Raw genomic sequence first — 57,671 nt, forward strand, 5'->3', positions numbered from 1 at the left:
CCGCAGTGTCACGAAGCGTCCGTCACCGCTGCAATCGACCAGCGCAGGCAGAACAGCGTCGGATTGCGGCCAGCGAGCATAGACCAGCGTGCCTTGCCGCACCTGCGTCTGGTCCTCAGCACGGACGAGCGCGATGGCCCGCTCCACGTCCGGGCCGAGCGCCGTGCCGGGCAGCCAACGCACTTGCCACCCCTGGAAGATCCGTTCTCACAGGGCCGCATTGCGCGGGTCTTGGCCGGGCGTCACCGGCACGGTGCAGATGGTGCGCAGCGAGGTGGGCTCAGGCACGCTCAGCGCCGGGCGAAGGCGGCGGCTCGGCCAACCTGTTCGGCGCTGGGCCGTACCCCGGTGTAGAGCACGAACTGTTCGAGTGCCTGGCGCACGCTGACGGCCTCGCTGCTGATGATCTGCTTACCCGCCGCCCGACCCGCCTGAATCAGCGGCGTCTCGGCGGGCAGAGCCACCACGTCGAAGATCGTCCGGGCCTGCTGCACGGCGTCGGGCGCGAAGGCCAGCGCGTCGGCTTCGGGACTGTCCGCCATGCCTATGGGCGTCACGTTGATCAGCAGCTCGGGGGACCCTATCAGTTCAGCTTGCCAGGGGTAGCCGTACTCGTGGGCCAGCGCCTGTCCCGCCGCCGCGTTGCGGGACACGATCAGGCCTTGCCTGAAGCCCGCGTCGCGAAAGGCGGCAGTGACTGCCCTGGCCATGCCGCCGCTGCCGCGCAGAGCGAAGCTGAGGTCCGGCGAGAGCCGCTGCTCAGCGATAAGTTGCTGTACCGCCAGGTAGTCGGTGTTGTAGGCCCGCAGATAGCCGTCCTCGTTGACGATGGTGTTGACCGAATGAATGGCCGCTGCCGAGGGCGTCAATTCGTCCAAAAAGGGGATGCAGGATTCCTTGAAAGGCATCGACACCGCGCAGCCGCGAATGCCCAGCGCCCGCACGCCCCCGAGGGCCGCCGCCAGGTCGCGGGTGGTCATGGCCTTGTAGACGTAATCGAGGCCGAGTTCGGCGTACAGAAAATTATGAAAGCGGGTCCCGAAGTTGCCGGGTCGGGCAGCCAGCGAGATGCAGAGCTGGGTGTCTTTGTTGAGGCTCAGGGCGCGGGAAATGAGTGTCTGGGCGTCGTCTGTCATGGGCTGTGCCTGTGGTCAGGCATGGCGGCGGGGTGGGCGGCTCCAGAGATCAGGGCCGCGCGCCGGAATCGACCAGGCCCGACTGCACAAAGGGGCGCAGCAGTTCCAGGGTGGCGCGCGGCGCGAGTTCGCTCTGGGCCACCAGATCGATCAGCGGCAGCTTGCCCACCTGATTGAGCACCCGGAACTGACTGCGCGTTACCGGCTGCTGATCGGACCATTTCGGGGTGAAGCTCAGCGCCCGGTCCCAGTTGGGAAAGAAGCGCAGCAGCTCTCGCCAGTCGTCGCTGCTGACGCTGAGCTGTCTCAGCAGGGCCGTGCGGCGCAGCTCGACGGTGCGGCCAGGCGAGAGCTGCGCCGGGTCGAAGGTGAATTCGCCGCCCGTGACCGAGGCCAGCAGATCGAGTGCGTCGTCGCCCTCGCGGGTGAGTGCCGCCGCGTGAACGACCTCGCCGCCCTGCAACCACAGATCGCCCCCGCGCGGATGCGAGACGTGGACTTTGCCGCTCACCGCGCTGTTGGTCAGCATCTGGAGCACATTCAGAAGTGGAAATTCGGTCAGATCGCCCCGCAGCATATGGAGGCAGTGTAACGTGTTCGGCCCCTGGGCGTCACGGGGCCATGACAAAAGGAGCGGACGTGAGTTCCGCTCCTTTGAGATTTGGCTCGACCTTCTTTATTCGGTGCTGACGTTACTCGATGCTGGCGCGCCAGCGCCATTCGGAAGCGCGCTTCATCACGTGGGCCAGGCCGCCGGTGATGGCGAGCTTCTGGTTCCAGGGCAGTTTCATCCAGCCGACGGCCATAATGCCGCCCAGGCTGACGAACTCGCCCAGGGTGCTGGGCACGTAGGGGTGCAGCGGCTGACCGCGCACCATCCGCATCAGGTTGTCGCCGGTCAGGCGGCCCTGTTGCCCGGCGTGCTGGGCAGTGGTGGGCACCGGCTTGTCCTGCTGGTTGAGCGCCAAGCTCATGTCGCCGACCACGAACACGTCGGGATACTCGGGAACGCGCAGGTCGTTGTCCACGACGATGCGCCCACCGGGGCCTTTCTTGAGGTTCTGGGCCTTGACGATGTCGCGTGCCTGAATGCCGCCGGTCCAGATGATCTTGCCCGCGCCGATGATACGCTGCTGGCCGTCGGCGGTCTGCACCGTGACGCTGTCGGCGGTGGCCTGCATCAGGCGGTTGCCGGTCAGAATCTCGATCCCGTAATCGCGCAGCACCTTCTCGGCCTTGGCGCGCAGGGCGGCGTCGATCACCGGCAAGATGGCCGGGCCCGCTTCCACCAGGTAAATCTTGAAGGGAGCAATGCCGCGCGCCTTGCTCAGCGATTCGTTGCGCTGCGCCAGCTCGGTGACGAGTTCCACACCGGTCAGGCCCGCGCCGCCCACCACGATGTCGCGGTTGCCGCTGTAACCGGCATCGTAGGTGCGGTTGACGTAATCGAAAATCTGATCGGCGTCCTTGAGTTCCTTGAGTTCGGCGGCGTTCTCGGCCAGCCCCGGAATGCGGTAGAAGTTGGTCACCGATCCCAGGCCCACGATCAGGGTGTCGTAGTGGTAGGTGGGACCGTCTTTGGTCTTGACTTCTTTGGTGTCGAGGTTGACCTCGCTGATCACGGCCAGGTCGAGCTTGACCCCGGTGCCGCGCAGCAAGGGAGCCAGCGGCACCGTCACCTTGGTGTTGTGGGCCGCTGCCTCGTGCAGGCGGGTTTCGAAGGTGTGATACGGGTTTTGCTCCACCAGGGTGACATCGAGGTCAGGGTGGGGCTTGAGCTTGGTCGCCACCGCGAGGCCCGCGTAACCAGCGCCGAGAATGATGGTTTTCATGTCCTTTCTCCTGTGAACGAATTCACGAGCTTGACCCACTCCGCATCGGGAGATGGGGTTCACTGCACGTCCTGCGGCCACGCTTGACCAACAGGCAACAGTGTTCATTGTACACCAATGGCCGCGTCGGACTGCGAGAAAAGGTGAACTTCGCGGGGAACACCACACCCGTACTGTGAATCACTGCAGAAGGGAGTGCCACCTACCGGCCTTGAGTAAACCCACAAAGATCAATTTTTTCTAGAGATGCAGCCGGGCCGCGCGACTCCTCGGAGCAGCGCGGCCCGGCTGGACGAACGTATCAGGAAGGGTCAGTCGAGCACGACCAGGCGCACGTCCACATTACCGTGGGTCGCCACGCTGTAAGGGCAGACGGTGTGGGCAGTCTTGACGACTTCCTCGGCGGTGGCACGGTCCACGCCGGGAATCCTGACCCGCAGTTCGACGTCGAGCTTGAAGGCCAGGCCGGACTTTTGCAGGCCCACCTCGGCGGTGACCTCGCTCTGGACGGTGTCCACCTTCATGCGCCGCCCGACCACACCCAGGGCTCCCTGAAAGCAAGCCGCGTAACCTGCCGCGAACAGCTGCTCGGGGTTAGTCCCGCTCCCTCCCTCGCCGCCCATTTCCTTGGGCACGCTGAGATCAAGGTTCAGGATGCTGTCGCTGCTGCTCACGTGTCCGGCCCTTCCACCCTCGGCGGTAGCGACGGCGGTGTAGATATTGGCCGGCTTGGGGGCGCTCTGATCTGAAGTCGTCATGAACGCCATCATGCCTTAAACCCAGGTGGGCGGAGGGGTAGGAAGTCCCAAATTGGCCCCATCTGAATGGACCCGGCAGCGCTCAGCTGTGGCCGGGGTCGGAATCGTCGGTCGGCCGCCCGTGCTGGCCGCTGCCGTCCGGCTGCACCTTGTCGTCCGAGACGGGTGTGTCGTCAGCGTCAGCACCGGGTGTCTGGGCGTGTGGTTGATCGGTGGCTGGCGTGGCCTGCGCTTCGAAGCGCGGATCGCCCCGGTTCTGGTCCGGCATCGTCTGGTCTGAGGCGTTGGAGTCCGAGGAGGCCGGGTTTGTCTGGTCTGGCATGGGTAATCTCCTTTGGGGTGACTTCACCATGACCCACGCGGGCAGCTGCCGCGTTGAGAGTGCCGTGAAGTTGCCTTGGCTCTTTTGCCGGGAGCGGTATCAGGACTGGAGATTGGGTTGACGCACTCGTCGGGGGTTGATGGCCTGAAGATTCTAGAGCGGCCCCTCTCCTGCGGACTCGCAAAGCTGCTTGTAGAGCTGTGTCAGTCACTCAAGCCTTTCGCATTGACGTTTCCTTACAATGAGCTGGTGAGCATCGTCATCCTCGACTTCGGCAGCCAGTACACCCGCCTGATCGCCCGGCGGTTTCGTGAACTCGGCACCTACAGCGTCATCCTGCCCGGCAACGCGCCGCTCGAGCGCATCCAGCAGGAAAATCCCGTGGGCTTGGTGCTGTCGGGCGGCCCCAGTAGCGTCTACGATGCTGACTCGCCGCGCCCCGCCGAGGGCGTGCTCAACCTCGACGTTCCCATTCTGGGCGTTTGCTACGGCATGCAGTATCTGGCGCATCAGGTGGGCGGCGAGGTCAAGCGGGCGGGCAAGCGCGAGTACGGCAAAGCTGACCTGACGCGCTACGGCGGCCAACTCTTCGAAGGGATTCAGGGCGAGTTTGTGGCCTGGATGAGCCACTCCGACAGCGTGACCCAGCTCCCGCAGGGCTACGAGGTGGTGGCCCAAACCGAGGACACGCCCGTGACCGCCATCGAGAACACGGCGACCCGGCGCTACGGCGTGCAGTTTCACCCGGAAGTGGTACACACGCCCAAAGGCGGGCGACTGCTCGCCAACTTCCTGACCATCTGCGGGGCGGCCCGCGACTGGACTGCCGAACACATCGTGGACGAGCTGATCGAGGAAGTGCGTGCCCAGGTCGGAGACGGGCGGGTGCTGCTGGCCATTTCTGGCGGCGTCGACAGCTCCACGCTGGGTCTGCTGCTGGCCCGCGCTATCGGCGACAAGTTGACGGCGGTGTTTATCGATCACGGCCTCCTGCGCCTCGGTGAGCGCGAACAGGTTGAGGCGGCCCTCACGCCACTGGGGGTGCATCTGGTCACGGTGGACGCCACCCGCGAGTTTCTGGGCGCGCTCTCTGGCGTCTCCGACCCCGAGCAGAAGCGCAAGATCATCGGGCGCGAGTTTATCCGGGCCTTCGAGCGAGAAGCCCGCGAGTACGGCCCTTTCGATTTCCTGGCGCAGGGCACCCTCTACCCTGACGTGATCGAGTCGGCGGGCGGGCTGAGCAGCGACAAGTCCGGCGCGGCCAATATCAAGAGCCACCACAACGTCGGTGGCCTCCCCGACGATTTGGCCTTCAAACTGGTGGAGCCGTTTCGTACCCTCTTCAAGGACGAAGTGCGCGAGATCGCTGCCCTGCTGGGCCTGCCCGACGCTGTGCGGATGCGCCACCCCTTTCCCGGCCCCGGCCTGGGCATCCGCATTTTGGGCGAGGTGACGCCCGAGAAGTTGGACATTCTTAAGCGGGTGGACGACATTTTCATCTCGGGCCTGCGCGAATTCGACCTTTACGACACCTGCTCGCAGGCGTTGGCGGTGCTGACCCCGATTCAGAGTGTCGGGGTGATGGGCGACGAGCGCACTTATAGCTATACGGTGGCCCTGCGGGCCGTGACCACCGGCGATTTCATGACTGCCGAGTGGGCGCGGCTGCCGTACGACTTCCTCGCCACCATGAGTAGCCGTATCGTCAATCAGGTGCATGAAGTGAACAGGGTGGTGTACGACATCACCGGCAAGCCGCCCGCGACGATTGAGTGGGAGTGAGGCCAGTCTAAAAACTCAAAGATTGTCGTTGAGTCGCGCCAGCACCGCACGCGCAAATTTGTGGGTAAGCCCGACACTTCCTGGTGGGGGTGGTTCGCCAGGATTCCAGGGCCGGGTGCGGTCTGCCTTCACCCGCTGCAAGAGCGGTGCCCAGTCTGGCCCGAACGTCTGCAGGGCCCAGTCGAGCGAAGACGCCTTGGAATGAATCTGGCCGTCGCTGTACGTCCAGAACATGCGGCAGAGCGCTTCTACGGCGTAGCGCTGACCCCAGGCGATCTTCCCGATGTCTATCCAGGCACTGAGCCCGTCCATCAGCTCGGGATGTTGCTGCGCCATCGCGGCGCGGAGTCGTTCGCCAGGAACGGCGGCAGCAAACGTCGTCGGCTTAGGCCCGAATAACGTCACCCCGCGTTCTCGCAAGGTCCAGCGTTGTTCCAGGCAGTTGAAATGCGGTGACCATTGAACCTCTCAACACCCGCGGTCAACGAACAGCCAGGGTTGATCCAGCGTGTCCAGCGTTTGCAGTTCGCCTACGGGGGCGTAGGTGCCTTCCAGATTGATGTGGGCGCGTGGGAATGTCGGTATGCAAGGCCCGCAGGGCAGCTTCCTGATCTGGCCTGGGGTTTGCCGAATAACCGCGATGAAATCGCAATCGCTGAAAAAGTCGGCGTCGCCCACCGCGAACGAGCCGACAAGGTGAAGACCCACCAGATCGGACTCCAGCACACCCTGAAGGACGCGGAGGAGTTCGTTCAGCACGATGTTGAGTTCTGGGAAGGCCGTGGGAAAGGCCGTCATGCTCCGGTCAGTTTAGGTCAACATTCCCGCTTTCTTAGCCGTACAAAGACCTAATTCTGGGCACTTTCAGATCAGGGAGATAACGCTTTGCACGCACCTTTTTTAACATTCCGTGCCGCTTTGACCCTGGCTTCCTGCCCGCCGGGCATGATAAAACCCTGCTATGGAAAGCGTTGTGGCACTCTTCAGCGAACCCGCCCAGGCCAAGACGGCATTGCAGAATCTGGAAGCGCGCGGCTTTGACCGCGATAATCTGGGCTTCAGCATCAGCGACCCGGTGGCCGAGAACGACATCGCCCAGGACACCGGCGTCTCGCCGGAGCAGGGTGCGCCTGCCGGAGTCAGCGGCGTGCTGCGCGGCATGTGGCTGGGTCTGCTGGCAGGACTGGCCATTTCGCTGCCGGTCTGGGCACTGATCTGGCTGATTCCCGAAACCCGCATCTACTCAATGGGCGGTGTCTACACTGTGCTGTTCGGGGTGCTGGGCGGCGGCGGCATGGGCGGCATCTTCGGTGCGCTGGCCGGAACCGACCACGGCGACTACGTGAAATTGCTGCGCCAGTTCGGCATTCCCGCTGCCGACGCTGAGGCCTACGATGCGGGCATCCGCTCGGGGCACGTGCTGGTGGTGGCCCGCAGCGAGCGCGGCAACAAGTCCGACGAGGCCCTGAGCATCCTCAAGCGCAGTGGCGCAGTCGATCTCTCGCAGGTGCGCGGCGGCGGCGCACTCGCCAGCCAGCGCGGCACCCACTAATTCGGCCGTTCGACAACTGAAGAGCGAAGAGCGGGACCACTTGCCAAGTGCGGTGGCCCCGTTTTCTGTTATTTGTAAAGGCTGCGTTTGCTGCCTGATTTTGCCGCTGCTAGACGCAACCGGGATGGGTATACTTCTGAGCGAATGACAACGGACACGCCTGTTGCTGCGCCGGGAGGCTGGCGCACGTTCCTCACCTTATGGGCCTCGCAGTCCCTCAGTCTGCTGGCGACCAACGTGGCCTGGTTTGCCATCACCATCTATTTCACCACCGTCGTCTACACCGCCGACTCGCAGCGGGCGCAACTGGCGCTGATGGTGGGTGCACTCGGGCTGCTGACCTCGCTGCCGCAGATCGTGCTCGCGCCGTTCGCCGGGTCATTCACCGACCGCTACAGTCGCCGGACCATCATGCTCAGCTGCGACGCCCTGAGCGCCGTGGTGTCGCTCCTGATCACCTTGATGATCTGGAGCGGGTCGCTGAATGTCCCGCTGCTGCTGCTCGGCGTCGTGCTGGGGCGGGTGGCGGCGGTGTTTCACGAGAGCGCCTTCGAGGCCAGCTACGCCATGCTGTTGCCCGACCACCAGCTTGCCCGCGCCAGCGGCATGATGCAGACCACCTACAGTGCTGGGGCCATCGCCGCGCCTGCCCTGGCCGCGCTGATCATCGCGCTGCCGAAGCACCTCAGTAGCGGCTTGTGGGGCCTGAAGAGCGGCACCGCGCTGGTGATGGCGCTCGATACCCTGAGCTTCGTGGTGGCTGCGTTGGTCCTATTCATGCTGGTGATTCCCAGCCCGCAGGAACGACCCAGACCCGGTGCGAAAACCGATTTCTGGGCCGATTTCAAGCTCGGCTGGCACTACGTCAGTCGCCGTCGCCCGCTGCTGCTGCTGCTGCTGACCCTTACCACAATCAATTTCGCCACGGCGGGCGTCAACCTCTATGAGACCTTGCTGGCCCGCTTCACGCTCGACGCCGACATCGCGCAGCGCGGCATGAATTTCGAAACGGGTTACGCTTTGATGACCACCGTGACCGGTGTCGGCACGCTAGGCGGTGGACTGATCGTCAGCGCCTGGGGCGGCCTCAAGCGGCGGCGCATCTACGGTCTGCTGGGGCCGCTGCTGATTCAAGCATTGGCCGTCATGGTGATGGGCCTGTCGCGCTCCTTGCCGCTGACCTGCGCCGCGCTGCTGGTCTTCGGTCTGGCCTTTCCGATTGCCGGATCGCACTCGGCGGCCATCTGGATGTCGCAGGTACCGCGCGAGTTCCAGGGTCGGGTGTTCAGCGTGCGTATGGTGGTGGGCAGGTCATCCATTCCCATCAGCATGGTGATGTTCAGCGTGCTCTCGACCCGTTTCGCGCCGGGGCCGGTGGTGGCGGTGCTGGGTGTGGGAGCTGTCGCGGTCATGCTTTGGTCCCTGCTCAGTCCGCAGGTGCGCCGGGTGGAGGACAAGCTGTACCTCGACGAACTGGCAGCGCGGGCAAGTTGAGCCTCGGTGAAGAGGGGAGGGCGCTTGATTTGCCCGCCCTCGCCCCGTAAACTGCCGGTGCCCGCTGTGATCAGCTGTGGGCGGTTAGCTCAGCGGTAGAGCTTTCGCTTTACACGCGACGGGTCGGGGGTTCGAATCCCTCACCGCCCACCAAAGGAAACCTCGTCTCAGACGAGGTTTTTTGTTTCGGGCGAAGTCCCCTTCCCTGGGAAAATCTGCCCATGACCGCAATATGGCCGCAATACCACTGCGGACCATCGACGACGGTCGTCGACGGACGGACACTCACGGGCCGAACTCGGGATGCGGCGAAGTGTCTCATGACTTCTTCTTAGAACGCTCGCCGAGCTCCAGGTCCGGCATCTCGGTATCGGACTTGAACAGGTGCAGGTAGATCCGCATCATCGTCTCGGGCCGGTCGCCGATCCAGGCGGCGATCACTTCGAGGCGCACGCCCTGCGCGGCCATCAGGCTCACGAAGGTATGCCGCAGGTCGTGGATCGCCAGACGCGGCAGCAGTTCGACCGCCCTGGGATCCTCGCGCGCGTCTGCGGCACGGCGGCGTTCCGTCTCTAGGGCCCGTTCGTCGGCGACGGCGAGGATCTGCTGCAGGACGCGGCGGAAATTGTCCGGCCGGTGGGCCGTGCCCCTGAGCGTGGGGAAGACGTAGACCGACTCCGGCCTGTCCGGGTAGAGCGCGCGGTGCCGTTCCGCATTCAGCGCGGCCTGCCGCTTGAGCAGGGCCACCGTGGCATTGGACAGCGGGACGCTGCGCCGGCTCGGCCCGGTCTTGGGCGAACCCTCGTAGACCGTGCTGCCCGACGTGGACCGGGTCGTCTTCACCAGCGCGGTGCGCTTCTCGAGATCGACCTCCTTCCATCGCAGAGCGGCGACCTCTCCCCGGCGCATGCCGGTCCGGATGAGAAAGGCGACGATCTCGCCGTGCAGGATCAACGAACTGGCGTCCAGGATCTGGTCGGCCTGGGACGGTTCGTAGCTCCGGGTCGGGATGTCCTCCTCGCCGCGTGGCGGCTTCGGCCGCAGTCCCGAGACGGACGCCGGATTCTTCGCGATCAGTCCGTCGCTCCTGGCGGTCTCGAGGACCAGGCGCACCAGCGTGTGGGCGTGCCCACGCACCGCGACCGACAGGCCCTTCTCCGACAGGGCCGCGTAGGCGGTCCTGAGGTGGGCAGGCGTGATCTTGTCGAGCCGGAGGCGGTGCAGGGGCGCGAGGTAGAGCCTCAGGTCGGTGCGGTACTTGTCCCTGGTCCGCTGCTTCACCGGTCGCTGGCCGATGACCAGTTCGGCGTACTCGTCGAAGGTGTATTTCGTCGACCTTCCCGAGACGCTTCCATGACGGACCTCCCGGACCTTCTCCTCCAGCAGCCGACGGGCTTTGGCTTCCGTGTCGGCCGTCACCGTCACCCGTCGGCCGAGTTCGTCGATCCAGCGCGCTCCCTCCCACCTTCCGGGGCGACGTTCCCGGAACGATCCCTGGTTGTGCCTGTTCTTGGCCTTGCGCTTCGGTCCGTCCTCTCTGTTCCGATCTTCCATAGTTGTCCTGTCGTACGACGTCCGGGAACCCGACGCCGGTCGGTGCCGATGGGGGAGTATAGCCGCAGGGTCGTGTCCGCGCGTCCGGAGACCGCTTCAGTTCGCCCACGAGGCCACGTCGCCCCGGCGGATCGCCAGTGCGCCGCTCAGGTCGGCGTCCATGGGCCCGCAGGACGGACAGACGAATTCGGTGTAGGGCCTCGGCCGCAGTCCACGGCCGCCGCAACGGTGGCAGGTCGTGCTGGTGTTGCTCGGATCGACCAGTTCGACCCGGGTTCCCGACACCGGCGCGAGCAGGGAGATCCAGTCCGTGATCGACGGCGCACCGAGCAGGGCCATCGCTTCCGGGCACCACGGGACGTCGCCGTGGGCGATCAGGCCCGGCCAGTCGAGCCGCTCGAGGTTGACCTGCCGGAACCGGAGTGCCCTCCTGACGAGCGCCTCGATGTCCGTCCGGTGGAGGTCGAGGAGCATCCGGCGCACCTGGGCGTGCGCCAGGAGTTCCGCAAGGAGGTGGGCGGCAGGCTCGGGCAGTCCCTCCCGCACGTCGACCCGGCGTTCGACCGTCCAGCGGCCCTCGGCACTGGCGGCGGTGGCCAGTCGACGGTAGCCCAGGTCGATCCCCAGCGTGTCGTCGATGTCCGCTTTCGGCAGGTACCCATGGGGGATGCGCAGCGTCCATTCGATCTGGAACCGCTCCCGACCCGCGATGTCGGTCGTCCGGACCAGCGAGGCGTGATCGACGCGGTGCGGTCTGGACCGGTCCGGCCGGTGTCCGGCCAGGCGGTCTTCGTGGGCCGAGGGTCGCAGGTGGGCCAGCCGGTACAGTTCCGTCGCCATGCCGAGGTCTCCGCCCTGGATGCACGCCATCAGGTCCGCACGCCTGCTCTCGACCTCGCGGGCGTGCGTACCCGCCTGGGCGAGCAGCGCGACGCTGAGGTCGTCGGGGAGGGCCCAGAGGTCGGCCACGATCGGGTCGGCCGAACCGTCCATCACGATGTGGTAGGCGTCGAGCGGACGGACGGCGAGGTCGAGCGGGAGGCGTGGCAGCGGCCACAGCGGAGAGACGCGGCCCGCTGGCGCAGGCGAATCGAACCGCTGCAGACGCCGGGCTTCGATGGACAGCATCGTGGTGAACGTCTCGTCCGGCAGGAGATCGCGCCATGGTCGAGGGAGGGAGGCGGAAGTCGACTCGCCGAGTTCGGCGTGGGCGCTGCGGGGAACGTGGACGAACGTCTCGTCGCGGACGGAAGGGAGCGACCCTCCTTCGGCGACGGCCGAGAGGGCCTGGCGCAGGGGAAGGCATTGACCGTCGCCCACCGCCCGGAGCCACAGGCGTACGGCACTGTGGAGGCCTTCTCCTGCGGACATGAGCGACCGGAGACGGACGGTCTGCGCGACCGTGGGACGGAGGGGTGTGACGGCCGACAGGAGTGTATTCGACATACCGGACGCTCTTCCGCCGCAGGCGGTGAATGCTTTTCGAAGCCGTACCGGAATCGGCCACCCACGCGCACGTACCCTGGATGTATGCCCCTCAGCGCCTGTGAACAGACCGTCCTGAACGCCGTCTCCGCCGCCGGTGCCCTCACGTCCCGGCGTGTCCGGTCCGAGTTCGGCCCGCGACCCAACTGGTGCCGGCTGATCACGGACGGGCTGCTGAGCGAGACGCAGACCCTCTACGGTGCGGTGCTGGCCGCGACGCCCAGGGCACACCGGCTCGGGCGGGAGCTGGGGTCGCCCAGGTTCCCGTATCTCACCGGCCCTGCCACGGTCGCCGACCGGGCGTACCTCAACGACGCGCTGGCCCTCCTGGAGGCCGAAGGCTACACGGTCGAGCGGCACGGGTACAAGCGCGCCGCCGGTCTGGCCCACCAGGGAACCCACACGGACCAGATCGTCCACACCGTCTTGAGGGTGCCGAAATCCGTCGCGGGCCAGCTCGCGCACGACTGGGGCTGGGTCTACGATTTCAAGGTGCGGTGGGACGGCAGTTACGACCAGCAGCTTGGCTATCCCCGCCTCTACTCCTCCGTCGGCAGCGGTGGTATCGGCCTCGGCAGGCTCAAGGGCCTCTACAGGCGGCACCGGCTCGACATCCACGTCTGGCGGCATCCGATGCTGGTGGTGGTGCCCGACCGGGACCGTGCACGGGCCTACCTGCGTCGCCTCGAGGCCGAGCGGCGTCTCAACGCCGCCTGGCACCCGCCGACCGGGCCACGATTCCCGTATGACCTCGTGCGTCTGGTCGTCCTGCCTCTCCCGTGAAGGCCACCCGCGCGTGGGTGGCCTTGTGGCAGCGTGGCCGGTCCGAGTAAGGATCGTGCGGACTCCAGAAGTCCGTGAAGGTCACGATCACGCCCGACATCCCCTCCAGCCGGCCCCGGCCGTGCAGGTCGCGTGCGAGCGCGGCCACCGTCGTCGTCCGGGCATGGATGGAGGTGGCCCAGTACAGTACCCGGTAACCCGCCGCCGCGGCGGCCTCCATCTTCTTCGCGATCCGGGTCGGAGCGTAGCCCGCGTCGAACTCGACGGCGTAGTCGTCGCCGCCCTCCGGGTCGAGCGCCTCGGCGTCGGGGAGATGCGAGCGCTGCCGCCCCGCCGGGTCGAGGTGGATCATGCGCCGGGGGGACCGACGGGCCCAGCTCGCCTCCAGCCGGGGCCGCACCTCGGCCAGACCGGCCCAGTGCATCAGCTCGCGCGGCGGCTGTTTCAGCCAGGCCGGTTCGAGCGCCACGAACGTCAGGTCGGTCGCCGAATCGCTCTGGGTCACGCGGGTCCGGCAGGTCAGCCGGATCCGTGGCAGGTCGAGCCACGCCGCCGCCGCCCCCAGGCCCCGGCGTTCGAGTTGGGCGGTGGTGAGGACCCGGTCCGTCCGGAGCATGCGCCTGAGTTCGGCCTTCTGGGTGGCGGGATGGGGAGACGTCATGCCCCATGATCGCTCGAGTGTCCATGACCGTGTGCCGGGTCGTGTCGGCGACGCCCGCCAGCGGGCCTTTCGGAGCTCCGGACCTTCCGTGTCGGCAGTGGAACAGATTAGGGTTTTGTAGTGGATTCCGCGTCCCACACGGGAAAAATTCCGTTTCTGCGAAGGGTGTCCGGGCGTGTGGTGACGACCCGGACACCCGGCTAGAGTCCGCCCATGTTAGCGAGCGAACTGGCCACGGAACTCGGTGTCGATCCGAGCGTCATCACGAAGAGACTTCAGATCTATCACGCGGAGAGCGGGACGGAACGCAGCCGCCTGCTCGACGGCAGGGCATTGACGTGCCTGAAGGAAGCCCACCGTCTGCTGACGACCAACCGGGCAGCCACGACCAAGATCGCCGTCCAGATGGCGTTGGGCACCTACGTCGAGCCCGTCTCGTCCGAAGGGGCACGTGAGCTGCGGGAGGCCATACGGCGACTGGAGAAGAACCAGGCCGAGACCGTGTCGCTGGTTCGGGAGGTGCTCGCTCGCCTGCCTGTGCCTACGCTCACGCCATTGCAGCAGGTTGAGGCCAATACCAAGAGGTGGATCGCCGACATGACCGAACTCGGGATCCTGGAAGATGACGAGGAGGGAAAGGGACGGGGCTGAGTCGCGTACGGGATGATAAGGACTGTTGTCCAGTCCTGACCGTGACCGCCTTATCGCCTTGTGATCCTCATCGACCTACGGCCACATGCCGTTCGCCGGTACAGCCTTGATCGGCCCAGATCTTCTGCAACGTCGGGAACTGACCCTTCACGGCTTCGATCAGCAAGCGTCCACCCTGCCGTTCTGCAAGACTGGCAGGGTGGACAACAACGTTGAGCAGCCCCAAGGTGTCGACGAGGATGTGATGCTTCCGGCCGCTGATCTTCTTGCTGTCGTCAAAGCCGCAGATGTCTCCGTTCTCGGCAGTGTTGCTGCTCTGGCTGTCGATGATCGCGGCTTGCACGTCAGCCGTCCGTCCAATGCGTTCTCGGTACATGTGTCTGAGCTGGTCATTGACCCGTTCCCAGACGCCTGCCAGGCGCATCGTACGAAAGTGATAAAACACCGTTTCCCACGGTGGAACGTTGTTTGGGAGGGCACGCCAGGTGATCTTGCCGCGCAGGACGTACAAGCTGGCGTCCAGGCTCAGCCGAGGATGCCAGGTCGGGGGCGCACACCTCAATTGGAGCGAACGGGCCATACCTCTTGAAGGAGAGCCCCTTCTTCCCCAGTCAAATCAGAGCCATATCTTCCACCGGGCATACCCAACCGTAATGAGCCACGATGAAATCCAGCCTATTTCCAAAACGCGCTCTAGCAGGATTTTGTCAGAGGAGAAGTGGGTCAGAGCCGTTAATATATAAGTGTGATACTGCGAGAAGGAGAGGTCGTTGTTGAACTGAGCGTCGAGGATTACCAGTTTCCCCATATCCAGGACGAGGAATGGGATGCCGACTGGGTCTTTATCCGGCTACAGCTTCAGGTAGGTGAGCATCAATGGGAGCGAACTGATCCTGCCCTCACGACTTTCGAACTTGAGAACTTAGCTGCTTGGCTTCAGGAAGTGGCCCAGCATGCAGACGTGTTCGGCAGTTGGAAACACAACCGCCTTTCTACAGCTTGCTTCTTTACTGAGCCCAACCTGACCTTTAAGGCTTACAGCGGCCATGTCAGTGGACAACCCGTGACCCTTCGGCTTTTCCTCACGCATGAGTTCCTCCCCTCGTTCAAGCAACACCTACCGAACCACAGCCTGAACGAAGATATTCAGGAGGTATACCTGGAGTTCGGTGTCGATGAAGCCCAACTGCGAATACTTTCCGACCAGATTCGACAGGACCTTCGACGTTTCCCGGTGCGGGGCGTCCAATCGTCTGCTTTGCACTGAGAGGCCTGTTCAGGGGTTTCGACGCCTTCCACCACGGTCGGGAGTGCGAGCGCGGTGGCGATCGTCACGATCCCGCGGACCAACTCCAGCGCCTTCTTCTCAGCGGGGATATTCTCGCCGACCTGTGCGGTGAAGCTGCGGTTGATCTTGACCAGCTGCACCGGCAGGTTCGTCAACGCCGTCAAGCTGCTGTAGCCGTTTCCGAAGTCGTCCAGGGCCGTTCGGACCCCCAGGGTGCCGATTTCCTTCAAGAGGGAGGCGAAGCGGGGTTCCAGCATGCTGCTCTCGGGAGGTCAGGGGGGAGTCGTCCGGCCGGTCTGCGCCTCGGCCGCAATCCAGGCGTTGCGGCGGTGGTCGGCAACTCAGGCATTTTCGTGTGCCTGGTGCAGAGGTTTGAGCTAGTCTGGTCACGATGCCGCTTTATTCAGCGTTTCCCTATCCTTCCCGGAGCTTCTTCTCATGATCCCCGAACCCGGACAGCTGGTGGAAGTCCGCCGCCGTCGTTGGGTCGTCGGAGACGTCCAGGCTTCGGCGCTGGAAGGCGATTCGGCACTCGTGCGCCTGGCGTCGGTGGACGAGGACGGTTCCCGCGAGGAGATCGACGTCGTCTGGGGACTCGAGCCCGGCAGCCGTGTGATCGAACGTGCCGGCCTGCCGCAGGTGACCGCCTGGGACGAGGCCGAGGATCTGGACGCCTTCCTCGACGCGGTGCGTTGGGGCGCGGCCACGAACGCCGACCGGAAGATGCTTCAGGCTCCGTTCCGCAGCGGCGCGAGCATCGAAGACTACCAGCTCGACCCGGTCGCCCGCGCGGTGGACATGGCCCGCGTCAACCTGCTCATCGCCGACGACACCGGCCTCGGCAAGACCATCGAGACCGGGCTGATCATCCAGGAGATGCTGCTCCGCCACCGGGCGCGCACCGTCCTGGTCGTCTGTCCGGCGTCGCTCCAGGTGAAGTGGCAGACCGAGATGCGGGAAAAGTTCGGACTGGAGTTCAGGATCGTGGACACCGGGTACGTGCGCGAGCTGCGCCGCAAGCGGGGCATCCGGGCCAACCCCTGGACCTCGTTCCCCCGGCTGATCGCCTCGGTGGACTGGATGAAGGGCGGCGAGGCCCTGCGTCAGCTGAACGACGTCCTGCCGGCCGTACACGCTTCGCCCAGGAAGTTCGACATCCTGGTGGTCGACGAGGCGCACAACGTCGCGCCGAGCGGCAGCGGCAAGTACGCCACCGACAGCCGCCGGACCCGGCTGATCCGCAAGCTCACGCCGCACTTCGAACACCGGCTCTTCTTGAGCGCGACGCCCCACAACGGCTACCCCGAGTCCTTCTCGGCCCTGCTCGAACTCTTGGACGACCAACGCTTCTCGCGGACGGTCGAACCCGATCCGAAGCAGTTGCAGCGGATCATGGTGAGGCGACTCAAGTCCGATCTGGTGGACGCCGACGGTCGACACGTCTACGCGCGACGCGGCCTGCGTGCCCTCGACGTCGACTACGACGAGGAAGAACGGGCCGTCCACCGACTGCTGTCGGAGTACACGCGCAGCCGAACCGAATCGGTGAAGGGCGCGGGGCACGAATACGCGGTGCACTTCGTGCTCAAGCTCCTGAAGAAGCGCCTGTTCTCGTCCCCGCGCGCTTTCGCCAACACTCTCGCGGTTCACCGGAACGGGCTGGGCCGGGAAGTCGAGCGTCCTTCGAGCAGGTTCGAGGAAGGCATCCTCCGTCAGGCGGTGCGGCGGGCCGAAGAAGACTACGCCGACGACGCCGAAGCCGAGGAGGCGCTGGAGGAGGCCACCCTCACGGCCACTCGGGTCGTGCCGCCCGCGACGCCGGAGCAGGAAGAACTGCTGCGCCGCATGGCCGACTGGGCCGATCGCGCCAGGAACCGCCCCGACTCGAAGGCGCAGGCGATCCTCGACTGGCTGGACGCCACGCTTAGGCCGGGAGGCGAGTGGAACGACGAGCGGGTCATCCTGTTCACCGAGTTCCGGGACACGCATACCTGGCTCAAGGAGATCCTCGCCTCGCACGGTTTCGGCGCGGAACGGCTGATGGAACTGCACGGCAGCCTGCCGCACGACCAGCGAGAGGTCGTCAAGGCGGCCTTCCAGGCGAGTCCGGACGTGTCGCCGGTCCGCATCCTGCTGGCCACGGACGCGGCCTCGGAGGGCATCGACCTCCAGAACTGGTGCCGCTACCTGATCCACGTCGAGATTCCCTGGAACCCCAACGTCATGGAGCAGCGCAACGGCCGCATCGACCGGCACGGCCAGAAGAGCCGGGAGGTGCTGATCTGGCATCCGGTCGGCAGGTCCGACCGCGCCTCGGCGGCGGTCGACGACTCGGAGTTCCTGTGGCGGGCCGCCCAAAAGGTCGAGACCATCCGCCAGGACCTCGGCAGCGTCGGTCCCGTCCTGGCACGCCGGATCGAGGACGCCATGCTGAAGGCCACGTCCACCCGGACGCTCGACACGACCGACGTGGAGACGGCCGACAAGGCGAGGCGCGGATCATTGGCCTTCGAACGCGACCTGCGCAGGCGCGTCGCCGACCTGCACCAGCGCCTCACCGACACGCGGACGGAGTTCGGTCTGACGCCGGAACGCGTCGGGCGGGCCGTGTCGTTGGCCCTCGGAATCGACGGGCAACCGCCTCTGGTCCCGGTCGCGCTGGACGGCGCGCCCGAAGGCTCGGTCTTCCGGGTGCCCGAACTCACCGGGGCCTGGGACCGGGCGAGCACGGGCCTCGCCCATCCGTTCACGGGCGTCCGGCGACCCGTCACCTTCGACCATGCCGTGGCGAAAGGGCGCGACGACGTGGTCCTGGCCCACCTCGAGCACGACCTCGTTCAGCTCGCCCTGAAGCTGCTGCGGGCGGAGGTGTGGTCGCTGGAGACGAGTCGGCGGCTGCACCGGGTGGCGGTCCGGTCGGTGCCGGGGCTGGAGCGCCCGGTGGTGGCCGTCTGGTCGCGGCTGCTGGTGACCGGAGGCGACCACCGCCGTCTGCACGAGGAACTGACGCTGGCCGGGGGAGAGCTGCGCGACGACCGCTTCGAGCGCTTCCAGATCACACGAATGAAGGAACTGATGGACGCGTCCGCGCCTGTCCGTCCGGACGAGGCCCTGTTCGGTGCCCTGGCCGCCCGCTTCGGCAAGCACGAGAACGCCGTCCGCACCGCCGTGACCGCCCGTTCCGGCGACCGGCTCCAGTCGCTGCGAAATACCCTCGCGCTGCGCGAGAAGGCGGAGATCGAAGACGTGACCGGCGTCCTCGAGGACCTCCGGAAGGCCCTGGAGAACGAACTCCGGCAGGAGAAGGAGGAGTCGGCCGTGATCATGCTTTTCGCGCCGCCCGAACTCGAACAGCTCAAGCGCGACCGTCAGGCGCTGTCCGACCGCCTGGCCCGCATTCCCGAGGAACTCGAACGGGAGGTGGCCGCCGTCCGACGACGACACGCCGACCCGACGGAACGCACCTTCCCGGTGGCGGTGGTCTTCCTCATCCCCGAACACATGCACGGAGGCGACCGATGACCTGGCAGGCACAGACCGAAGCGGCGCGGGAATGGCTTCCGCTGGTGGAGATCTCGGGCGTGTACCTCGCGCCGAAGGTGCTGGACGAAGCGTTCCCTCAGAGCCTCGACCCCGTCGCCACCGCCGCCCGGCAGCGGGCACGGAGCGCCTGGGAGGAGTGGCGCGACGCCGTGGACGACGGCGATCCCCGGCTCCCCGACCTTCACCGCGAGTGGGTGAATTTCGTCCTGGGCGAACTGCTCGAATACCCCGGCCATCTCCTGCAACCCGTCGAGGACGGTGACGGGGCGTGGAGTCGCGCCGAGCCCGAATCCGGGGACGTCGCCCGGCCCGTCTGGCTCATGCGGCGCGGGACCGACGCCCCGAAGGTCGCCGTCTTCGTCCTGCCGCCCGACCGGTCGCTGCACCGGGCCTCCAAGGCGGTCGCCTCACCCCTGGACCGGGCGACCGCCTGGTGCCGTGCCGAAGGCGTCCGCTCGGCCCTGCTGACCGACGGCGAGCAGTGGACGCTGCTGGACGCCCCGGAAGGTGCGGTCTCCGGCCACGTGACCTGGCACGCCCGACTCTGGTGGCTCGAACCCGTCACCTTACGTGCCTTCTACACCTTCCTGAACGCCCGCACCGTCTTCGGGCGGCCCGAGACGACCTTCCCCGCGCTGGTCGACCGCTCGCTGGAATTCAAGGAAGAGGTCACCACGACCCTGGGTACCCAGGTCGAACGCGCGGTGGAGGTGCTCGTCCGCGCCCTCGACCGTGCCGACCGCGACACGGCGGGCACCCTGCTGCGCGACGTTTCCGAGCGTGAGCTGTACGAGGCCGGACTGACGGTCATGATGCGCCTGGTCTTCGTCCTCAGCGCCGAGGAACGTGGCCTGCTGCTGCTCGGGGAGCCCGTCTGGGACGGCTACTACGCCGTGTCCACCCTGCGGTCTCAACTCGAGGAGGTCGACGACCGCGACGGGCACGGTGTCCTCGAACGCCGCTTCGACGCCTGGAGCCGTCTGCTGGCCGTGTTCCGAGCCGTCTACGGCGGCGTCGACCACGAGACCCTGCGACTGCCCGCGCTGGGCGGTTCCCTGTTCGACCCCGATCGGTTTCCCTTCCTGGAAGGCCGCGCCGCCGGCACGAGCTGGCGGGATATGCCCGCCGAACCGCTCCCCATCGACAACCGGACGGTCCTGCTGCTGCTCGACGCCCTTCAGCGCATCAGGATCAAGGACGTCGCGCAGACCCTCTCGTACCGTGCCCTGGACGTCGAACAGATCGGGCACGTCTACGAAGGTCTGCTGGAGCGCACCGTCTCCCGCGTCGCCGACGTCACGCTCGGTCTGGACGGGACGGGCAAGTCGAAGACGCCGGACGTCCTCCTCACCCTTCTCGAGTCCGCCCGGCTGGACGGGCGAGAGCAGCTCCTCACCGTCGCCGCCGAACTGACGGGCCGGACGACCCCCAGTTCGAAGGCTACCCTCGCGCGCATCCTCGACCGCGCGCCGACCGACGACCTCAAGCGCCGCCTGCGCCGGGCCTGCGGCAGCGACGCGCTCGCCCGCCGGATCCTGCCGTTCGCGAACCTGCTCCGTACCGATCCCTGGGACGAGCCGGTCGTGTACCCGAAAGAAGCGTTCGCCGTCACGAGCGGGACCGACCGCAGCACCACCGGAGCCCACTACACGCCCAAGGCCCTCACCGAGCGCATCGTCGGCACCACCCTCGAGCCTCTGGCCTACGTCGGTCCCGCCGAAGGGCTGCCCCGCGAGGAGTGGAGACTCAGGAGTGCCGTCGAGCTGCTCGACCTGAAGATCTGCGACCCGGCGATGGGTTCCGGCGCGTTCCTGGTGCAGGTCTGCCGCTGGCTGGGCGACCGCGTGGTGCGGGCCTGGCTGGACGCCGAAACGGACGGGCGGGCCCTCACCGCCGACGGCGACGTCGTGCCCGACCTCGACGGAAGGGAGGCGATGACGACCGACCCCGAAGAGCGTCTGCTCCAGGCCCGCCGCCTCGTCGCCGAGCGCTGCCTGTACGGCGTGGACATCAACCCGGTCGCCGTCGAACTCGCCAAGCTCTCCGTCTGGCTGGTCACGCTCGCCAGGAACCGGCCTTTCGGTTTTCTCGACCACAACCTGCGGCACGGCGACAGCCTACTGGGCCTGCGCGACCTCGAACAGTTGACCGAGCTGAGCATGACGCCTTCCAGGGGTGCGGGTCAACGCATCTTCTCGATGAACGTTCGGGAAGCCGTGGACCGGGCCGTCGCCTTGCGGACCCGGCTGCGCGCCTTGCCGATCCGCGACATCCGGGATGTCGAAGCGATGGCGAGACTCGATCTGGAGGCCCGCGCCGTCCTGCGGCGACCGGAACTCGCCGCCGACGCTCTGATCGGCGAGGCCATGTGTCATGTGGGAAGTGCCGCTACCCTCACCGCTGCCTTGAACACCCTGTCGAGCGAAGTCGGGAAGATGACGGACGGCGACACCGAAGGCGAGCAGGCCGTGAAGAGGCGGGCAGACGCCGCGCTGGCCGTTGACCTATCCGATGTCGGGAACCCACGCCGACCGTTCCACTGGCCACTGGAATTCCCGGAGGTGTTTCTCAGGGAGAACGCCGGATTCGACGCCTTCGTGGGCAATCCGCCCTTCCTCGGAGGACAGAAGATCACGGGAGCGATGGGTACGGCTTTCCGTGAATATCTCGTTCAATATCTCGCGGGGGGGCGCAAGGGTTCTGCCGATCTAGTCACCTACTTCTTTCTGTCGTGCTTCGGCTTGCTGCGGAATGGGGGGACATCGGGACTGCTGGCGGTGAACACCATCGCCGAGGGCGACACGCGCGACGTGGGCCTGACTGCTCTGTTGAACGAAGGTGCAGTGATCTTCGAGGCTCATCCGAACGAACCCTGGCCTGGAGCGGCAGCTGTGGTAACAAGTAGGATTCACCTGATCCGGGGCGATTGGAATGGTATACGCAACCTCTCGGGAGACGAAGTCGATTTGATTTCGTCGTTTCTGACCGCTGAGGACGACAAGAGGGCTTTTACGCTCGAGATGAATTCAGACCGATCATATCAAGGTGCTATCGTCCTGGGTGATGGATTCATACTTGAAAGCCGTGAAGCGCTCGACGAGTTTATTCGCCTTGATCGTAAAAATGCAGAGATCGTCCATCCCTATTTGAGTGGAGATGATCTGAATTCAAATTTCACTCAAATTGCTTCCCGGTGGGCCATCGCTTTTTGGGACTGGCCATTGAATCGTGAATCCAGTGGTTCTTGGACGAGCCTTACAGAGGCTCAAAAAAGGTCTCTCCTAAGACAAGGAACAGTCCCGTCAGATTTCCCAGGAAAAGCGGCTTCCGATTATCCTGTCGCTCTAGCACGCATCAAAGAATTGGTCCTTCCGGAGAGAGCGAAAAAAAATGACCGTGGTGCTAGAGAGAAGTGGTGGAAGTATTACAGGATTTCGGCGGATTTGTATCATTCAATCGGAAACGGACATCATTTTTACAATGACCCACCTGAGTGGACTTCGAGCCGCAACTGCACTGGAGAGGTAATTGCATTTGCAACACAAGCGACAAAATACCCTGTATTTGAATTTTGCTCCAACAAGCAGATATTCGCAAACAGTCTCGGAATTATCACCCTGTTCGATTACGCTCATTACGCGACCCTGAATTCGAACTTCCATACCGTATGGGCCTGGAAATACAGCTCTTCTCTGGAAACACGAATGCGGTACACGCCGACCGATTGCTTCGAGACCTTCCCGTTTCCCGTTTTTGGGGCCGACGACGCACTTTTCGCACTCGGAGAGCGGTTGAGGGCGGCCCGGAGAGCCGGTCACGAGGCCTTCGAAGTCGGCCTGACCGACCTCTATAACCTCCTCCATGATCCCGGCGAGTCTGCTCCGGAGATCGTGGCCCTCCGAGAGGCGCACGTCGCCGTGGACGAACGCGTCAAGTCGCTCTACGGCTTTGACGACATCAATCTGGAACACGGGTTCCACGACGTCACCTATCTTCCCGCCACGGACTGCACCCGCTTCACCGTGAGCGAAGCGGCGCGACTCGAACTCCTGCGGCGGCTGGCGGCCCTGAACGTGGAACGGTACGAGGCCGAACAGGCCGCCGTGTCGCTCCCGAAGAAGGTCACGCCGAAAGCGGCGTCGAAACGCGGACAGACGACCGGGGAAGGGGATCTCTTCGCCTTTTCGACGCCTTCAGCCGCCCCGGAGGACGTCGGAAAGTCGGTGCTCGAAGTCCTGAAAGGCCGTCGGAGATGGTTCGGCAAGACCGAGATCCTCCAGGAGAGCGGACTGCCGCAGGAGTCCTGGAAGGCGGTCATGGACGGTCTGCTGGCGTCGGGTGCGGTCGAGAAGGAAGGCGAGAAGCGGGGCACGAGATACCGTGCCCGGACATGACGGGCGAGAAGGGACGGAAAAAATGACCGGAAAGGGAAAACAGGAAGATACGGCGGTCACGTCTGCGCCGCCGCCGAGGGCACCGGGCGCGTGGCTGGTGCCGAGACGGGGAGACGACATGTGCCGGGACGGTCAATCGGTGGAGCTGTCCGGCGGTCTGGAGCACTGGCAGGACATCCGGATCGGCGACGGCCTGCTGGTGGGGGTCGAAGTGGACGGCGAATGGCGGGCGGAGACCTTCGCAGGCGTGTTCCGCATCCGTGGGCTGGTCGGGAAGACCGTGCTGTACTTCGATACCGCAGCCGAGGTGCCGACCGCACCAGGTCTGGAATCGCTGGGCATCGGTACGCCGGGCCGGGCCGGGGCGGTCGAGCGGCTCGACTGGACCGGGTACGAAGCGGCCCTGCGGGCCTGCACAGGCGGGGGCTTCGGCGACCTTCCCCTGATCGAAGACCAGGCCTACCTGCGGACCCTGCTGCGACTGGCGTTCGAGGACGACCTGTTGGGACCTGCCGAGGGGCCGGACGAGGAGATCCCGGACATGGGCGTCCGCGACCGGTACCTGGTCGGCAAGCTCGCTCCCCGAGACGCCGTGCCGTACGTGGTGTCGGGAACGCCGGAGCAGGCCGAGGCGGAAGAAGACGAACTCGTCCTCCGGGAAGGCGTGTCGTCAGATCCCGGACAGGAGTTCGGGCAGACCTCCGGGCGCAGGGACGCGGAAGAGGAACCGGCGGAACTCGACGCCTCGACCAACGCGTCGCTGGTGCCCTCGTCGCTGGGCTTGACCTTCTGTGTGGCCGCCGACGCGACACACCTCGCCGTGCGGGTGTCCTGGGGCCGGTACGAGCGGCGCGAGAGCGAGCGGCACTTCGACGAGAAGACCGGGAAACCCTCGCGGGTCTGGAAGCGGATACCGATGGGTGGCGAGGTCGTGCTTCCCCTGGCGCAGGAGGGTGGCACCGCGCCGCTGGTGCCCGATCCGGGCTGGCCCTCGGTGGTGATCGACGGGCGGGTGAGGCTCTCGCCGAACGGACACGACCGTCTGGTGACGGTGTTCCTGGTCAACACCCAGCCCAAGCCGGACACGCAGGAGGACGCCGCCTGGCTGTTCCAGCCCGAGCTGACGGTGCGCGACCTGTCCGGGAAGCCGGTGTTCCGGCGACGACCGCCGCTGAAGGCCGACGGTTCGGACGAGGAACGCGAGGCGATGGAGATGCTCTACCGCCGCCACGTGGAGTTCGCGGTGGGCCACAACGTGTCCGTGACGGCGCAGGTGGACGCCGAGAACCGCGAGCGTGCCCTGGAGGTCCGCACGCGGATCGTCCCGGCCTCCGAGGTGCCGGTCACGGAGACGCCCGTCCTTGGGCAGGGCGTCCCTGCCGACCTGATGGACATGCGCCGCCTCGCGGGCATGACGCGCGAGGCGCTGGTCTCGGGCCTGAGCGCCTTCGCCGACGACTACGCGTCGTGGATCGCCGGGCAGCGCAGGAAGGCCGCGCCCGGCGCGTCCGGGTACGACGTTTCGCTGGGCGACTGGAAGCAGGTGGCGGACGCGGCCACGGAGCGCTGCGTCCGGGTCCTGGGCCGCCTGCGCGAAGGGATCCGGGTCCTCGCCGACGACGACCGGGCACTCGACGCCTTCCGCTTCGCCAACCTGGCGATGGCCGACCAGCGCGTGCACAGCATCTGGGCGCTCCGGCGGCGGCGCGGCGGCACGCCCGACCTCGCCGCCGTCGACGCCGACCCGCGAAACCGGTCGTGGCGGGCCTTCCAGCTGGCCTTCGTGCTGCTGGCGATTCCCTCGCTTGCCGACCCGACCCATCCGGACCGGACATCCGCTTTGGAGGCTGAAGCCGACCTGCTGTGGTTCCCGACCGGCGGCGGCAAGACCGAGGCTTATCTGGGCGTGGCGGCGTTCGCGATGGCTGTCCGCCGCATCCAGGGCGACCTGGGCGGCCTGGACGGCTCGCGCGGCCTGACCGTGATCATGCGCTACACCCTTCGGTTGCTGACCCTGCAACAGTTCCAGCGCGCCAGTACCCTGATCTGCGCCATGGAAGTGCTGCGGAAGGCCGACGAGGAGAAGTGGGGCACCTGGCCGTTCGGGATCGGCCTGTGGGTCGGACAGAAGAGCACGCCGAACACCACCGAGGAGAGCCACGACGCGGTCAAAGCCGACCGTGACGGAAAGCGGGGAACGGGTTCGACGCCGGCTCAGCTCACGACCTGTCCGTGGTGCGGCTCGCCGATCGACCCGAAGCGCGATGTCGCGGTGGACCGCGACAGGAGCCGGACCACGCTCTACTGCTCGGACGACCTGAGCGAAGATCCCTGCCGCTTCGCGCAGCTCGGCGAGCACAGCCCCGGCCTGCCGGTGGTCGTCGTGGACGAGGAGATCTACCGCCGCCCACCGAGCATGCTGATCGCCACGGTCGACAAGTTCGCGATGATGGCCTGGCGCGGCGCGATCCGCACCCTTTTCGGACGGGTCGAGGAGGAGTGCCCCCGTCACGGCCTGATGTGGCCCGATGTGAAGGACTGCACCGGCACTCACCTGGCCAAGGGGAAACTTCCAGGGACCACCGTCCGCGAGGTCCGGTCGCTGCGCCCGCCCGACCTGATCGTCCAAGACGAGTTCCATCTCATCAGCGGCCCGCTCGGGACGATGGTGGGCCTCTACGAGACCGCTATCGACGCCTTGTGTTCGTGGACCCTGGACGGTCTGACGGTGCGCCCCAAGGTGATCGCCTCCACGGCGACCGTCCGCAAGGCCGCCGAGCAGGTGAACGGCGTGTTCCTGCGGCACGTCACGGTCTTTCCGCCGCACGGCGTGGACGTCGAGGACAACTACTTCTCCGTGCGCCGCGACGTCGGGGAGGTACCCGGACGGCTGTACCTGGGCATCTGCGCGCCGGGCAGCTCCAAACCCGCCATGCTCATCCGGATCTACGTGGCGCTGCTCACCGGGGGCCAGGCGCTGTTCGCCCGCTTCGGAGAGCAGGCCGACCCGTACATGACCCTGGTGGGCTATTTCAACGCCCTGCGCGAGCTCGGCGGCATGAAGCGCCTGGCGGAGGACGACGTGCAGACGCGGTCGTACCGGGTCGAGATGAGCCGCATCGGTCGTCCTGGGCTCGCGCAGCGCGGCGTGCGCGAGGTCGACGAATTGACCTCGCGCGTCTCCAGCCGCGAGATCCCCCTCAAGCTTGACCGGCTCGAAGTGAAGCACAAGGCCAAATGGGGGAAGGGCGAGCCCCGCTCGGTTGACGTGGTGCTGGCGACGAACATGCTCTCGGTGGGCGTCGACGTCAACCGGCTGGGCCTGATGGTCGTCAACGGCCAGCCCAAGACCACCGCCGAATACATCCAGGCGACCAGCCGGGTAGGCCGCTCCTTCCCGGGTCTGGTCGTCACCGCCCTGGCCTGGTCGAGGCCGCGCGACCTGTCGCACTACGAGACGTTCGAGCACTACCACGCCACCTTCTACAAACACGTGGAGGCCCAGTCGGTCACGCCCTTCGCGCCCAGGGCGATGGACCGTGGCCTCACAGGGACGCTGGTGAGTCTGCTCCGGCTCGGTGGAGCTGCGCTGAACCCCAACACGGGGGCGGCCCTGATGGACCGTCTCGGACGACCCGAGATCGTCTCGGCGAGGGCCGCCGTCCAGGGACGGTCGGGCGACGTCACGGCCAGTACGGCGGTCGCCGCCGACGCGGGCGACATGCTCTCCGAGCGCCTCGACCGCTGGGTCCACGAGGCGCTGCGCCCCGGGAGGACGCTCGGCTACGACAAGGGCGGCGGGACCGTTTCGCCCCTCCTGGCACGGCCCGGCCTGGGCGCGTGGGAACTCTTCACCGCCCCCACCTCGATGCGTGAGGTCGAACCCGGCGTCCGTCTCGTCATGAGCCGGACGAAGGTCGAAGACGGCCCCGCCTGGCGAGCCCCTATCGTGACCGACTCGGGAGACCGTCCATGACCAAGAACACCGACAGCACCGTGGGTTCCGTGCGGCCCAGCCAGCTCCTGTGGACCTACGGCCCGGGCGCGCTGGTCGACCTTCCGAACCTCTCGGTTCTCACCATGGGACTGGGACACTGGGAACTCGGTCTGTGCGCCGAAATCGACGAGCCCCGTCTGCTGGCTGCCGTACGCCAGGAACTCGGGGCGCAGGTGGGCAGCCTACGGCGGCCTCCGATCACGGAAGACGACGTGGACCCGCTCTCGGCCGAAGCGCTTCGGGGCGTTCCCGTTCGCCCGTTCCCGCGCTGGCTGCGGTGCGTGAAGTGCGGGTTGTTGGCCGAGTACGATTCGGGCCTGTTTGAGCTGGTCCCGGACAAGTACCGGCCCGAACGTACCCGCTTCGTCCATCCGAGCTGCCAGAAGGGAAAAGGCAAGAAGTCCGACGCGGTACCCGCCCGCTTCCTGCTGGCCTGTTCGAACGGACACCTCGACGACTTTCCCTGGCACTGGTTCGTCCATGGAGGCCCCACTACCTGCCGGGGGATACTCAGGTTCTTCGAGAGCGGGGCGTCGCTCCAGACGGAGAACCTGTGGGTCAAGTGCGAAGGCTGTGGCACGTCGCGGTCCCTGGTCTTCGCCTTCGGCGAGGAAGGCAAGAAGACCCTCCCGGCCTGCCGGGGGCGGCATCCGCATCTCGACGCCTTCGACGACGAGCCGTGTACGCAGCGGGCCCGTCCGGTGATCCTGGGCGCGACGAACGCCTGGTTTCCCGTGACCCTGTCGGCCCTGGCGATCCCTCTCGCGGAGACTCCGGTCGCCCAGTTCGTCGAAGAAGCCTGGGAGGAGATCGAGGCAGCCGAGGACGTCGGCGAGCTGAAAGGCATCCTGAAGTCGCTCAAGCGACAGGGACGATTTCCCGACATCGACCGCTTCGAGGCCCAGGACGTCTGGGACGCCATGTGCCGCAGGCAGGCAGGCGGTGAGGAGGGCGACGGACACGTCACCGAGGAGGAGATCAAGCGGCCCGAATGGGACGTGTTGACTTCACCGACCACGGTACCCGGCGGCTGGCCGCACTTCCTCGCGGAACGGGTCGCCGCGCCGCCGAAACACGCGGGTCTGCTCGCCTCCGTCTCGCTCGTCAAGCGCCTGCGCGAAGTCAACGCCCTGCTGGGCTTCACCAGGGTCGATTCTCCGGAGGAAGTCTTCGACGAGAGCGGGCAGGAGCGGGTGGCCGGCCTGAGTCTGCGGCCCCCGGAGTGGGTACCCGCCAACGAAGTCCACGGCGAGGGCGTGTTCGTGCGTTTCGACGAGCAGGCCGTCCGTGAATGGTCGGGCCGCCGGGCCGTCGAGCTGCGCGGCGAGCGTCTGCTCGACGGGCACCGGGGCTGGCGCGCCAGCCGAGGTCTGGACCCGGACGAGCATTGGCCCGGCGTGCGGTACGCCATGCTGCACACCCTCTCGCATCTGCTGATCCGGGAGTTCGCCCTGGAATGCGGCTACAACGCCGCGAGCATCCGCGAACGGATCTACGCCAGCGACGACGCGGCCGCCCCGATGGCGGGCATCCTGCTGTACACCGCCGCCGCCGACTCCGACGGCACCCTGGGCGGGCTGGTGGAACTCGGAAAGCCGGAGAACCTCGGGCGTATCCTCGACCAGGCGTTGCGGCGCGCCTCGGTCTGCTCGTCGGACCCGCTCTGCTCGGAGCACGATCCGGGGGCCGACCGCTCTCTCCACGCCGCCGCGTGTCACGCCTGCGGTTTCGTGGCCGAAACCTCCTGTGAGAAAGGCAACCGGTATCTGGACCGGGCGCTGCTGATTCCCACCTTCGAATGCCGCGACCCCGGCATCTTCCCCTGAGATGGACCGGGCGCTCCTCTGGCGGGCGGTGGCCGACGTCGTCCGCGGACTTCCGGCGCTCCACGTCGAACGCCTTGCCCGCTCGGTCGAGGACGCCCCCGCTCCGAAAGCCTTAGCGACAGGGGGACATGGTGTCCTGACGGACCTGGACCGGGCGTGGCGGGCCTGTCCCGTTTCCGGTGATGTCCTGGCGGGAGCGCTCCGGGGGGCCGCCGCCACGGTCGCCGACTTACGGGCACGCGAATCGGCGGAACTCGTGTGGACCGGCCCGACCACCTCGGCGGTACCGGTCAGGCAGACCGACACCGTGCTCGTGCAACTCTTGGGCGAGGCCGCGCGCGAGATCCTGGTCGTGAGCTTCGTCGCCCATGCCGTGCCGAGCGTGGTGGACGCCCTGAACGCGGCGGTGCTGCGCGGCGTCGAGATCACGGTCGTCCTGGAGCGCTCGGCGGCCACCGGCGGACGGGTCAACGGCGACTCCGTGGAACGCATCCGCCGTGCGGTCCCGTCTGCACGCCCCCACGTCTGGGCCGACGAGCCGGACGGGAGCGGGTTCCGGGGCGCGGTGCACGCGAAGTGTGTCGTGGTCGACGGGGTCTCGTGCCTGATCACGAGCGCGAACCTGACGTCCGCCGCCCTGGGTCGGAACATGGAACTCGGCGTCCTGCTGCGCGGTGGACGCCTTCCCAAGCGCTTGGCCGATCACTTCCGCGCCCTGATCGAGAGGCGGGTACTCGAGCCGGGCTGAAATCGACTCGAAAATACTTTAGGCCAGGCGGTATCAATCAGTATTTTCTGCTGCAACACTCCAAGGACGCGGACGGCATCTGATTATCGGGGAGTACCGGCACCGTGACGGTCGGCAGGTCAGGGTACAGCGTGGCTGGAGAGATCTCCCCGAAGGTGCTGGGGCCGCTGTAGATCGTTACCGGCGGCTCTGCCCCGATTGCGTCCTCCAGGCAGTGGAGCGTCTTCGAGCGTGCGGGTGTAGCGGCTATCGAAGCAAGATGACAGGGCATCGCAGCGGCGACAGGGCCCGAATGTGCTCGACTGACTGATACAGGTCATGCTAGACGACCGTGGGCGACATGCCGGTGGCCTGGAGGCGGTGTAGGTCCGAATCGGTAAGTCAGGCCTGCACGTCCGTGCCGAAGCAGAGACGCAGGTGGGCACGTCGTCGTCGGAATCTAGGCCGACCCATTCTCCAGTCGTCCCTGCTTCACGAACATGTAAAAGAGTTCATCCCCATCGGGGTCCATGATGCCTACCCAGAAGTCCTCCGAATTCCTGGGGAAATCGGCCTCCCCATCGGTGATACCGACCTGGTGGCCATCCGTTCCTGGCAGCTCGGCTATGAGCATCATGCAGCCGCCTCCAGTGTCCCAGCCCTGGAACGTCAACCCGTTTAACGTCTGCAGCCAGCCGGAAAGGCCCAGAGACATCAGGGTCGCGTCGAGGGGCGTAGGGTTTATTCTGTATGACTCCTCGACAATATCGTGGACGATGGCATTCATGGTCGGAGTCTACGAGAATTCCTGTCCGTCGTCTCGCTCCGTCACAGTAGGATATAGCGCCGATGGACAGCGGAATCGAAACTGTATCGACTGAGATGTTCGTCTGGGTTTCTGTTCTGAAGCACTTTTCGCGCATCCGCTCTCAGATGCGTTGGATGTTCTGCGCGAAGCAGGCCTATTGATCTAACCACATGATGGTTTACCCTGAGAAGGCGTCAATCAAATACGGAAGGGCGCACCACAACCCTTCAGAACATGTCATGAACGGACATCTGCGCGTCGTGCAGTTGCCGGTATCGGCCTCCCTGACGGAGTAGCGCCTCATGTGTCCCCTGCTCCGCGACTCCAAACTCGTCCACTACGACGATTCGGTCTGCATTCCGGACTGTGGCCAGCCGGTGTGCGATCACCAGTGTCGTCCGGCCTTCAGCGAGCTGGTTCAGGGAGGCCTGGATAGCGCGCTCCGTTGCGGTGTCGAGGGCAGAGGTGGCTTCGTCCAGAATCAGGATCGGAGGGTTCTTCAAAAACATCCGGGCGATGGCGAGACGCTGCTTCTGCCCCCCGGACAGCTTGACCCCTCGCTCGCCGATGACCGTGTCCAGGCCATGCGGGAGCGCGGCAATCACATCGTCCAGGCGGGCCCGGTGCGCTGCCTCAAGGATTTCCGCTTCGCCGGCCGTCAGGCAGCCGTAGGCGATGTTTTCGCGCATCGTCCCGCCGAACAGGAACACGTCTTGCTGGACGATACCGATCTGTCCGCGAAGCGACGACAGCGTTAAATCACGGACGTCGTGACCGTCCACGGTGATGCGGCCACCCGTCGTCTCATAGAAGCGTGGCAGAAGTGAGCACAGGGTGGTCTTGCCGGCCCCGGACGGCCCAACGAAGGCGACCGTCTCTCCTGCACGGACGGCCAGATCAATGTCGTGCAACACCCGGCGGCCCGCGCCGTACCCAAACGACACGCCCTCGTAGCGAATATCACCTCGCAGCACGGGTGCCGTACGGGCGCCCGCCGCGTCCCGGATGTCCGGCACCGTGTCGAGGAGTTCAATGTATCGGCGGAAGCCAGCCACCCCTTTGGGGTAGGTCTCGATCACCGAGTTGATCTTCTCGATGGGGCGAAAGAAGACGTTCACCAGCAGCAGAAAGCCTACGAACCCGCCGGCGGTGAGGCCGCCTTGCAACACGAAGTACGCGCCGGCGATCATCACGGTCATCTGGGTCAGACGCATACTCAGGTAGCTCAAGGAGGTCGTCGCTGCGATCAGGCGGTAAGCTTCCAGCTTCCTGCGGCGGTACTGGTGGTTATCTCGCGCGAACAGGCCTCGTTCGTGCTCCTCGTTCGCAAACGCCTGCACCACCCGGATGCCGCCGACGTTCTCCTCGATGCGCACATTGAAGTTTCCCACCGAGTCGTACAGTGCCCGCCAAGTCTGGGTCATGCGGTTCCCGTAGCGACTCGTCAGCCACAACACCAACGGCACGATGACCGCCGTGATCAGCGCGAGCCGGGGGTGGACGCTGAACATCAGGGCGAATGCTCCTAACAGCGTCATCGCCGCGATCACCATATCCTCCGGACCGTGGTGAGCCACCTCACCGATCTCTTCCAAGTCCTTCGTCAGGCGTGCGACCAGCGCCCCGGTCTTGACATTGTCGAAGTAGCTGAACGACAGCTTCTGGAGGTGATCGAAGGCCTTGCGGCGCATCTCGGTCTCGATATTGATGCCCAGCATGTGCCCCCAGTAGGTCACCACGGCCATCAATCCGGTGTTCAGCACGTAGATGCTCAGCAGGCCCACCCCTGCGGCAGCGATCGTTCCCCACTGCCCGGTCGGGAGCAACCGGTCGACGAATGCCTGCACCGCCAGAGGAAACGCCAGCTCCAACACGCCCGACACCACGGCGCTGCCGAAGTCCAGCAGGAACAGCCGCCTGTAAGGAGCGTAATAGCTGAAAAAGCGCGAGAGCAGCGGATTCAAAAGGCGGGCCTCATCGCCGTTCAGCGTAGCGTGTCGTTCTGTGGTCCGATATGTGCCACTTGGCGTATGGCGTCTGCTCGTATGTGATTTTCACCATCTTGGAACCGGGGGCATACAGTCTCGAGAGAGTCCGTTTGGACGTCAAGGCGCGGCGGCTCGGTGCAGCGGACGGGGAGACCTCGACACGCGGGCTGGAGTTTTGGGACTGGGGCTTGGTTGGCGGCTGCACAATGACGGTCGCGACGTTACCGGACGATGACATGTTGCAGCTCACTGACGGCGCGGTGGACCTGCTCAGCAACGCCGCCTGGTTCTGGCTCAGAATCGTCGACTCGGACGGCGAAGAGCCGCTGTCCGTCACCGGGTAGGCGGAGCCGCCATCCACCGCCTCAAGACCTCATGGTTTCAGCGCACCGGCGACCTTGTCCACGACCGAGTCCTTCTCCTTCTTGATTTCCTTCTCCCAGACCCTGACGACGCGCCAGCCGAGCGCTTCCAGGTCTTCGACGTTCCGGGCGTCCCGTTCAATGTTCCGTTCGATCTTGGCTCTCCAGAAGGGCTGCAACTTCTCCTTCCAGGTGTCGAAGTCGCGCCCGTGCCAGAAGTCGCCGTCCACGAACACGGCCAGTTTGGCCTTGACGAAGACGATGTCCGGTGACCCTGGTAGGCCCTTCACGTTCTTCCTGAACCGCAGGCCACGGCGATGTAGTGCCGAGCGCAGCGCGAGCTCGGGCGCGGTGTCCTTCTGGCGCACGCGACCCATCAGGGCGCTGCGCTGTTCCTTGGTCAAGCGGTCGGCCACGGCGACACGTTACCCCGTCCGGCCCGCCCGCTCGGTAGCGGATGTCGCTCGGCAGCACCCTGAGCGGTCGCCGATGCTTTATATTCCGTTGAACCGCGATGACCCTCCTTCCCTTCTTCCGACACGAAACCGATCGCCCGGTCGTCGCCGTCGACCTCTTCTGCGGCGTCGGCGGACTGACCCACGGCCTCCGCCAGGAAGGCGTCAAGGTCGTGGCCGGCTACGACCTCGAGCGGGACTGCAAGTACGCCTACGAAGCCAACAATCCCGGAGCGACTTTCTTCGAGCGCGACATCTGCGATCTCGGGGCCGACGAGCTGGCGGCGCACTACCCTCCCGACGCCGTCCGCGTTCTGGTCGGCTGCGCGCCGTGCCAGCCTTACTCCTCGGCGGCGGCGAAGACGAAGCAGGGGATGGCGGCCGAGGCGCTGGAAGCGGAATGGCGGCCCCTGCGTAAGTTCCTCGAACTGATCCTCGAACTCAGGCCCGACGTGGTCAGCATGGAGAACGTGGTCCGGCTGGCGACCCCCGGCAAGTTCCCGGTCTACGCCGAGTTCAAGGAGGCCCTGATCGCTGCCGGATACGGCGTAGACGAGTACCGGGTCTACGGTCCCGACTACGCCATCCCGCAGGCCCGCAGACGGTTGGTCCTGTTCGCCTCGCTCACCGGACGGGTGGACCTGCCGCCGAAGACCTGCGCGAAGGACGCCTACCCGACGGTGGGGGAGGCCCTGGCCGGACTCCGGCCACTGGAAGCCGGCGGCGTGGACCCGGAAGATCCGATGCACCGCGCTTTCAAGCTGGGCGAGCTGAACTTGGAGCGGGCGAGGACTTCCAAGCCTGGAGGGACGTGGTCCGACTGGCCGGAGGAGCTGCGGCTGGCCTGCCACAGGAAGTCGACGGGAGCCACCTACGGTTCGGTGTACGGGCGGATGGACGCGGGGGCACCTTCGCCCACGATGACGACGCAGTATTACAACATCGGTACGGGCCGTTTCGTGCACCCGACCCAGGACCGGGGCCTGAGTCTGCGCGAGGGCGCGATCCTCCAGACCTTCCCGCCCGAGTATCGTTTCGTCGCCCCAGGGGGCGAGATCGGGTTCAAGCGCCAGGGACGCCAGATCGGCAACGCCGTGCCCCCCATGCTGGGCCGGGTCATCGGGCGCTCGATCCTCGCCCACCTGGGCCGCGCCGAGATCGCCGGTCCGTTCGCCGTACGAGACGGGGTTCTCCCAACGTAACATCCGACTCCTCGCAGGAGGCTTCTGGTCGACGGATGTTGGCCGGTCGCGCTCCCTTCGACGTCGGTTCTCGGAAATCGCATTGATACGGCATCAAGTGGAGTGCCTACGCGTCGACGATGAGGACAAGGCTGGACGTGACCACTCGGAGCCTATCCAGAGGGTTTTTCGGAGGAGGGTGCCGTCCGACCTTCTGTCTCAGTCGAGCTCGGCTTGAGCAACTGCCGTGTCCTCGTCGCTGTTCACCCTGGTGCTCAGTCTGGCCGAACTCGGGAGAGCATGGCACCGCCCATCGGATCTGGCCTCTCCCTCAAGGTACTCTAGTCTGGACCGCGTCAATCGTCAGTTTCACCCCCCGCGTCCTGTACCCGGCAACAACTCGACGGCCTCGACGAGCGGAGCTCACACACCTTCTGCAGGCGCTGTACGTTCCCCGACACCTTGAAAACCCTATCCTGCGGATTGAGCTGCGCCTGGGTTCCCATCGGCAGCGTGAGCCGAGGACTGGTATGCCCGAAGTCGACGTTCGCCAGCACCACCATCGCCTTGCTTCGGGACGAGACGATCTGGCGGAGGTTCATGGGGCACTGGACCAGGACGGAAGGGCCGACGTCGGCCCTTCCAGTTTCTTCGGATTCAGCGTCTGAAGACGTGTGCACCGTGCCATGCCAGGGCTTCGGGATCGGGCCAGGCCCTAGCGTCGTTTGGGAGGATCAACCGTGTCCCGCTCTCGAACCGGAGTTTCCCGAGCTGGCCTTCGAAGCTCAAGGCTTGGAGCCGGATCGACGTCGTCATCTCCACCACGCTGGAGACGTACCCGAACGTGATCAGCCCCTCGTCGTAGAGGCGATGGACGCCGGCGGTCAGCGAGAGGCCGTTACGGACGTTGTCCGATCCGGCAGCGGCCACCGGCCGAACATGGGCAGCTTCCAGCAACGCTCGGGCTTCGCCAGCGGACGATCTGAAGCCTGTCAATGCGCACTGGAACGCGTATGCGGAGAGGACCTGCCCTCGGAAGCCCCGGTCCCGGACGCTCCGTCGGACGAGCTCCTCCGCCCGGATGGGCGTTAGGGGGATGCTCGCGGCAGGCAGTTCGGCGACTCCGATCAACCCGCTCGCGCACAGGATCGCGACCGCTTCCGCTGCCGTGACCGAGCGGACGGACTGGCCCTGGAGAACCGTACCCCACCGTTGACGGGGTACGGCCTGTAGGCGGAGTTCGAAAGCGGTCCCCTCCACTGAGGTCAGGGACGACGGAACCGGGAGCGGGATGAGCTTGCCGTCGTATCGGACCTCCCACTGACCGTCCGGCCGTGCCGTCGGCGGTGAGTTGAGGAGCCCCCAGGAGACATACTGCTGCTGCCCTCCCCCACGTCTAGGCTCGTAGACGATGGCCAGTATCGGTTCACCCCCGTCGAGCGAGGCGAACCTGGCTAGGTAGGTCTTCGGAAAGATGTATGTCTCGTCGGTATCGCCGTACGGATTATCCTCACGCCGGGAACTGAGCACCAGGTATTTCATCGGAGCACTCAATATAGGACGCCTCGTCGACCCGGACTCTGACGGTGGAGTAGATGGCTCTCCTGCACGAGGTTCAGGAATCTGGATGTTCGGATCGACCGCTCCCCCACATTGAGGGGGGTCAGAATGGCCCGACCGACGACTGCCCGAGGACTGGTGGGACAGCGTTGCCGATCTGTCTGCCTTGGCGTCTGAAACTGATCTCCTCGCCTGGGCGGACGAACTGGTAGTCGACCGGGAAAGTCTGGAGGAGCGCACCTTCGCGTAGGCTCGGCCCACGGTGTTGTGTGGGATGGACGAATCTCCCCGTACCGATGTTGAAGAACTGTGTCCTCATCGTCGGCGCAGGGGCTTTCGGGTCCATCCGGCCATAGACCGAACCGTATCTCGAGCCGCTCGCCTTGTTGTGGCGAGCAAGGCGCAGTTCCTGTGGCCAGTCGGCCCACGTTCCTCCCGGCAGCGCGCTCTTCGCCCGAGCTGAGTTCAGGTCGCCGAGGTTGTAGGTGCAGTGCAGAGGATCGTTTGGATCGGTCTCGCCGGCTGCCAACGGCCGGAGTTCCGAGACGGCGTCGGCTACGCTCGGGTAATCGACTTTCGAGTGTGTCTTCGCCGGCATCTTCACCTCTCCATGCAGAGCGGCGAACAGGACGAGTCGGCGGGCCTGCGGGATCCCGTAGTCTGCTCGCAGTCGCGGTCGCGGACGTCCAGATCCGACGCGGGACCGGTCGAGACGTCTCGGGCCGATGCGCTGCCGCGTCTGCACGGATTACCGGTAGAATAAGCGGTACTTTGTAGTCGAACGAAGTGGATTCCCGAGCTGGGTGGTCGCAGCCGTGTCTGGTATGGACACGTTCGCCATGACCATCTCGCGGTCGGAGAAGCATTGATGAACAGACCCGATTGGCGCGCATGGTCGTACAACGACTGGAATTCCAACCTCGTAGAGCACTGTTTCGGCTCGGACGAAGCCGGTGCGGTGGAGCCCGTGGAGCGTATCGTCGCCACACCTCAAGAGCTCGCCGCCGTGACAGGCGACCCGGAGGCTGCACCGGACGAGGTGGCAGCTCGTTTTGTCACTGCAATGAAACGGGAGCTGCCTCTCCACGGGATCAGCTTCTACGCCTTCTGCTCGGACACGGCGGCCAGGGGCTGGACTCTACAGTCCGCCAGAGTGCCTCACTTCTTCGCGATGCTGTGGTTGACTTGCCTGGTGGCCAACGGCTACCCGGATGGCGGTGCGGACGAGTACCACCGACGAATAGCCGGATTGTTCGGTAGGAACATGAACCTGGACTGCTTGCCCGACCTGTGGTCGCAACTGCAGGAATGGACGTCCATCCGGGCCTCCACTTCCGCAGGGCCACGGTTCCGTCGACTCGTCCTGCCCCCACCGGATCGCTACCGGACCGTCATCGGCTCGTCCTGGTTCCTCGCCTTCCCGCACGCTCAGGACCGAGCGAAACTGTGCCAGCTGTTGGAAGAACACGATCTCGTCGGTGAAGAGCCGGCCCTCCACCGGACGGTCGCTGTCCTGGAAGTAGCTAAGCCGATCTTCAGTGCCAATTTCGTCAAGGATCTCGACGATTTCGTCCGGGATTTCTACTCCAAAGACCGGGACGTACGCGACAGCGCTTTCTGGCGCGCGATTCGGCGCGAAGCGCTAGATGCCACTCGCGACGGCGGAGACTCCGGGGTGCACCGCACCGACACCCGCTTGATGGCCTATTACGATGCGGACGACGATCTGCTCGTGCCATATGTGGCGTGCAGCGGATCGGCACGCCTCCCGGAACCGTACGTGAAGGGTGATCTGAATTTCGACGTCGACGGTCTCGACTGTTGCGTGTTCTCACCCGTGGATGGGGAGCTTTCTATGCAGGCTGCCGCGCGGGCGGCATTCGAAGGCCGTCTGCCTGTCGCCAGCGCGGCCCTCCACTTCCGCAGGGGTGTGATGATCTTCAAGGCCGTGTTCAGGGGAGAGTACGAGCTGGTGGGTGGGCAGGCGGCGGACAACGCCGATTTGGCGCTCGTCCGCGACGACTTGGTCTCCCGCTTCGCCGCGCATTACGGAGGTGTCACCGACCCGGCCGCTATCGACGGGCTTGACGGGTGGCGACAGGTACGAGACTGCAGGGTGTCCATCCGCCGCGATGCGCCTGAGGGACTGGAAAGGGTAGGGCACCTCCAGGCGACGATGGCGCCGCCCGTGGTCCGGATCGTGGGGGGCATCCGTGGTGACGACGGCTTCGTCGCCTTGCGCGGTCAACTCCCTGTCGTCCGTTTCGCCGGGGCCATACGGGTCGAAGTCGAGTCGCCCGACAACCGCACGTTCCTGGCTGTGCGATCCTCTCGGATGCCGGACGACTGGCTCCTCCCCGACGACATCGTCACCGGGCCCCCGGGCCGCTACCTCGTGAGGGTGCATTGGCCGACGCCGGACGGTATCCAGCACGTCACCGCCGGCGAGTTCAGGCTCGGCGCGAAACAGACGGATCATCGGTACAAGCCTCTACCGGCCGGCGTTCACGTGACGGAAGGTGTCGGGCTCGCCGCAGCGGCCTTCGAACGTGGTGAAGAGGTGTCCAGCCAGATCGCCGGCGCGCTCCTGAAGGAAGACGAGGACGGCTCCGCCCGACCCGATCTGATCGCTACGCTCTCGGACGTCCTATACCTCGGCGCGTCACCGGGGGACGTGAGCCGTACCAGACGACCCGCTCAGGACTGGCTGCTCCTGGGCCCACACCATAACCCCAGGCTGCTGCTGTTCGTCGGGAATCCCGACATGCCGGAAATGCGCTCCGGTCGTAAGAGCACACACGATGGGAGCCGCAGCGTTTGGCTCAACACCATGCACAAGAGCCGGACGGTCAAGGTCAGGACGGCGGCGGGAAAAACTGAAGTCGTGGCCGATCATCCCAAAGTGGCGAAGGCCCTGTCGATCTTCAAGAACCGTAGCCTGGATAGAGAAGACAGGCCGGACGAATCCCTGGCAGCCCTGACGCCGGTCCCGGTCATGCCCTGGTCCGGCGTCGACTCCGCAGTCGGCGTCAAGGAACTCGTGGACGCGGTCGCAGCCCTGGCATGTCGGCGCAGCGGCATCCGGCTGAACAGCTTGGTGGAGGTGTTCGCCGACGCGACCGGGTGGAACCGCTTTGACCACGCGGCCACGTTGTACGAGCTCCTGCGCGCTTGGGTGGAAGCCGGTCTCCTGGACGTCTTCCACGCACGGGGACAACCGGTGTCGAACGTGCTGGCGCGCCGGCCGGGTTTCGTCGCCTACCGGATCGGCGACGGATTCCGTGCCACGCTGCTCGGGCTGTTGCCGTCTTCCGGTGCCTTCGCACTGGAGGAGGCGGCTGCCCGAAGAGGGGGGACGGTAGTCCAAAGCGTGTTCGGCGCCAACCCCTGGCAGCCCGAAGCCCTGCGTCTGGACGTCACCGATCTCTCCGTGCTGCGGGAGATCACGCGGGAGCTGGAGCTGCAGCCGGTCAGGTGGTTCGACCCTCCTGGGCCGGGCGGCGTGTCGCCGGGTCAGGGGCCGGCCACTTGCGGTTCGGCCCCGGCATACCTCACGGAGAAGGTCTGGGACTGGAGGGCATCGCGCTTCGTCCATGCCCCTTCCACATTCGCCCGGATCGGCGTGCAGGTGGAACTGCGGCGCCATCTCAGGTGCTGTCCGGTCTATGTCGTCACCGACGATGGCTGCGAGGTGGCGTGGTCGGAGGTGAGGAACTCGGCTCTGATCTGGGCCTACCGCCTCAAGTACGACGACCTGCCTTTCTCCGACGAAGCGGGCGGCCCAGTGACGCGAACCTGGGCCGGTGGACTCTACCTCCCGTTACGGTACGGGCGCCTATGCGCTGTCGTCGGGGCTGGCCTTTCCGGCCCTGCCGTCGACTCGTCCGGTCAGGTCACGTCTTACACGTATCCCCTATACGGCACCTTCCGGGAACCGCTCTCTGCGTTCCTGAAGGCCTCCACGGAGACGGCACGATTCGTCCACTGAACCAGTGAGGCGGCCCGCCGCCTCACTCTCCTAGGAGTCCACATGCAAGATCCCATCGGCAGTTTCCTCAGGATCCGCGACCTCTACCTCAGTTACCTGGACACGGCGTTCCGCATCGGCGACCCCAGTGTGTCGGCGGAGCGTGCGAAGCTGTTGCGCGACCCCGGAACGCTGTGCACCGAGCCGCTGATCGAACCACTCCCGCGGTACGCACCGTCGGAATTCTCCTTCCGAGACCTCCTCCATCCTCCAGCGACGGGAGACGATCCCCTGGAAGGCATGTCCCCCCAAAGTCGCAAAGCGTTCGTGGAACTCGTCCTGTCAGGGCTGTTCCCGTCGGACGAGGTCGCCGATCCGGCGAGCTCCCCGCTCACTCGGGTGGCGAAATTCCATCCGTACGCCCACCAGGTGGCGATGCTGGCCAAAGGTACGAAGTCGGGCACGCCAGGCGTCGTGACGTCGGGTACCGGCTCCGGCAAGACGGAGTCGTTCCTGCTGCCGGTGTTCGCGGCACTCGCCGAAGAAGCTAAGACTTGGCCTGCTCCAGCCACCGGGTATCTCCAGCGCCGGTGGTGGACGAATCCGCAGACCGGTCTGCCATATGGGAAACACCCGAACGACTCGACGAGCAGACCGTCTTACAAAGCCATCCCGGCCGACCTTCGGCCACTGACCTCTCACCCTCGCCGGACGCCGTTCGTGCCCCATCGACAGGGGGAAACGCGTGACGCTGCGATGCGCGCGATCGTCCTCTACCCGATGAACGCTCTGGTAGAAGACCAGATGGTGCGCCTCCGAAAGGCACTGGACTCCAAGGAAGCGCGGGCGACCATGGACCGAGAGTTCACCGGCAACAGGATCTTTTTCGGACGGTACACCGGAAAGAGCCCGGTCACCGGCCACGAAGACCACCCTGCCTTCCGCGACCTGCTCGACTTGGACGGTGCCGACTCTATCCTGAAGGCACCGGCGCACCTGATTGACGCCGGCGAGGCTGAAGGGGAAGGTGGGAACAGCACGCTGGGCGACGTACGTAAGGCCGAGGTCAGGCGACGCGACAGGAAGCAGGAAGAACTCTTCGACTACATGGTGCAGGCTGAAGGCGGTCAGGCGACGGCCAGGGAACACGCCCGGGGCAAGGCGGTCTACCGCGCCGCCCCGTTCAATCCTGCCGAGGCGGCCTCCGCCTTCGACGACGATGCCCCGTTCATGTTTCCGTCCACCGACGGAAGCGAACTCGTCAACCGCTGGGACATGCAGCGCACCCCCCCGGACCTCCTCATCACCAACGTCAGCATGTTGAGCGCCATGCTCTCGCGTGAGGTAGACGAAAACCTCTTCGGTGCCACTCGGGCTTGGCTCGAGAAACCCGACTCCTACTTCTACCTCGTCTTGGACGAACTGCACCTGCAGCGTGGCTCGGCGGGGACCGAGGTCGCATACCTGTTGAGGACATTGCTGGACAGGCTGGGCCTCACGGAAGAAGGTCAGCGACACAAGCTCCGCATCCTCGCGTCCAGCGCATCGCTTCCCACCTCGTCAGGCGGAGAGCGAGAGAGCGTCGACTACCTCTGGGACATGTTCGGCCGTCACGGCACGAATCGGGTCTCGTCGACGGGAATGAAGACGGAAGTGCAGGACCCGAAGTCACAGTGGCGCGCCGCGATCGTTCCCGGCCGGGAAATCCCGTATCCCGACGGGAACGGCAGTCTGCAGAACATGGATTCACGACCGTTCGTGCGATTCCTGCAGCGCGCGATCGCCGCCGATCGTCCCGATGGCCTTCTGACCGCGCCCGATCCCGGCGACGACGAGGCACGGGAGTCATGGCGAGGGATCGCAGAAGAGTTGGGCGTTCCTGTCGACGGTCGACCGGTTCCGGAATGGGTCGCAGATACCGTCCGGGCTGCTGCCACAGAGATCGCCGGCGCCTGCTGGAATGCCGGAGAAGGCCGTATGCGGGCCGTCGGTGCCCGCAAGCTCGTGTGGACTCTCTTCGCGGATCTCCGGGCCGAGGCGGCCACAGCGGAAACCCTCCCCTACGACAAGGCTCTGCTCGCTCTGCGGGCTCTCCTGTTCGTGAGGGGATGTGGGGACGGCTTGGCACCGTCGTCCGGTGGGCGCGTGTCGGACGCGCCCTCGTTCAGAATGCACACGTTTTTCAGGAGCGTCGAAGGGCTCTACGCGCCAGCATGGAAGAACGCCGGGATTCCGACCGAGGAGGCCGACCCTGAGCGCCGCACCGAGATCGGCCGCTTGAGCGTGGAGCGCGAGACCCGCAAGCGCTTCGACGTAGGAGACGGCGGGCCTCTGCGCATGCTGCGGCAATTCGAGCTGCTCTACTGCGAATGCTGCGGCGAACTGTTCCTCGGCGGTATGCGCGCTGGAAACAACTCCAGAGCGGCGACGACTGAACTCCTGCCGCACGAACCCCTCTTGGACGGTCTACCCGACACGGCCTCCGCGCAGCAGTTCGAGCTGCTGTCCCATGAACAGTACGCCGTGTTTTGGCCTGCGCCCGAAGGAAGCGTGCCGATGGTGAGCAAGGACGGTACGGTGGAAAGTTGGAAGTCCGCCCGGCTGAACCGCGAAACCGGTGTCGTGACCCCTGCCGTGCCTGTAGGTCGCGCACGGAGCGCAGCACCGACCGTCCCAGGCGAAACGGTCGGCGGTTTCCTGTTCGATCGGCGTAGTGCAGCCATGGACCGTCACCGTCGGAAGGAGACCGATCCCGAGACACACGTACCGTACGCCTGCCCCAAGTGCGGTACCGACTACGCTCCGCGCCGCAAGGGCATGGGCCGGTTGTCGCCCGTCCGGAACTTCCGTGCCGGCTTCGGAAAAACCACGCAATTGCTGGCCACGGAACTGTTCGACGTGCAGCGCGTCGGCGAGACGGAACTCGACGCGAAGCTGGTCTCCTTCTCGGACAGCCGGCAGGACGCCGCCCGCGCGGCCCTGGACATCGAACGCAACCATCACCAGGACCTGCGCCGCGAAATCCTCGCGATCTGCCTCCAGGAACAGGTCAAGACGAAGCGTGACGAGGAGGACCTGAGAGCCGAACTCGCCCGCGTGAGGGAAGAGCTGCACAGTGCGATAGACGAGGATCGGGACGAAGACGAGCGCACGTTGCGCACAGCGCGCGTCAACCTCCAAAAAGAGTTGGAGCAGCTCGGCGACGCATCGGTTCCATTCGCCGCACTCGTCGATCCCATTGACACCTTGAGCGAACGGGCGCCGGGGCCCGTCCGGCCACTCATACAGATGATGGTGGTCAAGGGAGTACATCCATACGACGACGCTGGAATCGAGCAACCTATGGGACATGCCGACAACGCCGATAGGAAGCCGGCCTGGTTCGATTGGGACGCCCTGTTCGACCTCAAGGGCGACGGCCAGGTCCATTGGAAGGCGGATCATAGTGTGAACCGGGCTTCGACGGATGCCCGCCGTACTTTGGTGCACCGATTCGTCCGAACCATGACCGACGTCATCTTCAGCAAAACGTACTTCTCTTTCGAGGAAGCCGGCCTCGGGCATGTGACAGTCCGCTTGGGCAGCCTGCCTCAGCAGCGGCGTACGGAGAAGCGGCGGGCGGAGTTGAGTGCGCTGCTCCGTGTCCTGGCGGATGCCTACCGCTATTCCCCTTCACGGTATAGAAGCGACGACGACCGACTGAACCACATCGGACCGCGGGGTACGGTGAGCGGCAAGATCTTGGCCTACGCGAAGAGCGTATGGGGAGATGCGGACGCGGAAACGCAAGTCGAGCTCGCCCTCGGCGACTTGGCGGAGGCTGGACACCCGGGTGGAATCGTCGACGTGTGGAACGTCCGGTTCGTGCTCCCTGAGCCCGACGCCGCCTACTGGCGTTGCGGACGCTGTGCCCGCGTGCACTTGCACCGGGGATCGGAGCGGTGCACGCGCTGCTTCGAGGAGCTACCTGTGGAGGCGGCCGGTACCGTGGCCGAACTACGTACCACGAGTTTCCTGGGACGCCGCGTGAACCGCGCCTTGAGCCATTGGTCGGACGCGGGCAGTTCGGTCGATCCGTGCTTCCGTCTACATTGTGAGGAGCTGACAGGGCAGACCGAAGATCCTGCGCGGAGGCAACGGGAATTCAGGGGCATCTTCGTCCCGTCGTCGGACCGGACGCGAGAAGACGAGAATGGCGGGTTGCACGAACTCAAGGCGACCATAGACCTGCTCGCCGTGACGACGACGATGGAGGTCGGGATCGATATCGGCCCGCTCCAAGCCGTGCTGCAGGCCAACATGCCCCCGCAGCGGTTCAACTACCAGCAGCGCGTCGGCCGCGCCGGTCGACGAGGCCAGGCCTTTTCCATGGCCTTGACCGTCTGCCGCACGAAGAGCCACGACCTGCACTACTTCAGGAACCCGGAACGGATGACGGGCGACGTGCCTCCACCCCCAGTGTTGACGAAAAGCATGGCTTCCATCGCCCGACGGTTCGTCACGAAACAGTGGCTCGTGGCCGCGTTCGCGCGACTGAGGACCGAAGACCGCCTAGACCCGTTGGGTCTGTACCCCGGTGACGTCATGTCTCCCCCGGACATTCACGGGGAATTCGTGCCTACCGCCACTTATCTCGCCCCAGGTGGCGACTGGAAGGAGCGTCTCGAGGGTGCGCTCGTCGCTACGCGGGATGGAGCGGTGCGGTTCGCAGGCATCCTCGCTGAGGACGGCAAGGTCAGCGTGGACGTTCCGGACGTGCGCACGTTCATCACCGGATTGAACGAGAGAGTGACTTCCGAAGTCGCCTACGGCCTCGCCCAGTCGATCGCGGAGTTGGGCCTGCTGCCGATGTACGGGATGCCCACCCGGGTCCGGAACCTATACCTCGGCCATGTTTGGTCCGGCGGTCGCATGGAGGTCGAGACGGTCGACCGCGACCTGGACGTCGCGATCTACGAGTTCGCACCAGGCGCCAAGCTCGTGAAGGACAAATACGAGCACCTGAGCGTCGGATTCACGCCAGAGTTCGAGCTTCCGGCCTACGCGCCCGCGGGCAGAGTCATGCCTGTCAGGGCGTTTCAGGACAAAGCCTTCGGGGAGACTTTTCAGCTGGCCCAGTGCCCCTCGTGCAGCGCGTGGGCCCGAGTGGAGACAGATACGGACGACTCCGAGGCGCGCTGTCAGGCATGCGATACCTTGCTCGGTAACAGCAGTCGCCACGAATGTGTCGTCCCGAACGCGTTCAGGACCAATTTTCAGCGGAGAGCACGGGACGAGGAAGGCCTCAGCGGCACCCGCCACCGTACCGTCCACGCCGAAGGCCGACCGATCCTACTCGAAGATCACGTCTTCTCCGAGGCGGCGGGGCACACGCATCTGTCGCTGAGCCTGGCGTTCGACGATCAAGCGCGTACCTACCGCTTGAACCGAGGCGATCCCGAACGCGCCTTCACTGTGAGCCACGGACGGCAACTGTTGGAGATCGGCAGAAAGAAGTACGACCTGCCTGCCCAAGAAATCGCGGACGAGCTCACTGAACAGGTTCGCGGATTCGAGCCTGCACCGAATCCTACACGCGTCTATTGGCTCGCCGCCCCGAAAACCACCGATTCCCTCTATCTCGCACCGACCGAGGTCCACTCGGCGCTGGCCCTCCACCGCCTCCCGGCACAGTCCGCGGAACCGGACCCCGACACGCAGTCCAGGTGGCAGGGTGTGCGCGCCGCTGCCATGTCGGCGACGTTCATGGTCGTAAGCCGCGTCGCCCTGGCACTCGACATCGCTCCGGAGGAGCTGGCGGTGCTCGAACCCCGCCATTTCGGATCCGACCGCTCCCGTCCGCTCCTTCAGATCACGGACGAACTGATCAACGGGGCCGGCTTCTGCCGTATCCTGAGCGAGTCGGAAGGTCCACACCGTCCCCCGAGGATCATGGAACATATCGCCTCCATGCTGATGGACGAGCGCGCCTATCCGCAGAATCCGTTCCTGCATTCGGAGCATCGCGACTGCGACACCGCCTGCTACCGGTGTCTGCTCAGGTACGGCAACCAGCACTATCACGGTCTGTTGGACTGGCGGCTCGGCATGTCGTACCTCCGTGCCATGGTCGATCCTGCCTTCGCCTGTGGGCTGGACGGCGACTTCGACGCTCCCGGACTGCGGGAATTCGGCGAGACCGCAGGCCGACTCGCTGGGGAGATGGTGGAACGGTTCGGCGGCCAGACACGGACGTTCGCCTCAGGTCAGGTGCACGGTTTCAAGATCGACACCAAACGCGGGTCCACCTCGCCCTGGGTACTCGTCGCTCACCCCCTGTGGGACTGGCGTCCCCTGCCTGCTCCAGGCACGATCTTGTTCTCCGCTGCCGAAGAAGCACGTGCGGACACAGGCACCGTGCTCTGTTGGGACTCGTTCAACCTGGAACGTCGTCAGGTCCAGGTGCGCGAATGGATCAGGAACCAGGCGGTCACTCAGCTTCAGCCCTGAGTCGACTACCGGAAAACGTGCGGTACATGCACATGCCCCAGGACTATGGCAGACTCGAGGTACATGGAACTGCAGCTGCACGGCGCACGGATCGACGACGTCTCCAACCGGGGGGAACGGCGGATTTTGGGAGAACTGGAGCGCTCGCGGAGTCACCCGGCCGCGAAGGACTGGGTCGTGCTGCACTCGGTGCGGATCAAGCCGTATGCCTATTCGAACGGGGGCGAAGTCGACGTCGTGGTCATCATGCCCGACCAGCATGCGGTCGTCCTACTCGAGATCAAGGGACACGAGTCCGTAGAAGAGCAGGGGGAACGGATCCAGGTACGGTACCAGGACGGGTCGCGGAAGGATCCGCTGGCTCAGGTGGACAAGGCCAGAGGCGCGGTGTTGTCGATCCTGCAACAGGCGCGCCGCGAACGGCAAATTCGGGACGACGCGTTCGTCCACGTCGTGACCGGCGTCCTTCTGCCGTTCGCTACCCTCGGTGCCTCCGGTGGTATCCCATGGGATCGGAGCCAGATCGTGGACGAGCGTGGGATCAACGCCGGACTCGTGGAAGCGATCGTGAGGATGGCGGAGTACGGCGCCAGTGGTCGACAGCCTCCTGCTAGCCCCTTACACCCGCAGATGCGGTCGTTCCTGCGCGACCTGTTCCAACCACGGTTCCAGCCCGCGTTTGACCCGCGAAGCCAGGTCGAGGCGGCGGAGCGTGAGGCCCTGGAACTCACTCGGCAGCAGGCCCAGATAATCGAAAGCATCTTCGAAAACGATCACCGCCCGCATGTCATCCACGGCCCGGCCGGCTCCGGTAAGACCGTCCTGGCAGTGGACCTGTTATGCCGCTATCGGGACGAGCATCCAGAGGAACGCATCCTCTTCCTATGCTTCAACGCCTTCCTCGCCCAGAAAGTACAGGCCTCAAGCGACGGTCGCTTCGAGGCGTCGACCATCCACAAGTTCATGTCCGACATCACCCGAAACATGTTTACACGGTCGGAACGGGACTCTGCCGACTACCTGGAGCGTATCCTCCCGGAGCGAGCCGCCTTGGTCGCGCTGGACGAGGAGATCAAGTACGACCTGATCGTCTTGGACGAGTATCCCGACGCCTTTTCCGATCAAGTCCTCACCTTTCTCGACTGTCTCTTGGAAGGTGGCTTCGCCGAAGGGCGCTGGCATTTCCTGGGGGACGTGCAACAAGACGTCTTCAAACGAGACGTGCGCGAGCGTTTGTCGGCATTCGAGAAACGGTATTGCCCGGCACGCGCACCCTATCGGATGACGTTGAACGAAAACCTTCGGAACACCCGGCAGATCGCGGAACTCGGCCGGCGTATCCTGCGCGATCCGCACATCCGTGCCGTCCGCCCGGACGGTGTCTCAGTGGAAACGTCGGGGTACGCAGCGCTTCAGCCTGCATTGCAGCGCGAGGTCAGACGATGGTTGGCCCTGGGCTACCGGCCCTCGGAGATCGTGGTGATCACGCCGGTACCCTCACAGATTGACGTGACGGTCGACGGGCATACGATCCAGAGGATCTCGAGCGTCGACGGGGAAGCGGCGCTCGGGTCGACGACTGCCCGGAAGTACAAGGGCTGCGAGAGTCCGGTCGTCGTTCTGGTTGATCCGCAGGACACGCCGGCCACGGACGACGAGCATCGCCGGCAGCTGACCTACGTGGCGGTGACGAGGGCCAAGCACGGCCTGAGCGTCCTCTACCGTACAGATAGGCGGGCAGCGTTCGACGCTCTCTGGTCATCCGGTACGCCGTGATTCCAGATTCAGGTGATTGCCGTTGGTGAAATCGAGGACAGTCGCTCATGCTCGGCCTTTCCGAATTTTCTTGTCGAGTCTGGCCCGGTACCGCTGCATGACCAGCTCCACGGTGGAGGGTTCCACCACCACACCAATGTCTACGGAATGGTGTGATGGTGGAATCGTCGGACTGTTCCCACCACCGTCTGATGGCATGGTGGCGGAAACGGTGGATTCGTGGATCAGGGCCTGTACAGTGCGGCCCAGCGCCAAAATCTCTTCGGTCCTAACCAGGTCGCAAAAATCGCCGACCGGGTTCAAGCGTCAGGGACGCCAGATCAGCAACGCCGTGCCGTCCGTGCTGGGCCGGGTCATCGGGCGTTGGATCCTCGCCCATCTGGGCCGCGCCGAGATCGCCGGTCCGTTCACCGTGCGAGACGGCTTTCTCCCGGTGTAGCCTTCCACGCGCTGCCGGAGGATCGTGGACGCCGGATGGGGTCGGTCGTGCTCCCTTCGCCGTCGGCTCTGGAACATCGCAACCTCGGACGGGAGCGACATCAAGGTGCAGCGGACGTGACATCAATCACCGAGGGCTTCGCCGGGACATCGCCGACACCCGCACCAGATACTTGGAGCGGCAGGTGTCTCGAGCACGGCACACCTTTACCCGACCGTTCACCTGAAGAGTTTGATCGACCGTCCTGCCTTGGCCTGGTAGGACCACACCTTCTGGGTCGGGGAGACGTCTCGCTGGATGCGTCTCCCCCCCAGACCGACGACCTGGCGCTCGAATTCCGCCTGATCCACCATGACGGTGAGGTTGTCGCGGTCATACAGCACCCGGCTGCGGTACGTCGAGTCGGAGACGAACTTTTTCGTCTTCCGGTCGAACACTTGAACGCGCAGGCCACCCGACGGCGTCGGTTCGAACTTCACCGGCGTCTTGCCGTACAGGAAGTACTGGGGCTTCTCACGCATGGCTGTCTCCCTCCCGGGCGAGGATCTCGGCCCATGTATTACTGTACATGCGTCGGCTCGCGATGTAGAGCGATCTCGTCACCACTTCCTCCGCGAACGGCATCTCGACGTGGTTCTGGGCCTCAATGCCACGCTGGATTTCGAAGACCTTGTGTTCGTATCGGTCCACCTGCGCCATGAGCTCATGCATAATTTTGATCTCGGCCACGTGCCCGTGGAGAGACACGCTGAACTGCAAGTCACGATACCCGGCGGCAACGGGACGAATCATCCGATCGCGGAAGCCGACCACGTCGAAAGCCTCGCCCAATCGAGAGGCCACCTCGTATAGTTCTCTCAGGCTGGAGCAGACGAGGGAGCCACCCAGCAGATCAATGGGCAACGTCAGATTCTCGTCGTCTTCAGGCCGATCCATCTTCTCAAGCGCCCGGTTGGCATCCTTGAGGTCGCCTGGGCGCAGGTGGCACTTCACTTTCAGATGCTGTGCGCAGGCCTGAACGCGCACGCGAAACTCCGGGGCGAGCGTCTTTGCCTGTCGATAGGCTTCGACGATGTGCCGCGCCCCCTGAAGTGGGGCCGCCTCGAACGGTGCGGCCAGGTACAGCGCCCAGCTCTGCTCCGCGAAACTACCAAGGCCGGCCTTGCGTGCCGCCTCGAAGTAGGCTTCCCGGTCTTGACGGGGCCTGGCCGAGACGACTGGAGGCGTGGGGTGCTCCTCGGCCACTGGAGGTGTGGTCTTCGGAAGGACGTCGCCCGCAGGTGCAGGTGCCGTCAGTGCGCTCCACGTCGTGACGCTGCTCAGCTCCCAGAAGAAGGCCGTCCCGCTCTGATCGACGCTGACGAGTTCGGAGTCCCCGGGTCCGAAGGTAACGAGGTGAACAGGGTGCTCGTGTGGGAGGACAGCGAGTTCCTCGCCGCTCCGCACGTCCCACAGCCGTACCGTACGGTCATGCGCGGCCGAGGCGAGCAGCGTTTCGTCCGGGCTGAAGGCGAGGTCATGGACGCTGCCGTCGCCGTGCCGCACGCCTTTGAACTTACGCTTTCCCGTGGCGAGGTCAAAGACGCCCACCTCGCCCTTCTGTGAGCCGATGCCGATCAGGCCGCCAGGGCTCAGCGCGCTCGACGTCAACCAGCCGCTGAAGTCGTAGAGATCGCCCTGGTCGAGCACCAACATCGACGCGAGGGTCGTGGTGTTCCACAACCGGACGTGCATCGTGTCACCGAAGCCGGAGGTGGATAGGACCGATCCGGGCAGCGTTTTGAACGAGAACTCGGTAACGGTCATGTCGTCGAACCCGGCGGAAGTGCTTGCGAAGGGAGGTTCTAACGACGCGTGATGGAGCTGCCCCCCGACGTTGTATGTGATCGCCTGGCCGTCCTCCTCGAGTTGCATGGTCAGCCGGGGAACGTAGGGGATGTGAGGGATGCGCGCCACCTCGTGCAGAAGCGTATTGTCGAGCGCACGAACCTCGATGAGGTCCTCCGTATCGTCGACGTTGCGCAGTCGCAACGCCTTGCCGTGTCCGGGCTGTGAAATCCAGATACGGGTGTTCTCGTTGGTTTCGCCCTGTCGCCTTACCTGCCGGTGTGAAACGCCGACCTCCACCCACCCGTGGAGTCCGCTGATCCACAATCCGTCGCCATGCCACTGCGCGTGGGTCGGCCAACTCACGGGAAGGTCGAGGCGAGCGGCCGGATGATGCGGCGAGTCGGGTGTGCGCTTCAGCGAAGGGACGCCTTCCAGACGGTACTCGGAGACACCGCCACGACGAAGCGCGAGCAGGTGCGCACCGTCACCCGTAAACAGCACTTGCTTGACCTCTCCAGCGTAGGGGGGAGCTGTCAACTCCCCTTCGCGAAGAAGTTCCGTTCCCTCTTCCGGCACGCGCCAGAGGAGGATGCCTCCCCGAGTATCCGCACTCGCGAGCAGTGGCAGGGTCGGGTGCCACACGATGCTCGTGATGAAGTTGGGATTGGGGCGCGCCGCGCCGCGGAACAATAGCCTTCCCGTGTCCGGATTCCAGACACACACGTCGTTGTGCTCATAGACGTAGCGCTCGAAGGGACTCGCGGCCTGTTCGTCCTCACGGAACGTGCCGCCGCCACCCGCGAGCCAGGCTCCGCTGGGAGAAAAGGCGAGGGTTCGCAGGCCCGGAGGCACGTCGAACCCTAACTTCAGAGCGGAGTTGGACGTGCGGTACACCTCGCACTTCCCTTCACGTCCGACGGCGAGGAGAGATTCGTCGGCGGACAGCGCCGCGGCGCGGCCGGCCGGGTCACCCCGAAGATCCACCGTGCGGCTGAGCTTCGGCTTCTTCTCACCGACATCGACGAGTGTTATTCGCCCGAACGAGAGGGCCCACAACCGCCGCGCCCGGTTTCCGAGGACCAAGGCCTTGGGTGCCGAGGTGAGCTTGACGGGCACCAGGCTGGACATGCTGTTGAGGTCAATGACCTCGACCTCGTCGCGGTTCGAGTTGCCGACGAACACCCGGCGCTTGCCTGGGTCGACAGCGATGCTGCTGGCCTCATGTCCTCGGCGTTTGACGGTGCCCAGAGTCTCGAAGGTGGTGAGGTCGAGGAGACGCAGATCTCCCTTCCCGAGCGCGACCATTTGGCCCTGATCCTCCAGTATTTCCAGGTGGGTGAAGTCACCCTCCAGAAGGAGTTCGCCTTCAGCAGAAGCCCAGGTGAGATTCACCGGTCATCCAAGGGCCAACCGGACAGCACCCCTTCGAGTTCCAGCACGCGCAGCTGTTGAGTTCCGAGATCCCACTCTCGACCGACGGCGCGACGGCGCGACTCGCGCTCTTCACGAAAGGCCCTTTCCTGCTTGATCTGGTCGAAGCCGTCATCATCAGCCGAAGTGGAGAGCTGTGTGGCGTCCCAGAGGGCACGTTCCTCATGCTGGAGGCGACGGAATATCACTTGCTTCGTTCCGAGATCGAGCGGTAATGCGGTCATGGGGATCCTTTCCGTGCGGAAGCCGGCCAAAACGTGGCCGTGTGGTCAATCCGGGGCATCCGGTAGCCCAGGCGGAGCCGCGCGAGTTGCGTTTCCACGAAGGCCGCCGCACGCTCGACGCGGAGATCGGAGGGAAGGTCGCTTCCGCCTTCATCCTTCAACATGGCTGGACGCGACAGGGCGTTGCTCCAGGTCAGGACTTCCCAATCTAAGAGGAGTCGGGGTTCGTCCGCTCCGTCGACGCCGACCAGGGTAGTCGGAGCGGCCTGGCCCGATCCGGTGAGCAGGTCGGAAATCTGGAAAAGGAACAGGGGTCGGTCGAGTTCGGTCAGGACGGCGGTGCGGCCCGCGAAACCTCTCGCTTGGGTCAACGCCTGCTCCAGCAGCTTGTGTCCCATGCCCAGCAGCCGACCGGATTCGGCCGAAGGTACTCGGCGATCGAAGACCAGGTCGCGGTAGCTCGGCAGCACGCCGAATTCCTCCGTCCAGAGCTTGGGAGTATTGAAGGAAAGGCCCCCCCCCTCCTCTCGTACTTGACGATGATTGAGCGCCAGCATGGTGCGGAAGAAGGGAGCCAGGTCCGGCAGATCGAGCTTCGGAATCATGGCGCTGACCTGGGCGTAGTCGAATCGGGCACTGTGACCTACCAGTTGCCTTACTGCGGTCAACACGTCCTCGCCACCGAACTGGCGGGTCCGCTCGTCGAACCAGGCGTCGAGCCGTTCGCGCGGTACGCGGGCAGCTTCCGCGAACAGCGACGTGAACATCGACTGGTCGGACATCCCGAGGACGAGTTCGAGCAGGTCTTCCGGTTCGTCCATCGCCTGCCCGAGTGCCTGGTTGATCCGCCTGATCTTTCCGTCGAGCCGCTCCCAAATCAACGATTCGACGGTATCGGGGTTTCGCAGGGTGACCACGTCGACCGTGTGGCCTTGTCCGTAGCGGTTGAGGCGTCCGACCCGCTGGTGGAGGCGCATCGGATTCCATGGGAGGTCCACGTGTATCAAGGTGTGGCAGTGCTCCTGGAGGTCAATTCCCTCGCCTCCCGCCTCGGTCGAGACCATGAACCGCGCTGTGCCGGCGTTGAAGCGTGCGGCAGCCTCCACCCTGGTCATGGCGAGGGTCTGTCCGGCGACCTGCTCGGCGCGGTCGTCTCCGTTGATGAAGACGATGCTCTCAGGTCCGTAGCGCTCGCTCAGAGCACTGAGGACGAGGGACTGCGTCGCCTTGTATTCGGTGAACAGCAGGACGCTGCGGCCCCCGAACTCCTGTTCGACGATGTCGAGGATGCGCCTGACCTTGGTCTCCACGAGGACGGCCTGTGCAGCCGTGACGAGTTCCTCCAGGCGAGCGATCTCGTTCTCCATCAGCATCCAGAGCGCTGCCTGAGCAGCCAGAGATTCGTCCATCACAGCAGTACCGTCCGGGTCGTCCGGGTCTGCCGCAGGAGTCGCAGCGTGACGGGACGCGGCCTTCAGGTTCGACAGTCGTCTGGCCAGGGCCCGGCGGACCGCCGCGACGGAGCTGCTGGCGAGTTTCTGCATGGCGATCAGCACGAGCATCACCGCACGGCCCTGGACACCTTCGCCGAGACTGCCGGCGTAGGCCTTGCCGGTGGCGATGAACTCTGTCATCCGGTCATAGAACGTGGCCTCGACCGGCGAGTAGGCGTAAGTCATGGAGCGGACCCGGGGGGGCTGGAAGAGGCGTGTTCCGTGCAGATCGGTCACGCGTTGCTTGTTGTTCCTGATCATCACTTCGGGAAGGGACCGGAGTTGTTCGGCCAGTGGGCGAACCGGGCTGAACAGCTCCGGTCGCAGTAACTTGAGGAGGGCCAGGAAAGCCTGGTCGTCGCCGCGATGGGGCGTGCCACTGAAGAACACCATGCCCCGGATGCGTCCGGCAGCGTCCAGACGCTCGATCAGCCGGTATCCGAGGGTGGCTCCGGCATCGGGGGCGTGGAGGTGATGGGCCTCGTCCACGACCACCAGATCCCAGGGTTCGGCTTCCAGCATCCGCTCGTGCCGCCCGCGGCGTCCGTCGCGAAGCGTATGCAGCGAAGCCACCACCGTCGAATGCGTCTCCCAGAACCCACCACGGGCCGTATCGGCCTCGGGCGTATAGCGGGTCAGGCGGATGTCGAACATCGTCCTCATCCGGTGTTGCCATTGGTCGACCAGACCTGCGGGGCACAGGATCAGGACCCGGCGGACCAGGCCCCGCGAGATCAGGGGCCAGAGGATCAGACCGGCTTCGACGGTCTTGCCGAGGCCCACGTCGTCCGCGACGAGCCACCGCGACGGCCAGCGCGTGATCACCTGTCGGCAGACCCACAACTGGTGTGGAAGGAGGGCGACGCGCGAGCGGGAGAACACGCCCCAGGCGCTGTTGACGCTTGTGATGGCCTCGGCCTGTACACGGACCAGGACGTCGGCAGCGGGAGCGGACACCGGAGTGTCGGGCCGCGTCGCCAACTCGGACAGCAGCACTTCTTCCAGACCGTGGGTAAACCGTACGATGGCGGTCGTGCGCCGTGTCAGCTCGACCCGACCGACGCCGTGGGTGGCATGCCAGACGCGTGATCCTGCGTCCGGCGGAAGTCCGGTCACGAGAACCGCTTCGACTGGACGAACGGTAGGTCGAAGGCCCCCTGGAAGGTGGCTCCCGCCTCGCCGAGGTGGCCGACCAGGAATCTGTGAATCGTGCGGGAGTCGCCATGTCCCCATGCCTTCGGGTCCACGTCACAGCCGAGAGCGGCCAGAGCCCGACGGACCGAGGCGGAAGGGTGGAACGCCTCGGCGTGCATGTGAGGGGTAACGACGGTGCCCGTCCGGAGCAGTTCACGCAGCACGAAGTGGCGACCGATACCCATGGCCCTACGGAGATCGGGAACGTCGATCCCGCTTCCGCTGAACAGGGCGCTGCCGGAAGGGTTCAAGATCATGTCGAGGCTCCGCGGCCCAGGGAGACGACCCAACCCGGAGAGGATGGACATGTACACGTCCAGGTGGCGTGACAACTGATAGGTCGCCAGGAAACGGGAAAACCAATGATAGTACTCCTGCGTCGGGGAACCGCTGAGGAAACCATCCAGGATCTCGAACCATTTCACCGGATCGACCTCCGTCGCGGCGAAGATGTCCAACCAGCCCCTACGCTCTGCCAGTTGGAGAAAGTCGCGGTTCTGCTGAGGCGTCGCCCGACCGAGACTCTGGTAGGTTCCCAGGAGCAGGAGGGCCATCCAGCGCTTGCGGTCTTCCCCGAAAGGCAGCAGGAGGCCGTCTGGGCGCATGAACGAGGGATATACCGTCTGCTCGTAGGCCGAACTGGCGGCCTGAGAGGTCGCCGCCCACTCGGCGTACAGCTCTCTCAAGAACCGTGCCGGGTTCTCGACCGTTCGACTCGGCGGAACGTCCTGACCTTCTCGGGTGCCGCCCAGAGTCTTTCGGTCCAGTCGGTCGCCCTGCTTGAGGTATCCAGCCAGGATGTGGCGTTCGTCGTTGCTGAAACTCAGGAAGACCGGAAGGTCGAGGACGTTCGCCAACCACGTCTCGGGTCCTTTGTGGAGTTCCTCGGCCAAACTCGAGGCGAGATGACCGGACAGCAGGTACGTCAGGACCGCTCTCCGCGTCGCCTCTTCGCTGGCGTCGCCTGCCCACGAGGCCAGCGTTCTGGCGTCGGCACTCAATCCGTCGCGACACACTGTGACGAAGCCGATCGCCGCCTGGTAGTCCGGATGCAGTAAGCGACTTCGGGGAGCGAAGGCCGCGCGGAGCCGTTCGTCCGGACTGACGGGCTCGCCTTTCAAGCCGACGACGATCTCGGACGCCGGTATGTAGTGCCCGGCGACTGTCCGGAATCGAAAGGTCGCCAGGTAGTCCGAGACGCCTTCCTTCTCGTCGCCGAGAGTAGCCAGCGTCCCGCTCGTGTAGTCGACGGCGAAACGGGCGGCCTGCTCGGGGCCGATCTCCGGACGCTCGCCCAACTCTTCCGTCAGCACGTCGAGCAGTGTCAGTTCGGCCCACTGGACCTGTCCGCCCGTCAGGGTAAGCAGACGCGCCGCGACCGTCTCGTGGACCAGGCTGCCGGGTGGGTATCGGAGGCTGAGCGTGGCCGATTCCAAGTGCTGGGCGAACATGCGCTCGCCGGCCAGGACCCCACATATCCGGCGAGCGACTCGGTCCAGTGAGGTCAGGACATCGTGGTCTCCCACCAGACCCGTGGGCAGTACCTGGTGCCTTTTCAGTACAGACCACAGGCCGGTGTCGTCGTTTCCCCAGACCATGAGGTGGACGAGGCGGGCGGCGAAGTTGCTCGAGGGGTCGGGGGCACGGTCGCCGAGCAGGACCCAGACGCTCTTCCAGAAGGTCTGCGGCGTGGCGTCGGCCGCCAGCGCGAGATCCTCGACCAGACGCGGCCAGTCCCGTGCCCGATCTCGGAGGCTCGCGAGGGCCTCGGCCAGTTCGCGGCCCAGTCTGCGGGCCAATTCTTCGTTCTCCGGTGCACGCGAGGCCACCTCGGACCGTCCGATGTCGAGTGCGAACATGGCGTTCACGGCCAGACCGGCGCGGGCGTGAGACCGCGTCGGTGCCGTGACCCACAAGGTCGGCACGTCGTCAGGAAGTACGGTCAATCCGTATAGACCGAGCGCGAAGAGGACCTTGCCGCTCGGGAGTTCGCACACCATGGCCCTGTCCAGCGCCGCCTGAGGGGGATGGACGCTGCCGACCCGCCAGAACGCTCCGTCGACGGGCAACTCCTGCCAGGACACGACTGTCGTTCCTTGGGGCGTGACGTCCACGACTCGTTTGACCCGGCGGGTGAACACCAACAGGAGTGGCAGCCAGGCCCGGAACTCCGTGAGCACGGGTCGGGCCTCTTCCTCGCCGACGTCGAGTTCGATGGCCGTTCCTCGCATCCGGTCACCGTGCCGTTCGAGACCGTCCCTCAAAAGACCGCTGCGGTCCTTGTCCAACCGTTTCGGATATACGCCGCCCACCACCTCGAAGGCCAGGCGACCACTGACTACCCTGGGACGTTCCGCGACGAGGTACACGCTCTTGAAACCCATCCCGAACTTTCCGGTGACCTGCATGTCGCTGGCCCCCTTGTCGCTGGCGGCGAGCATCAGCATTTTCTTGAGGTCCGCCTTGAAGCCCAGAGTCTCCCCGTCGAAGCCGGGCAGGGCGAACTGGTTGATGGTCCGGCCCCAGTGGCGGAAGCTCAGGGTGTCTTTCCCGGTCTCGATCACGAAGGTGTCGTCGACCGGCCTACCGCCACGCATGACTCCCAACTCCTCGAGGGCGTCGTCCGCGTTCTGCAGAAGCTCGAACGGGATACTGGCCGGCAGGTACTGCGCGTCCCCGACTCGCCGCC

General features: G+C 65.3%; 40 protein-coding genes, 1 tRNA gene and 1 pseudogene (2 of these 42 running past the window's edge). 18 read left to right on the top strand and 24 right to left on the bottom strand.

The features are described from left to right. From GUI70_RS13225 to GUI70_RS13250, 6 genes are all read right to left on the bottom strand, one after another. On the bottom strand, nt 1–183 hold the 5' end (the start) of the coding sequence (locus GUI70_RS13225; protein ID WP_161882784.1) for a hypothetical protein. 414 nt of this gene lie to the left of the window's left edge; 183 of the gene's 597 nt are visible here — the first part of the coding sequence; the start codon lies at nt 181–183; its stop codon lies off the left edge, out of view. A 107-nt stretch (nt 184–290) separates the two neighbouring features. Then, nucleotides 291–1,136 carry a shikimate 5-dehydrogenase gene (locus GUI70_RS13230; RefSeq protein WP_161882785.1) on the bottom strand — a complete coding sequence of 282 codons (846 nt, stop codon included), beginning with the start codon at nt 1,134–1,136 and terminating at the stop codon, nt 291–293. A 49-nt stretch (nt 1,137–1,185) separates the two neighbouring features. Further along, entirely contained in the window at nt 1,186–1,713 is a 528-nt protein-coding gene (locus GUI70_RS13235) for a DUF4388 domain-containing protein (RefSeq protein WP_161882786.1), read from the bottom strand. 115 nt (nt 1,714–1,828) lie between these two features. Beyond that, a complete protein-coding gene (locus GUI70_RS13240; protein WP_161882787.1) occupies nt 1,829–2,968 on the bottom strand; it encodes an NAD(P)/FAD-dependent oxidoreductase in 1,140 nt (379 codons plus the stop codon). A gap of 311 nt (nt 2,969–3,279) precedes the next feature. Continuing rightward, the gene (locus GUI70_RS13245; RefSeq protein ID WP_161882788.1) at nt 3,280–3,726 is read right to left on the bottom strand and encodes an organic hydroperoxide resistance protein; all 447 of its coding nucleotides are present in this window, start codon (nt 3,724–3,726) and stop codon (nt 3,280–3,282) included. Nucleotides 3,727–3,808: 82 nt separating this feature from the next. Beyond that, the gene (locus tag GUI70_RS13250; RefSeq protein WP_161882789.1) at nt 3,809–4,048 is read right to left on the bottom strand and encodes a hypothetical protein; all 240 of its coding nucleotides are present in this window, start codon (nt 4,046–4,048) and stop codon (nt 3,809–3,811) included. A 249-nt stretch (nt 4,049–4,297) separates the two neighbouring features. On the opposite strand from GUI70_RS13250, the gene guaA reads away from it, so the two are divergent. After that, nucleotides 4,298–5,830 carry a glutamine-hydrolyzing GMP synthase gene (gene guaA / locus GUI70_RS13255; protein ID WP_161882790.1) on the top strand — a complete coding sequence of 511 codons (1,533 nt, stop codon included), beginning with the start codon at nt 4,298–4,300 and terminating at the stop codon, nt 5,828–5,830. A gap of 15 nt (nt 5,831–5,845) precedes the next feature. Here guaA and GUI70_RS13260 read toward each other — a convergent pair whose 3' ends face one another. Together GUI70_RS13260 and GUI70_RS13265 are read right to left on the bottom strand one after the other, a co-directional pair. Then, complete coding sequence (locus tag GUI70_RS13260; RefSeq protein ID WP_161882791.1) at nt 5,846–6,235, bottom strand: aminoglycoside adenylyltransferase domain-containing protein; 390 nt, start codon at nt 6,233–6,235, stop codon at nt 5,846–5,848. A 63-nt stretch (nt 6,236–6,298) separates the two neighbouring features. Then, on the bottom strand, nt 6,299–6,628 hold the full coding sequence (locus GUI70_RS13265; protein WP_161882792.1) for a hypothetical protein: 330 nt from the start codon (nt 6,626–6,628) through the stop codon (nt 6,299–6,301). A gap of 163 nt (nt 6,629–6,791) precedes the next feature. Between GUI70_RS13265 and GUI70_RS13270 the strand changes: the two genes are divergently transcribed. The 3 genes from GUI70_RS13270 to GUI70_RS13280 all read left to right on the top strand — a co-directional run bounded on the left by GUI70_RS13270 (nt 6,792) and on the right by GUI70_RS13280 (nt 9,029). Then, nucleotides 6,792–7,382, top strand: a complete 591-nt coding sequence (locus GUI70_RS13270) for a hypothetical protein (RefSeq protein ID WP_161882793.1) — start codon at nt 6,792–6,794, stop codon at nt 7,380–7,382. 144 nt (nt 7,383–7,526) lie between these two features. Further along, the gene (locus GUI70_RS13275; protein ID WP_161882794.1) at nt 7,527–8,876 is read left to right on the top strand and encodes an MFS transporter; all 1,350 of its coding nucleotides are present in this window, start codon (nt 7,527–7,529) and stop codon (nt 8,874–8,876) included. A gap of 78 nt (nt 8,877–8,954) precedes the next feature. After that, nucleotides 8,955–9,029, top strand: a tRNA-Val gene (locus GUI70_RS13280). Between the two features lie 165 nt (nt 9,030–9,194). Here GUI70_RS13280 and GUI70_RS13285 read toward each other — a convergent pair. Together GUI70_RS13285 and GUI70_RS13290 are read right to left on the bottom strand one after the other, a co-directional pair. Further along, nucleotides 9,195–10,430 carry a tyrosine-type recombinase/integrase gene (locus tag GUI70_RS13285; protein WP_161882795.1) on the bottom strand — a complete coding sequence of 412 codons (1,236 nt, stop codon included), beginning with the start codon at nt 10,428–10,430 and terminating at the stop codon, nt 9,195–9,197. 96 nt (nt 10,431–10,526) lie between these two features. Next, on the bottom strand, nt 10,527–11,876 hold the full coding sequence (locus tag GUI70_RS13290; protein ID WP_161882796.1) for a zinc ribbon domain-containing protein: 1,350 nt from the start codon (nt 11,874–11,876) through the stop codon (nt 10,527–10,529). Nucleotides 11,877–11,960: 84 nt separating this feature from the next. Between GUI70_RS13290 and GUI70_RS13295 the strand changes: the two genes are divergently transcribed. Next, nucleotides 11,961–12,698, top strand: a complete 738-nt coding sequence (locus GUI70_RS13295) for a hypothetical protein (RefSeq protein ID WP_161882797.1) — start codon at nt 11,961–11,963, stop codon at nt 12,696–12,698. On the opposite strand, the gene GUI70_RS13300 is transcribed toward GUI70_RS13295, so the two are convergent. Continuing rightward, nucleotides 12,619–13,359: a hypothetical protein gene (locus tag GUI70_RS13300; protein WP_161882798.1), complete on the bottom strand. Its 741-nt coding sequence runs from the start codon at nt 13,357–13,359 to the stop codon at nt 12,619–12,621. The genes GUI70_RS13295 and GUI70_RS13300 overlap by 80 nt on opposite strands. Before the next feature lie 213 nt (nt 13,360–13,572). On the opposite strand from GUI70_RS13300, the gene GUI70_RS13305 reads away from it, so the two are divergent. Further along, nucleotides 13,573–14,010 (top strand): hypothetical protein, encoded by a 438-nt coding sequence (locus GUI70_RS13305; RefSeq protein ID WP_161882799.1) that lies wholly within the window; start codon nt 13,573–13,575, stop codon nt 14,008–14,010. 67 nt (nt 14,011–14,077) lie between these two features. Here the strand turns inward: GUI70_RS13305 and GUI70_RS13310 are convergent, their stop codons facing one another. Further along, complete coding sequence (locus tag GUI70_RS13310; RefSeq protein ID WP_161882800.1) at nt 14,078–14,590, bottom strand: transposase; 513 nt, start codon at nt 14,588–14,590, stop codon at nt 14,078–14,080. 165 nt (nt 14,591–14,755) lie between these two features. On the opposite strand from GUI70_RS13310, the gene GUI70_RS26060 reads away from it, so the two are divergent. Then, nucleotides 14,756–15,277 carry a WapI family immunity protein gene (locus GUI70_RS26060; RefSeq protein ID WP_438503489.1) on the top strand — a complete coding sequence of 174 codons (522 nt, stop codon included), beginning with the start codon at nt 14,756–14,758 and terminating at the stop codon, nt 15,275–15,277. Between the two features lie 11 nt (nt 15,278–15,288). On the opposite strand, the pseudogene GUI70_RS13315 reads toward GUI70_RS26060, so the two are convergent. After that, nucleotides 15,289–15,555, bottom strand: a pseudogene (locus tag GUI70_RS13315) (EAL domain-containing protein); the annotation flags it as partial. Nucleotides 15,556–15,736: 181 nt separating this feature from the next. Between GUI70_RS13315 and drmD the strand changes: the two are divergent. From drmD to drmC, 5 genes are read left to right on the top strand one after another with little or no spacing between them, the layout of a single operon-like run. Then, on the top strand, nt 15,737–18,820 hold the full coding sequence (drmD, locus tag GUI70_RS13320; RefSeq protein WP_161882802.1) for a DISARM system SNF2-like helicase DrmD: 3,084 nt from the start codon (nt 15,737–15,739) through the stop codon (nt 18,818–18,820). Continuing rightward, nucleotides 18,817–23,235 carry an Eco57I restriction-modification methylase domain-containing protein gene (locus tag GUI70_RS13325; protein WP_161882803.1) on the top strand — a complete coding sequence of 1,473 codons (4,419 nt, stop codon included), beginning with the start codon at nt 18,817–18,819 and terminating at the stop codon, nt 23,233–23,235. The genes drmD and GUI70_RS13325 overlap by 4 nt, the downstream gene beginning before the upstream one ends. 22 nt (nt 23,236–23,257) lie before the next feature. Further along, nucleotides 23,258–27,211, top strand: coding sequence for a DISARM system helicase DrmA (gene drmA, locus GUI70_RS13330; protein WP_202630478.1), 3,954 nt, complete (start codon nt 23,258–23,260; stop codon nt 27,209–27,211). Beyond that, nucleotides 27,208–29,058, top strand: a complete 1,851-nt coding sequence (gene drmB / locus GUI70_RS13335; RefSeq protein WP_161882804.1) for a DUF1998 domain-containing protein — start codon at nt 27,208–27,210, stop codon at nt 29,056–29,058. Before drmA ends, drmB begins: the two co-directional genes overlap by 4 nt. 1 nt (nt 29,059) lies before the next feature. Next, nucleotides 29,060–29,806 (top strand): DISARM system phospholipase D-like protein DrmC, encoded by a 747-nt coding sequence (gene drmC, locus GUI70_RS13340; protein WP_161882805.1) that lies wholly within the window; start codon nt 29,060–29,062, stop codon nt 29,804–29,806. A 439-nt stretch (nt 29,807–30,245) separates the two neighbouring features. Here drmC and GUI70_RS13345 read toward each other — a convergent pair whose 3' ends face one another. Together GUI70_RS13345 and GUI70_RS13350 are read right to left on the bottom strand one after the other, a co-directional pair. Next, nucleotides 30,246–30,572, bottom strand: a complete 327-nt coding sequence (locus GUI70_RS13345) for a hypothetical protein (protein ID WP_161882806.1) — start codon at nt 30,570–30,572, stop codon at nt 30,246–30,248. 248 nt (nt 30,573–30,820) lie between these two features. Further along, nucleotides 30,821–32,557, bottom strand: coding sequence for an ABC transporter ATP-binding protein (locus tag GUI70_RS13350; protein ID WP_202630479.1), 1,737 nt, complete (start codon nt 32,555–32,557; stop codon nt 30,821–30,823). Nucleotides 32,558–32,691: 134 nt separating this feature from the next. Between GUI70_RS13350 and GUI70_RS13355 the strand changes: the two genes are divergently transcribed. Beyond that, a complete protein-coding gene (locus GUI70_RS13355) occupies nt 32,692–32,925 on the top strand; it encodes a hypothetical protein (RefSeq protein WP_161882807.1) in 234 nt (77 codons plus the stop codon). A gap of 29 nt (nt 32,926–32,954) precedes the next feature. Here GUI70_RS13355 and GUI70_RS13360 read toward each other — a convergent pair whose 3' ends face one another. Beyond that, nucleotides 32,955–33,359, bottom strand: coding sequence for a very short patch repair endonuclease (locus GUI70_RS13360; protein ID WP_237724903.1), 405 nt, complete (start codon nt 33,357–33,359; stop codon nt 32,955–32,957). Between the two features lie 98 nt (nt 33,360–33,457). Between GUI70_RS13360 and GUI70_RS13365 the strand changes: the two genes are divergently transcribed. Beyond that, on the top strand, nt 33,458–34,600 hold the full coding sequence (locus tag GUI70_RS13365) for a DNA cytosine methyltransferase (protein WP_161882808.1): 1,143 nt from the start codon (nt 33,458–33,460) through the stop codon (nt 34,598–34,600). A 335-nt stretch (nt 34,601–34,935) separates the two neighbouring features. Here GUI70_RS13365 and GUI70_RS25245 read toward each other — a convergent pair whose 3' ends face one another. From GUI70_RS25245 to GUI70_RS13380, 3 genes are all read right to left on the bottom strand, one after another. Continuing rightward, entirely contained in the window at nt 34,936–35,181 is a 246-nt protein-coding gene (locus GUI70_RS25245; RefSeq protein ID WP_161882809.1) for a hypothetical protein, read from the bottom strand. A 55-nt stretch (nt 35,182–35,236) separates the two neighbouring features. Continuing rightward, nucleotides 35,237–36,121 carry an HNH endonuclease gene (locus GUI70_RS13375; RefSeq protein ID WP_161882810.1) on the bottom strand — a complete coding sequence of 295 codons (885 nt, stop codon included), beginning with the start codon at nt 36,119–36,121 and terminating at the stop codon, nt 35,237–35,239. Nucleotides 36,122–36,242: 121 nt separating this feature from the next. Then, a complete protein-coding gene (locus tag GUI70_RS13380; RefSeq protein ID WP_161882811.1) occupies nt 36,243–36,884 on the bottom strand; it encodes a DNA cytosine methyltransferase in 642 nt (213 codons plus the stop codon). A gap of 123 nt (nt 36,885–37,007) precedes the next feature. Between GUI70_RS13380 and GUI70_RS13385 the strand changes: the two genes are divergently transcribed. From GUI70_RS13385 to GUI70_RS13400, 4 genes are all read left to right on the top strand, one after another. Next, nucleotides 37,008–40,127: a hypothetical protein gene (locus tag GUI70_RS13385; protein ID WP_161882812.1), complete on the top strand. Its 3,120-nt coding sequence runs from the start codon at nt 37,008–37,010 to the stop codon at nt 40,125–40,127. Nucleotides 40,128–40,169: 42 nt separating this feature from the next. Continuing rightward, on the top strand, nt 40,170–46,595 hold the full coding sequence (locus tag GUI70_RS13390; protein ID WP_161882813.1) for a DEAD/DEAH box helicase: 6,426 nt from the start codon (nt 40,170–40,172) through the stop codon (nt 46,593–46,595). 63 nt (nt 46,596–46,658) lie between these two features. Then, nucleotides 46,659–48,371 (top strand): nuclease-related domain-containing DEAD/DEAH box helicase, encoded by a 1,713-nt coding sequence (locus GUI70_RS13395; protein ID WP_161882814.1) that lies wholly within the window; start codon nt 46,659–46,661, stop codon nt 48,369–48,371. Nucleotides 48,372–48,567: 196 nt separating this feature from the next. Then, on the top strand, nt 48,568–48,810 hold the full coding sequence (locus tag GUI70_RS13400; protein WP_237724905.1) for a hypothetical protein: 243 nt from the start codon (nt 48,568–48,570) through the stop codon (nt 48,808–48,810). Nucleotides 48,811–49,028: 218 nt separating this feature from the next. On the opposite strand, the gene GUI70_RS13405 is transcribed toward GUI70_RS13400, so the two are convergent. The 5 genes in view from GUI70_RS13405 to GUI70_RS13420 are tightly spaced (each overlapping or abutting the next) and all read right to left on the bottom strand, a layout consistent with a single transcriptional unit that may run on beyond the window. Next, a complete protein-coding gene (locus GUI70_RS13405) occupies nt 49,029–49,331 on the bottom strand; it encodes a hypothetical protein (RefSeq protein ID WP_161882816.1) in 303 nt (100 codons plus the stop codon). Continuing rightward, nucleotides 49,324–52,032: a WD40 domain-containing protein gene (locus GUI70_RS13410; protein ID WP_161882817.1), complete on the bottom strand. Its 2,709-nt coding sequence runs from the start codon at nt 52,030–52,032 to the stop codon at nt 49,324–49,326. Before GUI70_RS13410 ends, GUI70_RS13405 begins: the two co-directional genes overlap by 8 nt. After that, nucleotides 52,029–52,295, bottom strand: a complete 267-nt coding sequence (locus tag GUI70_RS13415) for a hypothetical protein (protein WP_161882818.1) — start codon at nt 52,293–52,295, stop codon at nt 52,029–52,031. Before GUI70_RS13415 ends, GUI70_RS13410 begins: the two co-directional genes overlap by 4 nt. After that, entirely contained in the window at nt 52,292–54,904 is a 2,613-nt protein-coding gene (locus tag GUI70_RS24020; protein ID WP_202630480.1) for a DEAD/DEAH box helicase, read from the bottom strand. Before GUI70_RS24020 ends, GUI70_RS13415 begins: the two co-directional genes overlap by 4 nt. After that, nucleotides 54,901–57,671, bottom strand: partial view of a sacsin N-terminal ATP-binding-like domain-containing protein gene (locus GUI70_RS13420; protein WP_161882819.1) — the 3' end only. It continues 4,564 nt past the right edge of the window; 2,771 of the gene's 7,335 nt are visible here — the last part of the coding sequence; its start codon lies off the right edge, out of view; it ends in the stop codon at nt 54,901–54,903. Before GUI70_RS13420 ends, GUI70_RS24020 begins: the two co-directional genes overlap by 4 nt.

It is taken from the genome of Deinococcus alpinitundrae, assembly GCF_009982895.1.
In the GTDB taxonomy this organism is placed as follows: domain Bacteria; phylum Deinococcota; class Deinococci; order Deinococcales; family Deinococcaceae; genus Deinococcus; species Deinococcus alpinitundrae.

Excerpts from the sequence above, each read along its gene's own strand:
- GUI70_RS13345 (WP_161882806.1), bottom strand. The coding sequence starts at position 30,572 with ATGAATGCCATCGTCCACGATATTGTCGAGGAGTCATACAGAATAAAC.
- GUI70_RS13240 (WP_161882787.1), bottom strand. The coding sequence starts at position 2,968 with ATGAAAACCATCATTCTCGGCGCTGGTTACGCGGGCCTCGCGGTGGCG.
- GUI70_RS13295 (WP_161882797.1), top strand. The coding sequence starts at position 11,961 with ATGCCCCTCAGCGCCTGTGAACAGACCGTCCTGAACGCCGTCTCCGCC.
- drmA (WP_202630478.1), top strand. The coding sequence starts at position 23,258 with ATGACCGGAAAGGGAAAACAGGAAGATACGGCGGTCACGTCTGCGCCG.
- GUI70_RS13235 (WP_161882786.1), bottom strand. The coding sequence starts at position 1,713 with ATGCTGCGGGGCGATCTGACCGAATTTCCACTTCTGAATGTGCTCCAG.
- GUI70_RS13375 (WP_161882810.1), bottom strand. The coding sequence starts at position 36,121 with ATGAAATACCTGGTGCTCAGTTCCCGGCGTGAGGATAATCCGTACGGC.
- drmC (WP_161882805.1), top strand. The coding sequence starts at position 29,060 with ATGGACCGGGCGCTCCTCTGGCGGGCGGTGGCCGACGTCGTCCGCGGA.
- GUI70_RS13290 (WP_161882796.1), bottom strand. The coding sequence starts at position 11,876 with ATGTCGAATACACTCCTGTCGGCCGTCACACCCCTCCGTCCCACGGTC.
- GUI70_RS25245 (WP_161882809.1), bottom strand. The coding sequence starts at position 35,181 with ATGAACCTCCGCCAGATCGTCTCGTCCCGAAGCAAGGCGATGGTGGTG.
- GUI70_RS13305 (WP_161882799.1), top strand. The coding sequence starts at position 13,573 with ATGTTAGCGAGCGAACTGGCCACGGAACTCGGTGTCGATCCGAGCGTC.
- GUI70_RS13285 (WP_161882795.1), bottom strand. The coding sequence starts at position 10,430 with ATGGAAGATCGGAACAGAGAGGACGGACCGAAGCGCAAGGCCAAGAAC.
- GUI70_RS13385 (WP_161882812.1), top strand. The coding sequence starts at position 37,008 with ATGAACAGACCCGATTGGCGCGCATGGTCGTACAACGACTGGAATTCC.
- GUI70_RS13415 (WP_161882818.1), bottom strand. The coding sequence starts at position 52,295 with ATGACCGCATTACCGCTCGATCTCGGAACGAAGCAAGTGATATTCCGT.
- GUI70_RS13245 (WP_161882788.1), bottom strand. The coding sequence starts at position 3,726 with ATGACGACTTCAGATCAGAGCGCCCCCAAGCCGGCCAATATCTACACC.
- GUI70_RS13365 (WP_161882808.1), top strand. The coding sequence starts at position 33,458 with ATGACCCTCCTTCCCTTCTTCCGACACGAAACCGATCGCCCGGTCGTC.
- GUI70_RS13300 (WP_161882798.1), bottom strand. The coding sequence starts at position 13,359 with ATGACGTCTCCCCATCCCGCCACCCAGAAGGCCGAACTCAGGCGCATG.
- GUI70_RS13265 (WP_161882792.1), bottom strand. The coding sequence starts at position 6,628 with ATGACGGCCTTTCCCACGGCCTTCCCAGAACTCAACATCGTGCTGAAC.
- GUI70_RS13390 (WP_161882813.1), top strand. The coding sequence starts at position 40,170 with ATGCAAGATCCCATCGGCAGTTTCCTCAGGATCCGCGACCTCTACCTC.
- GUI70_RS13325 (WP_161882803.1), top strand. The coding sequence starts at position 18,817 with ATGACCTGGCAGGCACAGACCGAAGCGGCGCGGGAATGGCTTCCGCTG.
- drmB (WP_161882804.1), top strand. The coding sequence starts at position 27,208 with ATGACCAAGAACACCGACAGCACCGTGGGTTCCGTGCGGCCCAGCCAG.
- GUI70_RS13230 (WP_161882785.1), bottom strand. The coding sequence starts at position 1,136 with ATGACAGACGACGCCCAGACACTCATTTCCCGCGCCCTGAGCCTCAAC.
- GUI70_RS13250 (WP_161882789.1), bottom strand. The coding sequence starts at position 4,048 with ATGCCAGACCAGACAAACCCGGCCTCCTCGGACTCCAACGCCTCAGAC.
- GUI70_RS13310 (WP_161882800.1), bottom strand. The coding sequence starts at position 14,590 with ATGGCCCGTTCGCTCCAATTGAGGTGTGCGCCCCCGACCTGGCATCCT.
- GUI70_RS13405 (WP_161882816.1), bottom strand. The coding sequence starts at position 49,331 with ATGCGTGAGAAGCCCCAGTACTTCCTGTACGGCAAGACGCCGGTGAAG.
- drmD (WP_161882802.1), top strand. The coding sequence starts at position 15,737 with ATGATCCCCGAACCCGGACAGCTGGTGGAAGTCCGCCGCCGTCGTTGG.
- GUI70_RS13395 (WP_161882814.1), top strand. The coding sequence starts at position 46,659 with ATGGAACTGCAGCTGCACGGCGCACGGATCGACGACGTCTCCAACCGG.
- GUI70_RS13400 (WP_237724905.1), top strand. The coding sequence starts at position 48,568 with ATGGTGGCGGAAACGGTGGATTCGTGGATCAGGGCCTGTACAGTGCGG.
- GUI70_RS13270 (WP_161882793.1), top strand. The coding sequence starts at position 6,792 with ATGGAAAGCGTTGTGGCACTCTTCAGCGAACCCGCCCAGGCCAAGACG.
- GUI70_RS13275 (WP_161882794.1), top strand. The coding sequence starts at position 7,527 with ATGACAACGGACACGCCTGTTGCTGCGCCGGGAGGCTGGCGCACGTTC.